We start from the raw sequence: 41,653 nt of genomic DNA on the forward strand, positions 1-41,653 counted from the left end.
GACGGTTATCACGCTGACTGTCAGTATAGATGTCCATACCCGCAGTCAGCTATGTTTCCGGACATCTCTCAAGGCGGCCTTCCGCGTATGCGTACGATAGGTCCGACGCTAGAGAAAACTAAACGCGCACCATAGGGACAGATGAAGGGGCACCTATTGGAGCCCTCTAACTGACATAATGTTCACAAAATGACCCGGCGACTGATTAGTTACTTGAGGTCCATAATGTGACCCAGAGGGCACACGCCTTCTATTCTCCGTTACAAGGCACCATAGAAGGACGTGTAGGGCTTCCATCGTCATTCCCCAATGCTTATCCCTGTAATGGGAGCAAATCAGTGGGGTTGTTGAATGAAGGGCCTTTTCAATAGTGACCGGACGCAAGGGGTTATGGCCTATGCCGTGGTTATCCTCTTGGCCTTTAGCGCTCTTTACTTCGGTTATGGCGTTCACAATCCGGTTGATGGTCTCTCAAGACCAGTCGGACCGGCTGCACCTGTAAACCTTGAAGCGACCAAAGCACCTAACGCCCGATGACGCGCACGACAAAAGACGCGAGCGAGGCAATGCGCGGGCTCTGGCAATCCAACCTCCAGGGCGTCAACTGGCTTGACGTTTTTTATCTCCTAACAGCCGGGGTGGCGGTCGCGTTCTCTGAGACAAGATACACGACTTCGTCCGTCACCTGATTAAGGTCCGCAAGGTTGGGGGGCGCAGCATCCGGTCGCACCTCCGCGCACTTAAAGACACGGGTCTACACGGCTCGTCACACATGCGCCTCGTGCCAGGTCATCAAGGGCATCGACCTCATGCGCGTCATGAAGTGGATGGGCCATCGATCCTACCAAACGACGCTTGGTTACGCCCACCTCGCCCCGGATCACCTCATGGATAATTTGAGGGCTCTGAAGGGTGGCGCAGCGCCAAAACTGATGCTAATCAACGGCTCTCCTACAAACGCCACTGAGTAGGAGGCGTGTAGGGAAGCGTGTCGGAGACCAAGTAGGAAACCGACTGTTTCACCACCGAATGTAGGAAAGCGGACGTGGTGGAACTGGTATACACAAGAGACTTAAAATCTCTCGTCTTCAATGACTTACGGGTTCGAGCCCCGTCGTCCGCACCAACTCCCCTCGGTAGACTTAAAATCCCTCGCCCTTGGGCTGTACGGGTTCGACCCGTCGCTCGCACCATCAGGGCAGACTACACCAGCATCCACGGCAGCCGGCACGACCCTTTATCATCGCTTGCGAATGTGCTTGTATGCGCGCGCCAGAAGGACCGCGGTTGGGGCTGCGCATAGTTGTAAGCTTGTCTTGTGGGAGTAAGGCGATGGTTTACGATTGGGATGGCACGAGAACGCGACGTCTCAAGTTGTTCAGGACGGGAACGGCATTAATGATCGCGATTGCGGTTCTCGGAATACCGCTCCTTTTCTACGCAGTGAAGCTGCACGACCTCTACGGCTGACGCACAGTCGGCGACTTTCTCTGCGCGATGTAAGCAGGCGCGACCCAATGGCCGCCCCTGCCGGTGAAGGGAGCCGATCAGCCCAGCTTGGCAGCGATCTTGGCGACGTGAGCGCCCTGGTACTTGGCTGCCTCCAACTCGAAGTTCATCGACAGTGGCAATCGGCGCAGCCTGGTCCATCTTGTAGTAGGACGCCTTGGCAACCTCTTCGGGAACCAGTTCCGGAACGCGCTTGACAACAACCTCGGCGCCAGTCGACTTTGCGCCTTCGGCGACGGCATATGCCATGGTTTCGATGTGGCCGTAGGCCGAATAGTAGAGCACGAGTACCTTCGCCATTTATTTATCTCCATCAAGGAATTTGCGTTTGAATTCGTAAGCGGTTGGAAACTTAGCAGCGCGCCGCAACGAACATAGCCCCGCGCGGCAGAACGCACTGTTCAATGGCCATAGACGAAAAAAATACTTGAACCATTTGCGTGGGCTAGCGGCAGCGATACGGTTTGCAAGACCGGCGAAGGGCGCTACCTATGTTGGGACCCAAATGTTCGGAAATTTCCAATGACCAATGAGACAATTGTCACCAGCGCCATGCTTGCCATTGGCGACGAACTCTTATCCGGCCGCACCAAAGACAAGAATATCGGCCACTTGGCCGATATTCTGACGCTTTGCGGCATCGATCTCAAAGAGGTCCGCATCGTCGGCGATGAGGAGGATGCGATCGTCGAGGCCCTGAATGCACTGCGCGCAAAATACGATTACATCTTCACGTCGGGAGGCATCGGGCCGACCCATGACGACATTACCGCCGATGCCGTGTCTGCGGCGTTCGGGCTGCCTTGCGAATACGATTCTGACGCAATGACCCTGCTCGGCGAGATGTATGCGCGCCGCGGTCTCGAATTCACCGACGCCAGAAAGAGGATGGCTCGGATGCCAAGCGGTGCACGCCATATTCCCAACCCCGTCTCGACCGCGCCGGGTTTCGTCATCGGCAATGTTCACGTCATGGCGGGTGTCCCGCAGGTCTTCCAGGCCATGGTCGACGCGGTTGTCCCGACATTGCGCACCGGCAGGCGCATGCTCTCGCTCGGTATCTCCTGCCCCTATGGCGAAGGCGACATCGGCACGCCGCTTGCCGCCATCCAGAAAGCCCATTCCGAGACGAGCATCGGCTCCTATCCCCGCTACATCGGGCAGGCGTTCTCCACCGAAATCGTCGTGCGGGGCCGTTCCCAGGACGTGGTCGACGCCGCAGGAGTTGACGTTCGCGCCATGATCGAGACCATCCGCCAGACAAGGGAGATTGCCGAAAACCGTTCGGCGGAGGCGTAGCACGAGGCGATGCCGTCTGCTCATTGATCTGCATCAAGGAACCGAGGTCCTTCCCGACGCATTCTCGTTCCAGGCAAGCTGATGTCATCCGCGCAAGGAGAAGTGATTATGTCTTATAAAACCATACTTGCCATTCTCGATACCGTCCACAACGCCACCGCCGTGGCCGATTTTGCTTTCGCCATTGCCGCACAGACCAATGCCCATGTTATCGGCCTTCATGCGGAAACCGTCGCTGTTGTGCCCCTTGTCGCGCCGATGGAGATACCGGATCCGGTCGCCGTCCAGGCGCTGCAGGACATGGCGCATTCCGAGACTGTCGAAATCGAGCGCATCTTCCGCAGGAAGGCCGAGGTGGAAGGCGTCTCCTTTGAATGGCGCAGTTTCGCTTCCTCCACCGGTTATGGCACGGCGCCGCTGATCGAAAGCGCGCGTAGCGCTGACTTGCTGATCGCCTCGCAGGCGGATCCATCAAAGCCATCGGACAGTCACGTGGACGTCGACAACTTCCTCTTCGAAAGTGGTCGTCCGGTCTTGATGATCCCCTTTGTGCTGCGCCAGCCGAAGCCGATCAAGCGCGTCCTCATTGCCTGGAACGGCTCGAAGGAGGCGGCGCGCGCCGCGTTTGATGCCTTGCCAATCCTGCAGGCCGCCGACGAAGTCGAGGTTTTCTCGGTCGATCCCGTCGACAATGCGCTCCAATCTGCGGCTGTGGCCGGCGCGGAGATTGCAGCCAATCTGGCGCGTCACGGTGTAAAGGTGACCCTGGCAACGGCGCAAAGCGCAGACAAGTCGGCGTCAGCCGTGATCGAAAACCGTCTCTCCGACAGCAGCATCGACCTGCTGGTCATGGGCGCTTACACCCATTCCCGCCTCTGGCAGATGATCTTCGGTGGCACCACAAAGAGCCTGCTGCAGTCGATGACGGCATTGACCCTGCTGTCGCGGTAAGAATCACGAGGGGCTTGCGTTTTGCCCCCGGAATCCGTTAATTGCGGCGACCGATGACGAGCTCCGGCTTCGGTCCTCCTATCGCGCAGTCTCGGCTGCGCGATTTGCGTTTGGCCGATCGCGGAATGCCTGTCCGGCCGCCGGCAAACGGCGTCTCATCATTCATGCCGCGGAGCAAACCATGTCCCTTCCCGATAAAGCCTTTCCCGTTTCCTGGGATCAGTTCCACCGCGACGCACGCGCACTCGCCTGGCGTCTCGCCGGCCTCAAGCGCGATTTCAAGGCGATCGTCTGCATTACGCGCGGCGGTCTCGTGCCGGCGGCAATCATCTCGCGCGAACTCAACATCCGGCTGATCGAAACGGTTTGCGTCGCCTCCTACCACGACTATGTGAACCAGGGGGAAATGGTACTCCTCAAGGGCATCGCGCCGGAACTGACCGCTGACGAAGGCGAATCCGTCCTAGTCATCGACGACCTGACCGATACCGGCAAGACAGCTTCGGAAGTTCGCACCATCCTGCCCAGGGCACACTTCGCGTGTGTCTATGCGAAGCCGCAGGGCGTGCCGACGATCGATACGTTTGTCACGGAAGTCAGTCAGGACACCTGGATCTATTTCCCCTGGGATATGGGGTTCACCTATCAGGAACCGATCTCCAAGGCTGGCCGCGGCTGAGAGCGCCTCGCCGCGCAACCCGATGGACCGGTGGCAATCTCAAATTGCACCAATCTTTGTTTAACTAACACCTCGGATTCCGCTATCGCGCTGCCCACGCAGACCTTATTCTTCTAAGCAACAGTCCAACGCGGCAACGGCGTTGCGTTGCGGACTGGCGTTAGAGGCATGGTCGCAGGGCGCGACGTTGGGACGAATATGATGCGTTGGGGCTACGTCGGGACGGTGGCTGCTTTCGGGCTGAGCCTCTGTCTCTCGTCTTTGGCCGCTTCGGCGGAACCGGCCTATGTGTCCGTCGTACGGGAGTACGTCGAGACAGTCGTCAAGCCGATGGTGAATGCCGCAATCGTGCGCAAGGCGATCGAGGAGCAGAACACCAAGTTCGGCAATGTCAGCGACATGGACATCCAGGTGCTGGACAATACGTACCGCTCCGAAATCCAGGCCGGCGGCTGGCAGATGGTCAGACATCTGCTCGCCAAGCCGGTGTCGCGATACCTCAAATCCAAGCAGGATGATTCGCAGGGCGCCATCATCGAATTTTTCGTAACCGATCGTCACGGGCTCAATGTCGGCCAGGGCACGATGACCACCGACTATTGGCAAGGCGATGAAGACAAGTTCCTGAAAACATTCGCGACACAATCCGACGAGATATTCATCGACCGTGCCGAGCGCGATGAGCAGACACAATTACTGGAAACACAGGCAAGTTTTGTCATCAAGGATGAAAACGGAAAGCCGATAGGTATCGCAACGGTGACCATCGCGATCGACGCATTGTGATCGAAATTGGCCTCAACGAATCGCGATACCCATTTGCGCTCCAAAAGCTGCAACCAAATCAACACGGTCGCAACTTTTCTTAGATTTTTTTCGCTCTCTGGGGATAAGCGGCTGCAACCTATTGAATTCCTTATACGACTTTCTTTTCCCCGTTCTCCACAGCCCGATCCACAACATCTTGTGGTGAACGGTTCGTTAAAAACAACCCCTTGACGGAATCGCGCGTTTCCAACTTAATGGGTTGCGATGTTGCTGCGGCAGTTGGACCGGAATTAACGAGGCCGGTTCTCTTCAAAAATCGAGCGTAGAATCAGGGTGTTGCGTCCATGAAGGTCGACCGCCATGAGGGGGCTTTGTGCGCGATTTTTATCTTCCAAAAAGTGACATCGGGGGCTGGCGATAATAAGCTGTTAATACTATATTTAGTGTTTGCAGCCACCATCACCACAAGATACAGGAAAGACATCTCCGATGACACTCCTGTGACGATACGGAAACGAGAACTGGCTGCGCTCCTCACGGCGCCGCCGGAGGTGGAAACTTGCGCCTTGGTCAAACGGGGACGGGGCGCGCAAGCTAGAGGTTAGGCAAATGCGCATAGAACGCCGTTTCACGAAGGCAGGACAGAGCGCTTACGCGGATATCGAATTCCGCAAGGCGACGAGCGAGATCAAGAACCCGGACGGTTCGATCGTTTTCCGCCTCGAGAATATCGATGTTCCGGCGCAGTTCTCCCAAGTGGCTGCCGACATCCTGGCGCAGAAGTATTTCCGCAAGGCTGGCGTTCCCGCCAAGCTCAAGAAGGTCGAGGAAAACGACGTTCCTTCCTTCCTGTGGCGTTCGGTTGCCGATGAAGCGGCTCTGAAGGATATTCCGAAGGATCAGCAATACGGTTCCGAAACAGACGCCCGCCAGGTCTTCGACCGCCTTGCCGGTACCTGGACCTACTGGGGCTGGAAGGGCGGTTATTTCTCGTCCGAGGAAGATGCCTCTGCTTTCCGGGATGAGCTTGCCTACATGCTCGCCACGCAGCGCGTCGCCCCGAACTCGCCGCAGTGGTTCAACACCGGCATGCATTGGGCCTACGGCATCGACGGCCCCGGCCAGGGCCACTTCTATGTCGATCCGTTCACCGGCAAGCTGACGAAGTCGAAGTCTGCTTACGAGCACCCGCAGCCACATGCCTGCTTCATTCAGTCCGTTGAAGACGATCTCGTCAATGAAGGCGGCATCATGGACCTTTGGGTTCGCGAAGCCCGTCTGTTCAAGTACGGCTCCGGTACCGGCTCCAACTTCTCCTATCTGCGCGGCGAAGGCGAAAAACTTTCCGGCGGCGGTCGTTCCTCCGGCCTGATGAGCTTCCTGAAGATCGGCGACCGTGCAGCGGGCGCCATCAAGTCGGGCGGCACGACGCGCCGTGCGGCCAAGATGGTCGTGGTCGATATCGACCATCCGGATATCGAGGAATACATCAACTGGAAGGTGAAGGAAGAGCAGAAGGTTGCTGCCCTCGTCACCGGTTCCAAGGTCGTCGCCAAGCATCTCAAGGCGATCATGAAGGCCTGCGTCAACTGCGACGGCGGCGATGACGGCGATTGCTTCGAGCCGAACAAGAACCCTGCCCTGAAGCGCGAAATACGCGCTGCCAAGAAGGACCAGGTTCCTGAGAATTACATCGGCCGTGTCATCCAGTTCGCTCGCCAGGGCTACAAGGACCTCGAGTTCAAGACCTACGACACCGACTGGGATTCGGAAGCCTACCTCACCGTATCCGGCCAGAACTCCAACAACTCGGTTTCGATCAAGGACGATTTCCTGCGCACAGTCGAAAACGATGGCGACTGGAACCTGACCGCCCGCAAGGACGGCAAGGTCATGAAGACGCTGAAGGCCCGCGATCTCTGGGAATCGATCTCTTACGCCGCCTGGGCATCGGCTGACCCGGGACTGCACTTCAACACGACGATGAACGACTGGCACACCAGCCCGGCTGCCGGCCCGATCCGCGCATCCAACCCGTGCTCGGAATACATGTTCCTGGACGATACGGCATGCAACCTTGCCTCGCTGAACCTCATGCAGTTCAAGGATGCGGCCACCAAGCGCATCAACATATCAGACTACGAGCATGCCGTGCGTCTCTGGAGCGTCGTGCTCGAAATCTCCGTGATGATGGCGCAGTTCCCGTCGCGCCGCATTGCCGAACTCTCCTACGAGTACCGCACGATCGGCCTCGGCTACGCCAACATCGGCGGCCTGCTGATGTCCTCGGGCATCCCCTATGACAGCGACGAAGCCCGCGCCATTGCAGGCTCGCTGACGGCGATCATGACCGGCATTTCCTATGCCACCTCGGCGGAAATAGCCTCCGAGCTGGGCCCGTTCCCGATGTTCAAGCCGAACCGCGAGAACATGCTGCGCGTCATCCGCAACCATCGCCGCGCCGCCTACGGCGAGGCATCAGGCTATGAGGGCTTGTCGATCAACCCAGTTGCGCTCATCCATTCGGAAAACCCGGACCAGGATCTCGCAGCGCATGCCAAGAGCGCCTGGGACAAGGCGCTTGAACTCGGCGAAAAGCACGGTTACCGCAACGCCCAGGCAACTGTCATCGCGCCGACCGGCACGATCGGCCTTGTCATGGATTGCGACACGACCGGCATCGAGCCCGACTTCGCGCTCGTGAAGTTCAAGAAGCTCGCCGGCGGCGGCTACTTCAAGATCATCAACCGCGCCGTTCCGGAAGCGCTGCGCACTCTCGGTTACTCGGAGAGCCAGATCGCCGAGATCGAAGCTTACGCTGTCGGCCACGGCAACCTGAATCAGGCGCCAGCCATCAACCCCTCGACGCTGAAGGCCAAGGGCTTCACCGACGAGAAGGTCGATGCCGTCAACGCCGCGCTGAAGTCGGCCTTCGACATCAAGTTCGTCTTCAACCAGTGGACGCTCGGCACAGATTTCCTGAAGGCCATCCTCAAGGTTTCGGACGAGCAGCTCGCCGACGTGAGCTTCAACCTCCTCGACCACCTCGGCTTCTCGAAGAAGGACATCGAGGCTGCAAACATTCACGTTTGCGGTGCGATGACGCTCGAAGGCGCACCGTTCCTCAAGAATGAGCACCTCGCGGTGTTCGATTGCGCCAATCCGTGCGGCAAGATCGGCAAGCGTTATCTCTCGGTCGACAGCCACATCCGCATGATGGCTGCCGCGCAGCCTTTCATCTCGGGTGCGATCTCCAAGACGATCAACATGCCGAACGACGCGACGGTCGACGATTGCAAGAGCGCCTACATGCTCTCCTGGAAGCTCGGCCTCAAGGCAAACGCGCTCTATCGCGACGGGTCCAAGCTGTCGCAGCCGCTGAACGCTTCGCTCATCGAAGATGAGAACGACGAAGATGCGATGGAGGATCTGCTGCAGCAGCCGGTCGCAGCCCAGGCCGTCACCATCACCGAGAAGATCATCGAGCGTGTGGTCGAGCGCGTTACCCGCGAGCGTGAAAAGCTGCCGAACCGCCGCCAGGGCTATACCCAGAAAGCTGCCGTCGGCGGACACAAGGTGTATCTGCGCACCGGCGAATTCGGCGACGGCCGCATCGGCGAGATATTCATCGACATGCACAAGGAAGGTGCCGCCTTCCGCGCAATGATGAACAACTTCGCCATCGCCATCTCGCTTGGCCTGCAGTACGGCGTGCCGCTCGAAGAATATGTGGAGGCATTCACCTTCACCAAATTCGAACCGGCAGGCGTGGTCATCGGCAACGATGCGATCAAGAACGCCACGTCGATCCTCGACTACGTGTTCCGCGAACTCGCCGTTTCCTACCTCGGCCGTCACGATCTGGCGCATGTCGACACATCCGACTTCTCGAACACGGCGCTCGGCAAGGGCATCCAGGAAGGTAAGACAAATCTCGTTTCGACGGGCTGGACCCGCGGCTACAAGCCGACGCTCGTCTCCGGCAACGAGCGTCAGACCTCTGGCGAGCCGAAGGGCTCCGCCACCGCAGCTCCTGCGCGTGCCTCCTCCGGTGCCACGGTCACGTCCTTTGCGGGTGCAGCCGCCCGCAAGATCGAGCCGACCGTTGCCATCTCCACCTCCGAAATCGTCGCCTTCAAGCGCGACTACGAGGAGCGCGCTCGGGAATTGGCCGAAGAGATCGCCGAGGAAGTGATCGAAGAGGTCGCCACCGAAACCCAGCAGCAGGCAACCGCCCTCTTCTCCGACAAGGCTGCCGCCGACGCCGCATCGGCCAAGACGGAAGCCAAGAAGGTCGAGGCCGAACGCCGCGCCCGCTCGATCATGCAGGGTTACACCGGCAACATGTGCTCCGAGTGCCAGAACTTCACGATGGTGCGGAATGGAACCTGCGAGAAGTGCGACACGTGCGGAAGCACAAGCGGCTGCTCTTGATTACTCTTCTTACTTGTGTGTGTAGGGCGCCACTGAGTTTGTCATTGCGCCATCCTGATGTCACTAAACTGACTTTTTTGGCGGACTAGCGAAACAACGTTCCGGGCACTTCGGCGCCCGGAAAATGGCCCAAGGAACAAAACAGCAGTCAACCATGACGGGTGAGATGGAATGGCTGACGGGGTAATTGCAAACTGGGATGGCCACGATTACCAAGCCCGGTCGATCACCAGCACCAGGAGCCTGCTCATGGAGTAACCTTTCCGTCCGGTCTGGGCATCGATTTCTTCCAGAATTCGCACGCGGCCGCTATCCAGCCCTGCGCCGACGTGCCCGCACCGGTACCGAAGCCATGGCCGACGCGCGGGTACTCGAGATATTCCACGGGTGTCCCCGCCCTGCGCAGGGCGTCGATCCGACGTCGCATGGTCGCGGGCGACGCGATGCCATCGTCTTCTCCGACGACTGCGAAGGTGGGCGGTTCCACGGGGGCACGGTCCGAGTGGGCTGTGTACGCCATGACGACCGCAGTCGGTCCGTCCACCCTGTCGCCGCCAAACGCGGCCACCCCGCGTGACCCGATAGATGCGGCCATTCTTGCACCCGCCGAACTGCCCCAGAGCGAGTAGCCTTCCGTGGATATGCCAAGCTTTCGGGCGTTGCGGAACACGAAGGAGAGTGCCGCGGCCATGTCTTCGGTGGCTACCCCGCCGCCAGCGCCGGCCCGGTATCGGACGACGAAGGCGTTGTATCCGCAGGCGTTGATCTCGTTCGCGTAGGGAAAGCCCTCGTGAACCGAACCGACATAGGCAAACCCGCCTCCGGGAGCGATCATCGCGAAAGGTGCGTCGGGTGGGCCTCGAAAGAAGAACAGCCCAGCGCTCGCCTTGCTAGGGTCGCTACGCTTCTCCTCCTCGGAGTAGATGTCGAAGAACACCTGATGTCCGGCCGCGACGTCCTCGATCATGCGATTCAATCCGGCCGCCACAACGTCAGGCTTGACCTCGCTGTGGTAGGGCAGCAGCGAAGCGATCTGGTCGAGACGCATCTCCGGATCGTAGCTCCGACCATCCCACGGGAGAATGAGCGGTGCGAATCCTTTGAAGGCGGGATGTGAGAGTAGATTGCTTATTCGCTCGCCGGTCGCGAGATGGCGCGCAGACGAACTATCCGCGAGCTTGTCAGCTTGACCCGGCTGGACTGACAATTTGCCCGCCTCCTCTGTGGCTGCCGACATTGGGGCAATCGTAAGCGACAGGGCGAGGCTTGCAGTCCGGAGGGGGCCGGGCTTCGCTCTTGAGGGTCGTCCGGCGGATTTGGATTCGAATGCAGACATTGTTGCGTCGTGCCGCCTGCTGATCGGGCGGCTCGTCCTAATGTTCAGTGGCCGGTCATTTTGAGGACGGCCTCCGGGAGGCGCTCGCCCTGCACGTCTATCTTCGATGCCTCCTGATCGATCTCCGACAGATCCTCAGGTTTCAGCATCAGATCTGCGCCGCCTATATTCTCTTCGAGGCGGTGCAGCTTGGTGGTGCCGGGGATCGGCACGATCCATGGCTTCTGCGCCAGAAGCCATGCAAGCGCCACCTGCGCCGCGGTGACCTGCTTGCGTGCCGCAACCGTCTTGATCACATCCACCAGCGCAAGGTTGGCCTTTCTAGCCTCGGGAGAGAAGCGCGGCACCGCATTCCGGAAGTCTCCTTCCTCGAACTTGGTGTTCTCGTCGATCTTCCCCGTGAGGAAGCCCGCGCCGAGAGGCGTGAAAGGAACAAAGCCGATGCCGAGTTCTTCGAGAACCGGAAGCAACTCCTTCTCAGGGCCGCGCCAGAATAGCGAATACTCGCTTTGCAGCGCCGTGATCGGCTCGACCGCGTGGGCGCGTCGGATCGTCTGGACGCCCGCCTCCGAAAGGCCGTAGTGCTTCACCTTGCCCTCGGCCATCAACTCCTTGATGGTGCCTGCAACATCCTCGATCGGCACGTTTTGGTCAACGCGATGCTGATAGAAGAGGTCGATGCGATCGGTCCTCAACCGCCTCAACGCAGCATCGGCGACGTCCCTGATGTGCTCCGGCCGACTGTTCGTTCCGCCCGAGCGGCGCTGTCCGGTTTCGAGGTCGATGTCGAAGCCGAACTTCGTGGCGATCACCACCTGGTCGCGGATGGGCTGAAGCGCCTCGCCGAGAAGCTCTTCGTTTGCAAACGGCCCGTAGGCTTCCGCCGTGTCGAACATGGTGACACCCCGGTCATGGGCGGCGCGGATAAGATTGATCATCTCGGCCTTGTCGCCGCCCTCGCCGTACACTCCCGTCATGCCCATGCATCCCAACCCGAGGGCCGAGACTTCAAGTCCGGCATTTCCAAGCTTGCGCTTTTGCATTGTCTTTTCCTTCTTGATATTGCGCGACCCGTAGTGGTCAGGTTCGCTGCGGCGCTTCCACGCCAGAGTAGACAAGCACCTGATCTGGGAGCCTCGCGCCGCTAATCTCGATGGCGGCGACCGCCTCGTTCAATTCCTTGATCTCGTCCGGTTCGAAATGAACGGACGCTGCGCCGATGTTCTCAAGCATGTGCGGCATCTGCGTTGATCCAGGAATGGGCACGATCCACGGCTTCTGCGCCATCAGCCACGCCACAGCGATCTGGCCCGGCGCTGCCTGCTTGCGCTGGGCCCATCCTCTCAACAACGTGACGAGCGCGAGGTTCCCTGGCAGGTTCTCGGGCGAGAAGCGGCTCTCCACTCCGCGGATGTCGCCTTCCGCGAACCGCGTACGTTCGTCGATCGCGCCCGTCAGGAAGCCGACGCCGAGCGGGCTCCAGGGAACGAAGCCGATCCCCAGTTCTTCGCACAGAGGGATGACCGCCTCCTCGGGACCGCGCCACAGCATCGAATACTCGTTCTGCACGGCGGCAACGGGAAGCGCGGCATGAGCCCGGCGGAGCGTGTTCAGCCCCATCTCCGAAAGCCCCCAGTGCAGCACCTTCCCCTGCTTCATCAGGTCATCTACCGCGCCTGCAACATCCTCGATCGGAACCTGAGGATCGACGCGGTGCTGGTACAGGACGTCGATTCGGTCCGTCTGAAGCCGCTTCAACATTCCTTCGACGGCGAGCTTTATGTGTTCCGGGCGGCTGTTGAGGCCGGGCAGCCGCTTTCCCGTCTCGAGATCGATGTTCCAGCCGAACTTGGAGGTGATGGCGACTTTGTCCCTAATGGGCTTCACGCCTTCCCCAAGGATTCGCTCGACCTCGTGCGGCCCATATGCTTCTGCCGCGTCGAAAAACGTCACGCCGTTTTCGAAAGCAGCGCGGATGATCCTGATCATTTCCTGTCGGTTCGGGATCGTCGTCTGATACGTGCGGCTCATGTTCTGGACGCCGATGCCGATGCTGGAAACCTCCAGCGAGCCGAGCCTGCGACGGCCGAGTCCCCCGGACGCGGCGGCAGAAGTGCCACCCTCCTGTGCCAGCGTGGATCCGGCTTCGAGGATCGGAACCGCGGCCAGAGCGCCCGCGGCACCGAGGAAGAGACGGCGGCTGAGCGCGGCGCCCTCGGCGACCGGATGCGGTGTATCCCTGTTCTCGTTGGACATGTCGTTCTCCATCAGCTTCGTGGTCGAATGTAGTGTGTGCGTTCGGTGGGATTAGACGCCGAGGACCGCATGTCCCTAGCTTATGAATGGTCAGGCATCGGCAGCGCAGGCAGTATTGGCTTCATCGAGCTTTGCCGAGTTAGCCTTACCGACCGACCGGACAATGGTTGTCAGTGTGATCAGAAACCCTAGGATCAGCATGACCGTTCCAGCGTCGAAGGCGTGCGAGACGCGGTAGGCGGTCAGATCCGCCCCGCTGAGGCCGGCCGACCTAATCCCCGCAATCGCTATAAGGGCACTGAGACCGACGGAGCTTCCAATCTGGTGGGCGACGTTGACCGCGCCAGAGGCAGCTCCGGCATCTGAATGATCCACACGGGCCACACCGGCGGATGTAAGGGGGCTGAGCGTCAGACCCTGACTGATCCCGATCAGGATCATCGGCAGAGCAACGGCGGTCCAGTAATCGGATCCCACGCCTACCCGGCTCAACCAGGCCATCGCGATGATGCCGATGACCATTCCTCCGACGAGAATCGTGTTGCGGCCGAAGCGGCGGATGAGACGCGGCACGATCATCGCGATCGGAACGTGCAGGATCGTCGCGGGGACGAAAGCCAGGCCCGTGAGAGCGGGGCGGAAGCCGGCGACTTCCTGCAGATAGAGCGTCGTGAAAAAGAAGAACCCTACCATCGCGGCGAGATAGAGGACGCGCGCACCGTAGGCGCCTGATCGTTCCACGTCAGAGAACAGGCGGAGCGGAAGTATGGGCTGCCGCGCCCGACGTTCGATCAGAACGAAAAGGCCAATGAGGACGATGGAGGAAAGGAGAATAGCGACGGTGATGGCATCCCAGCCCGCCTGTGCCGAGCGAATGAACCCGTAGGCGAGCGCGCTCATTCCGATTGTCGATGTGAGCGCACCCGGGACATCGAACGCACCTGGTCGCTTACCTGTTTCAGGGATGTAGGCGCGCGCCGCGAGGATCATCGCTATCCCGATCGGCAGGTTGATCAGGAAGCCGACACGCCACGACAGCCAGTCGGCGAGAAGGCCGCCGGCGATCAGCCCAACGGTGGCGGAAACACCCGCCGCGGCGCTGTAGAGCGACACCGCCCGGATACGCTCTTCGCCCTCGTCAAAATTTGTCTGCAACAGTGCCAACGTCGAGGGTGCGAGAATGGCCGAACCCAGCCCCTGGATGGCTCGCCAGGCAAGCATCCATGCGGATGATTGCGAGGCACCGATCGCGACTGACGCCAAGGTGAAGATCGCCATGCCGACCATGAACATCCGACGGCGGCCGAGGATGTCACCCGCTCTTGCTCCGAGCAGAAGAAAACCCCCGAAAGTCAGCGTGTAGGCGCTCTGCACCCAGGCAAGCCCAGCATCTGTGAAACCAAGTTCGTGATGGATCTTGGGCAACCCTGTGAGCACGACCGAGATGTCGAGGACGATCATCACATAGCTGATGAGGATGATGGCGAGGATGGCGGTCTTGTTTGAATGGGAGGTGGTCGATTGTTCGATAGGCATCACTCGTCCGTTCTGCGCTTTGCAAGGCCGTCCTCCACGACGAAGCTGCGGTTTCGATGCTGGCAAGATATTCCTTGCCGACCATTTCGATTAGAGGCACTAATCGGGATGAAGCTATAAGGATACCTAATGAATGCCGCAGGAGAATTTCAACGATCTGGTCGCGTTCGTCACGGTGGCGCGCGAGGAAAGCTTTACCAGGGCGGCCGTAAAACTCGGCGTCTCCCAATCGGCGCTCAGTCAGACTGTGCGCGGTCTCGAGGAGCGGCTTGGTCTTCGGCTGCTGACAAGGACGACCAGGCGCGTCTCGCCGACGCCTGCCGGAGAGCGCCTTCTTCAGACGGCGGGCCCGAGGTTCGATGAAATCCAGACCGAACTGTTGGCACTCAGCGAGATGCGGGACAAACCTGCCGGAACCGTGCGCATCACTGCGGGTGAACACGCCGCGATCTCCGTTCTTGCTCCCGCGTTAGAAAAAATTCTTCCAAATTACCCAGACGTCAATGTTGAGATTACCGTCGACTACGGGCTGACAGATATTGTCGCGGAGCGTTATGACGCGGGTGTTCGGCTTGGCGAGCAGGTCGCGAAGGACATGATCGCCGTCAAGATCGGACCGGAGATGCGAATGGCCGTCGTGGGGTCGAAATCCTATTTCCAGCGCAATCCGTGGCCCGAGACACCCCAGGACCTCACAGCCCACAACTGCATCCAGATTCGCATGCCCACCTATGGAAATATATTTCCTTGGGAGTTCGAAAAGGACGGGCATGAGGTCAAGGTCAGGGTCGAAGGCCAGCTCGTCTTCAACAACATGGGAATGCGTCGCGAAGCCGCCCTACGGGGACTTGGTCTGGCGTATATGCCCGAGGACCAAGTGGTGGCCGCGGTTCGCAGGGGTGACTTGATCCGGGTTTTGGAAGACTGGTGCGAGCCGTTTGCGGGCTATCATCTGTACTACCCCAATCGAAGGCATACCTCTCCGGCATTCGCGGCTGTCGTCGATGCGCTTCGCTTCCGAGGATAGCGTTCTTTCACGCGTAGCAACCGCCGCTCTTGCCGTTCATGCTCGACCTAGCTTGGGCCTACAGCAGTCAAATGCCTCTGTCTGCTTTGCGCCGCCAGGAGCAGACATTGCGGTAGTCCGTGCGGGTGCCAGAGACCCTATTCAAATAACATCGGAGTGACGAAACTGAAGGTCGAAATTTCAGAATGGTCGCCGTTATGGGGCGAAAAGTTTCCGCGATTGGGAGCCGAAATTCGCGCTTCACTCGGCAACAGAAGCGAGGGAGGTGGCCAGACAGGGACGACCATCGCCACGCTCTTAGAAGGTGACATCATGAAACTGATCAGTTTACCTAAACGCGCTAAAGTAGTATAAATTTCTTCGTAGCTCTTGAGCTCGGACCTAAGCCCGACCTCACGCGACTCACCGAAATCTGATTGCTTCTACCTGAAAAGGCCGAGATTGCTGTCCGAATCCCGGCTGTGACCCCGCAGGTTTCCGGCGCGATCCGTAGATAGCATTTCGGATATATCGAAGGAGAGAAATCATGCTGCAAAGACACGTCCTGTCGCTCGCGATCGGCGTTGGCCTCACGAGTGCCTGTCTTCTTTTCGTTGAACCTTTGGCGGCTGCCGATCAAGAGCAGTGGCCTAGCACAAAAGCTGGAGCCGCGGCGAGAGAGTCAGTACCGATGCGGCAATGACGATGTAGTAGAAATCAACCCTGCTTGTCAGAAAGACAAGATTTTGAGGGACTTCCTCCCCACTGCTGAGGGGCGCGAAGGTTATGACAGCGGAGATCAACAGCGCGCCCATTGCGAAGAACGCGAACCGTGCCGCGATTTCGTAGCGTGTGTCGACTGCGGCCAACGGCAGGAGGCCGATTGCGGCGAACATTAAGAACAGACCAGCGATCCAGAGATCGTTCGGATAGTAGTAGCCCCATAGCGCTGCCCCCGCCATCAGCGACGCTGCGACGGTCCGGCCAAACACCGCGAGCTTGAATCCCCTCCGCTCAGCGAATGCAAGTGCTCGACTCGTCGGCTCGGCCAGCGTCGGCGTATCGGTTTCCAAGGCATATCTCCAGACACTTGACGTGGTCGCCGGAGGTGCGTGAAAGTCCTATGGCAGTACAAGAGCGCAAACTTTGTAATTTGGACAATCCTGTGGCAGCGGAACTGCGCCGTACGCAAAGCAATCAGCTTCTTGAGCGCTGTTTCCAGGACTTCGAGGCCGATGCGCCCTCCGAACATCATCGAAAAAGTAATCAACAATTCGTGATTGATTAGGACAGCTAATAACCCCATCCTGTTCGCGGCGACTAATCCTGTCAGCCTACTCGGGATATCGTTTCTCATCGCAATCCTCGAGAAGAGTATGATGAGACCCGAATTCAAAACGCTGGCGACCGCACTGACACTTCTGTGTGGTCTGGGAGCATCGATGCCGGTTTCGGCTTCCGACGTCACCAAGCCTGAACCCCTGGTCATACAGGAGCAAGGCAGCTTCGCGGTCGGCGGCACAGTGACGACCACACCCGGGACTTACAACAACAACGCGCCGACAGCCGAAGGCCAAACCCTACACGGCGACCACGCCTACGTATTCTATCAGGCTCCGCAGAATCCGAAGCCGCTCCCGATTGTCATGCTCCACGGAGCCTATCAATCCGGACGTAGCTGGGAGACGACACCGGACGGCCGCGAAGGATTCCAGAACATCTTCCTCCGGCGCGGCTACTCGACCTATGTCGTGGACCAGCCGCGCCGAGGCCGCGCTGGCAACAGCACGGTCGGCACGACGATCGAGCCGACGCCCTACGACGAGCTCTTCTTCGACCAATTCCGCATCGGCAAGTGGCCGAACTACTTCAGCAACGTACAATTCTCCCCTGATCCGGCGGCGCTCGACCAGTTCTTCCGCTCCGTCACCCCGAACACCGGACCTTTCGATGCCAACGTGATCTCGGATGCCCTGTCGGCGCTGTTCGACAAGACGGGACCTGGAATCCTGTTCACGCATTCTCAGGCAGGCGGCCCGGGATGGCTGACGGCGATCAAGAACCCGAACGTCAAGGGCATCGTGGCGCTTGAGCCGGGTAGCGGCTTTATCTTCCCCGAAGGCGAGGTCCCGGCCGACATGCCGAGTGCCGCCGGTACGCTCAAGGGCGAGGCCGTTCCTGCGGCCGACTTCGAGAAGCTGACCCGCCTGCCGATCGTCATCTACTACGGCGACAACTTCCCGACCGAGCCCACCGCCGAGCGCGGACAGGACAACTGGCGTGTCCGGTTGGCGATGGCGAAGCTCTGGGTGACCGCCGTCGACAAGCATGGCGGCGACGCGACGCTCGTCCACCTGCCGGACATCGGCATCAAGGGCGGCACGCATTTCCTGATGTCGGACCTGAACAATGTCGAGATCGCCGATCAGGTCTCCAAGTTCCTCGCCGACAAGAAGCTGGACTGACCTGGCAGCGCGCCCGCGCACGTCCGACAAACTGAGGATACCTACGATGACCGACGAAATCATCAACACGAAGAGACGTGAGTTCCTCGGAGCATCCGCCCTCTTCATCTCCGGGGCAATGTTAGGAGTTTCAACCATGGCAACCACCAAGGCTGTCGCAGCCGACTACAAGCAGAATCCTTTCACCCTCGTCTACGATGGTGCGATCACCAGGAACGAGCCGGGCAAGGTCAATATCCATCCGGTGAAGTACAAGCTCAACGGCCTGGACATCGTCGCCAACGTCTACACCCCGGCCGGCTACGATCCCAGGAAGAAGTACCCTGCAATCGTGCTTGCGCATCCGAACGGCGGCGTGAAGGAACAGACAACAGGCCTGTATGCCCAGCGTCTGGCGGAACGGGGCTTCATCACGATCACCGCCGACGCCGCCTATCAAGGGGGAAGCGGCGGCGCACCACGGAGCGTCGACAAGCCTCAGTACCGCATCGAGGACATCCATGGGATGGCCGACTTCATTAGTGGCTTCCCCGGCGTCGACACCGCACGGCTTGGACTGTTCGGTATATGCGGCGGCGGTGGCTACTCGCTGGCTGCTGCCAAGACCGACAAGCGATTCAAGTCCGTAGCGACGCTCAGCATGTTCAATTCGGGACGCGTCCGCCGCAATGGCTTCCAGGACTCGCAGATGGATTCGATCCAGAAGCGGTTGCAGCAGGCACCCGCCGCCCGTGCCCAGGAGGCCGCCGGCGGTGAGGTTCTCTATGCGGGAGACGCCAATCTGACGGACGCGCAGATCGATGCCCTCCCATTCGATCTCTATCGTCAGGGCTATCACTACTACTGGCGCACCAACTCCCATCCCGGCTCGACCTTCAAGTATACGATGAGCAGCCTGATGGACCTGATGCGATGGGATGCGACGGACGAGATCGAACTGATTGACGTCCCGCTGCTGATGATCGCAGGCAGCGACGCTGACACTCTCTACATGACCGAAGACGCGTTCCCCAAGGCCACTGGCACCAAGGACAAGGAACTCTTCAAGATCGAGGGCGCGAAGCACATCGAGACCTACTGGGTTCCCGAGTATGTCCAGTCGGCGCTGGACAAGCTGACACCATTTTTCAACCGAACGCTGGTCTGAGGTGGAACGCGATGAAGCATCTGCTCCTGAACACTTTCCTCACCGTCGGCATAGTCGTGGCGGCGCTGCCGGGCGCTGTCTGTGCCCAGTCAAATAGCGAAGCAAAGGACAGCCCCGTGACCTCTCGAGCTCAGCAGTTGATGGGTGGCACCGCGCCGAAACTGGCGGAACTAACCGATGACGTCCTCTACAACGACATCTGGGAACGCGCCGAGCTATCCAAACGCGACAGGAGCCTCGTGACGATCTCGGCTTTGATCGCGCTCAATCGTCCCGATCAGCTTCGCTCTCATATCCGCCTGGGGCTGCAGAATGGCCTCACCAAGGAGGAAATCGTCGAAACTATCACCCACATGGCGTTCTATTCAGGATGGCCGAGTGGCGTCTCCGCCGTCGCAATCGCCAAAGATGTGTTTGCGGAGAAGTAGTCCATGAACACCAGATCGATGCTCACCGCCGCCATGGCCTTCAGCGCCTCGGCAGCTCTCGCCGAACCTGATCGTGCCGTCGTGGTCACCCACTCCGGTTCTCAGGTCGCCACCGCAGGGTCTCCGCAGAACTTCACCGGCTCCGTCAAGGTGCAGTCTCGCTTCCAGGCCTCGCCGCCCGCCCGAGTCGGCGGCGGCCTCGTATCCTTTGAACCCGCCGCCCGCACCGCCTGGCACACGCACCCTCTCGGCCAGACGCTGATCGTTACGGAAGGAACGGGACGCGTCCAGCACTGGGATGGCGACATCCAGGAGGTCGGGCCTGGCGACGTCGTGTGGATTCCTCCCGGTGTGAAGCACTGGCACGGCGCTTCGCCGGAGCAAGCGATGTCGCACATCGCCATCGCGGAAGCCCTGGATGGAAAGACGGTCGATTGGATGGAACATGTGACCGACGAGCAATATGGCCCGAGCAACGGAGATGCGGATGAATAGGATCATCCATACGATCGGGGCAGCCGCCTTCGTGGCAAGCGCCGTGATCCTCGTCGGCGTACAGGTCCACGCCGAACCAACCCGGACAACCATGCCGGACATTGACAAGCTCATCCACTACACCACCGTCGAGCGTGGCGAGGTGACGGAGCATATCATGACCACGCGCGAGGCGATCGAGGCCGTCAAGCGCGGCGAGCCGATCCCGAATGGCACCCATGTCGCACTGGTTGACTACCGCGAGGGCAAGAGCTTCCGCTACTTCATCATGGAGAAGGGCGAAGGCTGGGGACAGGACTACGACGAGAGCCGCCGCACCGAAGACTGGCAGTTTCAATGGTTCAAGCCGGACGGCACCATCAACATGGACGAGAACACGGCCCGTTGCCAGCGGTGCCATACGTCGCGGTCCGACAGGGACTTCCTGTACACATTCAACGACATGCGGCGGTTCGAATTCGAATGAACGGCATCTTCCGCGTCCGCCTGATCCTTGATTTCATCGAGGTCGGGCTGATTGTCGCGTGCCTTGCCTACTGGTGGCTCGACAATCTCTCGCACGAGCTTTTCGGGACCGCCTTGTTTGCATTGGTCATCGCGCACAACGTCTTCAATCGGCGCTGGTTTGGCAGCGTTGCGAAGCGGAAGATGGATGCCGTTCGCGTCATCAACCTGGTGACGATCGTCTGCCTTGCAATCGCAATGATTATCATGCTCGTGACCAGCCTTCTGATATCTCGCGATGTCTTCCCTTACGCGGCGCTCGGCGGTGCGTTTGCCGTCCGGGAAATCCACATGTTCACGGGATACTGGGTGCTGCTGATCGTCGCCCTCCATCTTGGGACACGCTGGCAGATTGTGATGAATGTCTGCCGGGGACTTGTCGGGATCTCCAGTCAGAATGCTTGCCGCACTGCAATCCTCCGGCTAGCGGTAGTCGTCATCGTGGCATGGGGCGCGAGGAGTTCCGCCGAGATGGCGTTCGGGTCCAAGCTGATGTTGAGCTACTCGCTCGACATGTGGGACTTCAATGAATCGACGCTGGGCTTCTTCGTCAACTACGGCGCTATCGTGGGGATGCTTGCGGCCGCAACTCACTATGGCCTTACGGTCTCTCAGAACCGTCGCTTCCGCGCTTGCTTTCGCTCCAGGCAGGCTTCAAAGCCGGGAAGTGCTGATCGTGGCGAAGACGCTCTGCGCAGCTCGATGCTCGCCAGACCGCGGATCGAAGCGCCCGCCAGGTAGTGATCGATGACGCTCTGCCAGGGGTTGCGACCGCGCCAAACGCTTTCGGTGACGGAGGATGTGACTTCTATTCGTCTTTCAGTCGCCTTCGATTAGTGCCTGGAATTAGATACCTGGCTTTGTGCTGAGCTCAGCTCCCAGGGTCGTGTCGACCATTGACCGGGCGTCGAGCACCGATATTCCCGACTCGATCAGCTCGCGAAATCGATCTCTCATGCGAATATGGTCCTCGGGATACTTCCGAAGCGCATCAGGGAGCCTGGTTCCGTTCCGGAAGGGTTCGCGCTCGGATCCATCGCTCGTTTCCACCCACTCGATTGCCGAGTCGGGAATGAAGACGAACTGCGGTGGCGCCTCGACCAGTTGCGGAGTTAGGCAGCGCCATTGTCCGTCCCGCTCAACAACGGAATGAAGGATGAGATCCATGGATTATCCACCCCCAAACGTGCCGGGTCAGACCTTCGGGGTCGCGTGCGAGGTATTCGGCGCAACTGATATGACAGCCGTACGGGATCATACCAATGCTCAGGAGGTATTGTCTGGACGGACGGGTAACGACAACACGAGGCAACGTGAGAACTTCCGCCAACATATTCGCTTCCCATTCAGTGGCCGGGAATGCCATTTCCTCTGAAAGTCGTACCACACGCTCCGTCACCGTCTCCGTCTTGATGGTCATGTGTCTTCGATCAGTGCTTTGGCGTTTGAGCACGGAAAGCGCTCCAAGGGAAGGCTGGTGATCGGCTCTGCGGGTCCTGTATCTTCATATCAGGAACCCTCGGAAGTTGCCGCGGCGATGACCATTGCAATCCCCTTCGGCCCGCTGCAAATATGCGCACGGAGGGCTTCTCATGAGATTACTGCTTGCCTATTCGGTCTCGTTGCATCCAGCGCCTTGGCCGCCGCCGACTATCCCACCACTGGCATGCTCTATAACCAGCAGGAAGACTCCTCGCCGACCTACACCTGCACACTCCAGCAAGTTACGCTAATCGCGTTGTGTCAGTGCAGCTCGCTGACCGATGACTTCCAAAGGCCTTCAACCACTGCTATGTTAGCGACCTCGCATTCGCGCTGAAGACGGTATTGGATTTGGGAAACCAGACTTCAGGAAGTCGAACAACCCTGCCGCTCTGGATCAAAAGTCGCATAGCGCTCCTCGTGGGGCTCTGCTGCGTTGCAATCATAGGTGTCGTTGCACTGTCGAGCGCGCCCTATTGGCACCATCTCGTGACAGGCAGCGCACATCCGGTTGTTCACAATGAGGCCCTGTCCTCTCAGTCGACTGCGGATGCGATTGCGGAGCCCGTCGGTTCACGATCATCCACGTTGAATGAAGCGCGCCTTTTCGAGGCTCCAATTTCTGAACTGACCAGCCAGTTCACCCGCACCTGGCGGATTTCCGGACCCCAAATCTGTGCAGCGTTTCGAGACGCCGGCATTGAGGCGACAGAGTGGCGCGCCGCTTCCATGCGCAGTGTGAGTTACGAATGCTACTTTCAGCGAATTTACGAACGAGACGAGGTTCGTCCTCTACGCTCGACCTTCCTGCGCGTTCGCGGGAACGCGTGGGGAGAGGTCCTTGAGATCAGTGGTAGAATTGTAGGGCCGACGACGGACGATCAAGGAAGCCTCGATCCGTCCCTTATGCGCATCTTCGAGGTTCTGGTCCGCCAGGCACAGTGGGGAGACTTTCAGGACACGCTCGTCCCGATCCAGAAACTCTTGGATGTCCGATCCGAGCGCTTCGGTGCATCTTTCGAGTTCACGCGAGAACGGAGCCACGACAACAGTTACGATTTCACCCTGGTCCTTTCCCAGACCTCCAACGAGCAGACTCGTACGAGAGCGTATTTCACCCAGGAGAGATGGATGGTCAATCCGGATTACAAGAGGATACGTCCCGTGCTTCCAATGCTGTCGAGCCGATAAACGGAGCTGCCAAAATAACCCCGTTTTGCCAGTCGGTCTGTTGCCGCATACGTAGGTCGCGATACGAAGTGCTCACGACAGCCTCCGTCAAACGGACCCTCCCGCGGTAATCCGTCTTCCTCGCGCAGAACGTTTTGGCACCATCGATTTCCGGCATCTCATCGCCCAGCGGCCATTTGCTCTTGTTCCTCCCGGTAGGCATGCTCCATGCGCGTCAGCTTCTGCTCTCGGAAGGGCTTCTCCTCGCGGATGAACGCGATCATGGCATCGATGTCGTTCCCACCTCCGGGCGCGTCTCCCAATGGGAGATGACGGCGTCTACGAAGCTTTTGCGCCCAATAGCGGATTTCTCGCTCGGCCGGGGGATAGGATAAACCAAGCCGATACAGGCGGCTCTCCGTCCTCGCCCAACGGGCGGGGCTCCCTCGATCCATATCTAAGACGGGAGCCGTGTGCCCGTGGTCACCATCGTCGATTTCCGGGTGGCCGAAAAACCAGCCGTAGAGCCACGGCCTGCTATCGGACGGGCTCTCAAGCACCCACCCCTCAAGGATGGGCGCGGCTTCTAGCTCGGCTTCTGTCGGGACCCCGTTCATTGGTAACAGATCCTTCCTAAGAGTGATCTCTGCCGCTTGGTTCAGTTCAGCCATCCTCCGCCGCCCAAATCGCCTCCTTCGAGAACAAGGCTGGATCGCGACCTCACGAAATCCTCAAAGCGGAGGAGGATCTCATTGAACTTCTCCGTCTTCTCTCGGTGGACACCGTCTCCGGCGCCCCGGATGCGAATTGGTTCGCCTTCCCATATATTCGCGAAATCGATGCTGTCGATGTAGTCCAGACTGATCGCCGGATCATTTTCTCCGTTGATGACCGCGAGGGGAATAGACGTAGTCTTGGCGATGAATCTCTGATGGCTATCCTCCCCGGCAACCGCGGACTCGATCATATACTGGCGGGCCCGGCCGTCTGTCCTTCGAACGGCAGAATGGAACGGCTCTTCGTCCAGGGCGTCCGCGCCTAGCGCGAGTTCGACCACCATATCGCTGATGGTCGGCCGGGTTCCTCGGCTCGATCCCACAGTTCGCCGGGTGGTTTCTTCGACAGTTCCGGCACACCAAGCTCAGTGCCATCGCAGCGCAGCTCAACGTCGAGAAAGACCTTGCTTTATCTGACCCCAGCAGAGAGGCTCTCAGAGTCTGTTGCAGAGCCAGTTGAGCTCACCTGCGAATTTGGACAGGACCATGAACCTACCGCTTTGGAGCGACCCTATCGCTCAACTCTTCGGGCTGGCCGTCGCCGGGTTGGTGTTCAGCCGGTTTGTGTTTCGCCGACACCCGATGTGGCGGCTCATCGCTCACATCGTCTTCCTGATTGCGCTGACCGCTCTCCTACTCCACTACGGCATCCGACCCTACGCGCCTGATACACAGGCCGACGATGTGTCCCGGCGGATCTTCATCGGCTTCGCCAAAGCCGTCTGGTGGATAGGCGGCGCCATGGTGTTGATCAGCTCGGTTCGCCTGTTTCTGATATTCGAGCGAAAACCACGGGAAGCACGTCTGCTCCAGGACCTGGTTGTCGGCCTCATCTACCTCGGAACCGGCCTCTCGCTTATTGCCTATGTCTTCAGCATTCCCGTGGGCACGTTGATCGCGACTTCGGGGGTGTTCGCGATTATCGTTGGTCTTGCATTGCAAAGCACCTTGAGTGACGTCTTTTCGGGCATCGCATTGAATCTCGGGCGTCCCTACTCGGTCGGCGACTGGATCGTGCTTGACGATGGCGTCGAGGGCCGTGTGATCGAAACAAATTGGCGTGCCACCCATCTTCTCAGTGGCACAAACGATCTGATTGCCGTCCCCAACAGTCGCTTGGCGAAAGCCAACGTCACGAATCTCAGCAGTCCTGACGAGAGCCATGGGATATCGATCAAGGTGAGGCTAACACCTGCACCGCCCGCCACAGTCGCGGAGGTCATGAGGACGGTTCTTTTTGCTTCGAATAACATTCTCGATTCCCCCACACCCTCGGCAACGATAAAGGCTCTCGATGGTGAGGCTGTTGAAGTAGAACTTACCTGCCGAGTACGAGATAGGGCACACATTCCCATCGCGACAAACGAGATCTATGACCTTGTGTTCCGGCATTGCAAGGCTGCCGGGTTACCGCTCGCTGTGTCGGCGTCGGCCGGCGTGGCTCCAGACCCGGATCCCGCATATCGGCAGCATCCAAGCACCGCGTGGCGGCTTTTGAACGCTATACCCCTCTTCTCGCCCTTGACTGAAGATGAGAAGGAGACGCTTGCGGCGAGCATGACGCGCCAGACTTATCGCAAGGACGAGATCATCGCAGAACAAGGAACGAGGCTGGCCTCTCTGATGCTGATACGAAACGGCGTCGTCTCGATCACAAGGAAGGAAGCCAATCATGAAACGGAGCTTCTGCGCCTTTCTCCAGGACATTGCTTCGGGGAAGAGGGAATGCTGACGGGTGCGCCGGCACCTGGGACCATACGCGCGCTGACATTCGTGATCGCCTACGAGATCAAGCAGGATCCACTTGCCGCCCTTATGCGTGACCGCCCGGCCCTCGCCGAGGAACTGGGCCTCGTCCTGTCACGCCGACTTGAGGCAGAACGCCTCCAATCGGCTGACACTTTTCCTCGCGGCTCAGAAGCAATGACGTTTGGCGATCGCATCCGCCAGATTTTCCAACTGTCGTAACCGACCAGCATCGATGGCTTCCGGTCGTGGTCAGTGATCCCCAAACCAGCCCTCTGCCCGGCCTTTGTGAGCGACATGGGTCGCATGCGAACCCTCATTCCGTCGAGTCGAAATCGACCTCCTCGGCATCAAGCATCCTGGCCAATGTGCGCAAGCCAACTTCGAGCTGGTCCATCGCCGGTGCCGCCAGTGCGAGCCTGACCGCGTTCGGAGCGTGGCCAGGCGTGACCGCGAATGTCGTCGAAGGCGTCAGTGCGATATCGCGCCTGGCTGCCGCGGCAACGAAACTTTGGGAGCGCCAATGGGTCGGCAGCGTCAGCCACAGGTGATAGCAGCCCGCGTGAGACTGTATGTCGAAGCCTGACAGACATTCGGCTGCCAGCTTCTGACGCGCGTGTGCGTCGGTCCGCTTCAATTTGGCGAGCTCGGCCGCGGTGCCGTCGCCCATCAATCGCTCCGCGGCCGCGAAGGCGTATCCAGACGCAGTCCATCCCCCCGAACGCACCGACGCCATGACGCTTTCCCGCATGCGATGCGGTGGCACGATAAAGCCGAGGGTCAGACCAGGTGCGACCATCTTCGACAGGCTGTCGATGACGATACAGGTGTCGGGAGCAAGGGCTGCCAGCGGCGGCTCGTCGTCGAGAAAGGCATAGACATTGTCCTCGATAACAGGAAGGCCGAGTTCGTCGACCACGCGCAGGAGATCGATACGGCGTGCCGACGTCATCGTCATACCCAACGGATTCTGGATCGACGGCTGGACATAGATAGCCGACAGATGGGCTTCATGGTGGGCCTTTTGCACGGCGTCAGGCCGCATCCCTTCTTCGTCCATCGCCAGCGGTACGAGCGATATTCCGAGCCGCGACGCGATGCCCTTGATGAAGGGATACGTCAAAGCTTCCACTCCGCAGCGACCGCCCGTAGGGACGAGGGCTGCGAGAACAGCGGCAATGCTCTGCCGCCCGTTGCCGGTGAATACCAGTTGGTCGGCGTCGACGGACCATGTGCCTTTGGAGAGGTGCGCGGCTGCAACGCTCCTCATGACGGGCGTGCCGATGCTGGTCCCTTGTCTAAGCGCGACATCCAGCGCGGCTGGCTGTTCCAGCCCTCGGAGGCTCTTCGCGATCAGCGCCGTCTGCTCGGGAAGCATCGGGTAGTTGAACTCCAGGTCAATCCGGATGCCACGCGGTTCACCTGGAGCTGCGATGCCGCGCCTTGCTTCCCCGGAGACGAAGGTCCCTCGTCCGACTTCCCCGACAACGAGGCCACGGCGCAGCAGCTCTGCGTAGACGCGGCTCGCCGTCGAGACGGCAATGCCGCGCTTGTAGGCGAAGCTCCGCTGCGGCGGAAGACGATCGCCGGGCCTTAGCTTGCCGCTCGCTATCTCGGCGGCGACGACATCTGCCAGCTTCAGATATTCGGACTTCGACATTATTGCTCCGAGTTCAATGTTTTGATTGCACTGAGCAGAATATCGGAACATTCTGTCGACATCAAATGCATTGTACCTGATGCGGCCACGCCCTGCGATCTGAGGCGCGCCGAACTCAAAACAAGCCTCCGGACGCCGCAGCGCCGGTGCGGAGGAGCATTGGAGACGAGAGATGTCTGAAAGTATCTGGATCATAAGCCGACCGGAGGTGACAAGGAGCCTTTGGTCGCCCCCGCGCATCGTCAAAGCCGCATGGGCCGCGATCGTACGCTGCGCAGTTCGTCGGTCTGCTGTCGCCCGGCTTCGCGATCTTGATGGCGACGCACTCAAAGACATCGGCCTTGCGCGATCTGAGATCGAGAAGGCGGCCTATGGCCTCATGGCCCGGAGAGAAACGCAGGCGCGTCCGGATCATAGCTGAAAGTAGATCCCCACCTGAACGATGGTACAGGTGATGCGACACGGCCCTGATGCGATCATAGTGACATACCTCGATCAGCGAGGCCGGCCCGTAGGGCAATTCTTCAACATCGTTGTTTTGCGCGCGGCAGTTCGAGCCGACGCTGTTTGCTGCGCGATCGGAGAAGTATCATGAACAGCAAGACACATCACACCATGAGCAGACGCGGGTTTCTGGCCGCGACAATGGTCGGGCCAACCGCATTGAGCGTGCCGCTGGGATCCACTGCGAAAGCGGGAGGTGCAGCCACTGCCCCTGCTACTTCCGCGATCCGGCCATTCGTATTCCACGCCTCGAAAGCGGAATTTACCGACCTGCGCCCCCGCATTCTTGCGACGAAGTGGCCGGAACGTGAGACTGTGGAGGACGCGTCACAGGGCGTGAACCTCGCGACCATGAAGAAGCTAGCGGACTACTGGGCACATCATCACGACTGGAGCAAGACTGAGACCGGACTCAATCTCTGGCCGAACTTCATCACCGAGATCGACGGGCTCGACATCCACTTCATCCACGTGCGCTCTAAGCACGCCAACGCGCTGCCCGTCATCATCACCCACGGTTGGCCAGGGTCGATCATCGAGCAGCTCAAGATCATCGGCCCGCTCACCAACCCGACTGCCCACGGCGGCACCGAAACGGATGCGTTCGACGTCGTCATTCCTTCGCTTCCCGGATATGGTTTTTCGGGCAAGCCGACGGCCACCGGATGGGATCCCCAGCGTATCGCGCGGGGATGGGTCGAACTGATGCGGCGGCTCGGCTACGCCCGATATGTCGCTCAGGGTGGCGACTGGGGGAACGCGGTCACCGAGCAGATGGCGCTCATGAAGCCCGCCGGGTTGATCGGCATCCACACCAACATGCCAGCCACCATTCCTGACGAGATCGCCACGACCCTGCCCGACGGGCAGGTACCCGCTGGTCTTCCGACCGATGAACTCTATGCCTGGAAGCAGCCCTCCTTCTTCTATATGCACGGGCTCGGCTACGCGCAGGAAATGGCGAACCGGCCGCAGACGCTCTACGCGCTGACGGATTCCCCGATCGGACTGGCGGCCTGGATGCTGGACCATGACGACCGAAGCCGCGATCTGATCACGCGTTTTCGACGGCGCGCACGAAGGACTGACGCGCGACGACATCCTCGACAACATCACGCTCTACTGGTTGACGAACATCGCGGTCTCTTCCGCGCGACTATATTGGGAGAGCAAGCTCGCCTTCTTCCAGCCCAAGGGCATCGAACTGCCGGTGGACGTCAGCGCCTTTCCCGACGAGATCTACACCGCGCCGGAAAGCTGGACCCGCAAGGCCTATCCGAACCTCATCCACTACAACCGACTTCCGAAGGGAGGGCATTTCGCAGCCTGGGAACAGCCGCGGCTCCTGACCGAGGAACTTCGCGCGACGTTCCATACGCGTCGGTAAGCGTGTCAGCGCCGCCTCCAGGATTTCTCACGCGTCCTCTTCGGAGGAAGGTCGCATGGAACTGACAGCTACCACGATCCTCGTCGCCTTCGCCGGCGTGTTCCTGATCTGCTTCCTCAAGGGAGCGTTCGGCGGCGGCTTCGCCATTATCGGGATCCCTCTTCTATCGCTTGTGATGGATCCCGTCACGGCCGGAGGACTCCTCGCTCCCCTGTTCATCGCAATGGATCTATATGCTCTGCGCTACTTCAGGCGCTCGACATGGTCGAAGCCGGATCTGGTGCTTCTGCTGCCGGGGCTCTTGCTCGGCATCGGGTTCGGCTACCTGCTGTTTCGGGTCCTCGACCACCGCGTAATCGCGATCCTGATGGCGGCGATCACGCTGATCTTTGTCGGCCTGTGGCTGATGAACGGCGGCGAGGCAACGACCCGTCGGCGTTCGACGCCCAAGGCGATCGCTGCCGGCCTGACGTCTGGCATCACGACCATGGTCGCGCATTCCGGCGGGCCGCCTCTCGCGATGTATCTCCTGCCCCTCGGCCTTACCAAGGACATCTACGCGGGCACGACTAGCCTCTTCTTCACTGTCGGTAACGCGACCAAGGCGGTTCCCTGGCTGTTGCTGGTAAATCCTACAGCCGGTCTGTGGGAACTGATGGCGGTCTGTCTGTTCGCCGTTCCAACAGGCGTGTCACTCGGTTGGCGGCTTCACGGTGTCCTGGACCAGCGTCAGATCTACCGCATCTGCTACGGGTTGCTGGTCGTGACCGCGGTGAAACTGCTGTGGGATGGCATTTCGGGGTACCTCGTATGACCACCAACTTGCCAAATAGGCTTTCTCGGATTGTGCCATTGGCGACAAGAATGCTTGCCGGTTCCACTGGATTATCCCGCATTACAATGGCCCATCAGTCGAGCTGCCGTCACGTTGGCACGACGCCCTCCCCCCGCTTCCGTTCGGAACGACCTGGTCCGCGGTCGGGTTTGCCATTCGCACAACGGCGGCTTCATTGACTCCGCTACACATCGCGTTGGTTCTCGATTTCGGAGAAGCGAAAGCCTCCAACCACCCGCAATTTGCTCCTCGAGTTCAGCCTTGGCCATGCCTTCGAACACGATATTGGTTACCTTGTACTAAGTGCTGGCTACTTGCAGATGCGCTCCCTCAATCTCGGCACCGAGAAATCCAGGAAAGCACGTAGCTTCAACGGGCACCCAGGCTCGTCGTGGATGCGCCGCTTCCAGAAGGCTTGGCGCAGGGCGTCTTCCGGGCTCAATACCGAGTGGAGACCCTGCACATCGTGCCCGTCTTCGGGGACGGAGCCGTCCACGCGTCTCCACGTATCGGGCACTTGCACGTGATTGTCGACGACCTGCCGTGGTGGTGGGCTGTCGACATCGCTGGTCTGCCGCCAGGCGAGCACAATGTGAAGATTGCGTTGGTGGACGCCAACCACAACGATCCTTTCGGCGTCGAAAGCGGCAGTGCGCTCGTTTGCCCGCACGCTGTCGGCGCAATTGCTCGGCGCGTGTCGACTCGGCCATTAAGCAAAGGGGTTCTTATACCGTTCTACGTGCATCTCGATGGCCATCGCCTCATATAGCGACTCAGGTGTTTTCTCGCCAGCTATCACGCGATTTACTGCCGCCGTCATGGCAGCACGTCCGTACTCGCTCACATGTGAGACGCTATGCGTTTCACACCAGCTTCTGACAACGGTTGTAACTGTGTCGATGTCCTAGTCTTCGAGATCAGTCAGGAGATTAAAGAGTGACATGTTCGTGCACTCCTTTCCAAGCGGCCGGCCGTTCATATCGGGGCCGGTTAATCATGCTACGCTTATATGGCGGCGGGGCAACAATCGGATGTGGCGCCGGAACTGTCCTTGCGAAAGGGAGCCCGTCGCTAAGACAGGGCAAGATCGAGGTCTTCTCTTGCAGGGATCGCCGTAGGGTTGACGAGGAAGGAGAAGCTTCCGCCACCGCGGTCTAAAACAAAAACGAAATGCATCGGTCCGATTTTCCAGAAAGACCATCGAAAACGACGGCGTTGATGGACGCCGCGGCAACTTCAAGAAACGCCACACCGTTTCCGTTGCTAACGAAATTGCGCGCGATAGGAACTGTGGCGGCGCGGCCGCCGCGCTTGGCCATCTCAGTTCAGGCGGGTCCAAGTCTGTGTCTTGCACAATACTCTCGTTGCGCAGCCCCGAAGTTTGAGGCTGTTTCCCGACACGATGAGCCTGCCGCTATAGGTTGTTTTTGTCCTCGGATCTGTGAGCCGGCCGGTATATGTATCGCCCGCACGTGAGAAAAACCCGATCTGCTGGCCCGCATATCGCCCGCTCTTCGCCACAATGCAATAATTCGATCCACAGGGCTGGATCGCCGACGTCTCGCCATTTTCCGTTTTCCAGGTTCCCACCACCGTATCGGCACCACTCGCGGCGCTGGCTATTGATATGAAGACTGTTGCAAAAACAGACCTGATCGTCATGTGGAAACTCCACTATGGCTCCGTCGTTGCGGCCATTTCGGAGACCGGCAGGGACGCGAGCTGCACAACTACGGCAAACAAAACGAGGGCGACACGAGATTGTTCACAGAGTAATCCCGTTACCACGCTGCCAACCAACCGCCGGTTAGCGAATTGGCTGAGATAGTGATGCTCTGCAGGCACTTTGCCGAACCCCGTCCCTCGACGAACTGGCTTCGAGGCCGTGTCGCGTGCTCAAAGAACTCATCGTGCGATTGGCCAGCCGCAAGGCTGCGATTTAGTGCGACATCAGGACCGGCATTGAAATGTTATTCAGCAGATCGCGGGTGGCACCGCCGAACATATCTTCGAAAAGCGGCGAGTGGCCATAGGCGCCGCAGATGATAAGATCTGCGTTCTCACGGTCGAGGCCGGCAAATAACGCGCTGGTGAAATCGTTGTCCCCCGTGTCCCGCCATCCTTTCAGGGCTACCCTAACTCCATGCTGTTCGAGATGACCCTTTATCTCCTGGACGTCAGCATTGTTGTCGCTGTAGTTGCTCGCAAACACGAACAGGAAGACTTTGCGTGCGGCCTTGAGGATCGGCATTGCGTCGTGAACGGCCCTGGTTGACTCGCGGCTGAAGTTCCAGGCGATGACCACCTGCTCGCCGATTGCGCCTTCTCCAGTCCAACCCGTTGGAAGAACCAACATTGGAACCCCGGCTGTCACCAAAATTTCTTTGGGGATTGCTGAATTGGATAGATGGCGGTGATCCGGGTGCGGCTGTGTCGATACCAGAAGATCCGCGCAATGGGAAAAAAGCTGCTCTGCGCTGTGAGCCTCCGGCCGTGCCGCGTGATATTGGAAGTCAAGGCCAGCCTTCTGAGCGGCGGCTTTGAATTCATCTTCAATCGCGAGCGCAAGATCACGGCTCTCCCCCTTCAATGCTTCTTTCGTGCTGACGTCGACGCCGATCAGCCTGGCGTGGTGCTTGGCAGCGATGTTGATGGCAGTGCGCACACGGGCCGGAGAATCGGCTCCAGCGTCCAAATAGACAACGATGTCTCTGTAGGCCATAACTTCCTCCATTCGCACAAGACCGAGCGTTTCACCTGCTCGCTTCCCTGTCGGAGGAGTCACCAGGAGAATCGCAGGGAACCTATGACCCTGAACAGTTAATGTCCCTTGACGCTCCAGGTTCCGGACGACTGCAAAGAATTAACGATGTGATTGGGCTGTAGCGATCCTTTTCTGTAAGGACCCCGGCTCTCCGCTGCAACACGCCTGTGGCGGGCTGGAGGAAATACTTCGTGCCGGGAGTTGACGTGGCCTTATGCGGAGAAAACCGGAAGGCCTTGAATGGAAGCGCGGATTCGCGAGCCCGATGACCTGCGAAACCTCTTTCCAACAGCTTCGCGCCCTGGCGGATTTTGAAATCCTGTCTTACGACAACTCATTCTGGAACTTGATCTCAGATGGCTACTGAGCTTCCGGAGGACAGCTAGCCTTCGGCGCGCTACGAGGGGGCGTCGACGGGGTCGCCATTTGGGTTTGGCGCCGGCGAATCTCTTGTGTCCCGAGGTGGTTTTTGGCGTTCATCGGACTTCGGCGCCGGATCTTGAGGAACGGGACGACGGACGGGCTGTGCTTTCGGATCGCTCTTTTTAGGCGGAGCTGCAACTTTCTCAGTCATAAGCTCGGTACTCGCGCTTTCCACAAGAATCGGCAGACGCAAGGTTCCGACCTACTGCGAGCGTCTCACTCTTCAGAGTGGCAGCCTGCGTTAAATTCCGCAAAATAAGCCTGTCTCGTCGGAGAATTTCCGCTGTTCAACAGACCTTGCGGCAGGGACCCATCAACCGTTGTTGACACGGCATGGGGGATTCTACTGGCTAACCTGGACAATAGTGCAATGCCTCGCCCCGATAGTCGCGCGGCGGCATTCGGAACATTCGCTATTCCGAGGAGTTTTCACGAAAAGTGAAAGAGGGAGGGTACATGCTCTCCATTCAAGCAAGGTCGTCGATTGCTCGAAACGCATCGGCGCAACAGCTTACATCGTTGGGCTTCTGTGCGCACCGGCTTTTGCCCAAGCGTCCCCAATCAGCCGGATCGGTGTCAAGTACCGGATCAGCAGGAGAATCAGGACCGCGTCCCAAAGGACGGCAATTCCCGATCAGCGAATACGTCGGACGCCGAAAAACTGACTGATTGCAACGGAGTATTATAGCCCCTCGACCGGCGACCGCGATCGCATCAAACCTGCGCCGAAGCAGCAATAAGTAGAATTGTGCGGTGATGTGTGATGAACCTTGATGACGAGAACGCTGCCGTCTTCGTATGGATCGTGCCTGAAGGCGCGGAAGATATCCGTCATCTTTCCGTCGACGGAGACTATGTCGGCTCGATTGCAAAAAACACCGAAAATCCTTCAGCAAAGCATCAGTGGAGTTGGCGCGTCACCATTCCCGACAGCGTTGACCGCAATACGCCGTTGGCCGGGCATGCGGACGATGAACTGGCCGCCAAGAAGGCTGCGGAAGAGGCTTATTCGCGTGCGAGACGGGAGACCGGTTGAAGGCTTAAGCCTTCGGCGCAAGCTTCAAAACGAGGAAGCTCATGCGCACCCGACATATCGTCATCGGACTTGTTGCCGCTCTGGTGATCGCTTTTATTTTGCACATCATCAATCCATTCGGCCGCGATGTAGCTGAGCCGCAAGGCCAGCCACCTACCCCTCCCGCACAGAACCAGTCACAGTGATGGTTCACATCTCTGCCCGGTTGCAGAAAATGCAGATCAATGCCGAATATGCAGCGATTCGCGGAAGTGCCGGTCCCGATCACCGGAACCTTCGACGGTCAGCACTGTTGAATTGATCGAAGCTCCGAAAAGGCAGGCTACGGATGAGCAAGCGGCAGAACCCAGATGAAACAAATAAACCGCCCCCGACTTCTCTGCTGAAGACGTCCGTCAGAGTGAAATCATTCTGCGGAAGCGTTGGCAGCGGTGGGTATTCGTCGCCGGCCTAGTCGGCATCGCGCTGCTCGCGCTTCTTCTGGGATTGACATCATAAACACCGGGTCTTGCTAACGCGATTAGCGCCCTTCGCAAGTTTGACGCACGATGCACGATTAATGGCGTAGTTCTGGACCTCGCTGGTTTCATCCATGACAGTGCGGACAGATACTGTTGCGGGCTTGCGAAAAGCCGGATTTGCCATCCGGTTCGTGAGCAATACGGCATCTCCGCGTCGCCGTTGGTTTGATCAGCCTGCCAAAGATTGTCCTCCAGGTCGCGACAGCGCAGCGTCCGCGTAGGGCATGCGACAGCAGCGACATTCCGACTGGTCAAGTGACGCCGCAGATCCGCGAACTCGTGAAGTGACGACATACGAGTTGATCGGAGACCCCGTAAAATCGGGTCCGTAGCCGCGGCACGGCCTGGTCGATCTCTGCATGTTCCACCGCGATGTTGGAAAAGTCAGCGGGTCGCCATGATCCCCAAGCGGCAGTCGCGTTTGAGAAGCTGGCCTTCCTCGGATGGCCCGCGCGATCCTCAATTCGCCGAGCGTCGTATCCGACCGTTAAGAGTTCGTTGACCATAGCGTGGCATTACTAAGCGCGATGGATGCGGACGCTCCCGCACGTCGTCGAGTATTTTTGTGGGACGGGATTAGTCGTGTCGAAGTGTCCAGTTAAAGGAACCTTGGGCGGCGGGGTTGTCGCACTGCTGTCGCGTGTAGAGCGGCTTGTCGCGCAGACCCTACTGCCGGCCCTGTTCGCGCTCCCTCCGTTAATCGGCTCTGCATCATTTGTCTCCGCGGAAGATCGTGCGCTGAAGCTGTTTTTTACCCATACAGGCGAGAAGGCGACGATTGTCTACAAGCGCGACGGAAAGTTCGACCCAACGGGCCTCTCCCAGATAAATCGGTTCCTGCGCGACTGGCGAAGGAATGAACCGACCAGGATGGATCCACGGTTGCTCGACCTTGTCTGGGAAGTGTACAAGCGCAGCGGCGCGAAGGACTACATCCACATCGTCTCCGCCTACCGTTCTCCGGCCACCAATAACATGCTCCGTAACCGCTCGCGGAGCACGGGCGTCGCCGAGAGGAGCCAGCACATGCTTGGCAAGGCGATGGACTTCTACGTTCCCGGCGTGAAGCTTTCGACGCTGCGGGCACTTGCAATGCAGACGCAGGTCGGCGGTGTCGGCTACTATCCGACCTCGGGATCTCCCTTCGTGCATCTCGACGTCGGCAACGTCCGCGCTTGGCCGCGCATGTCTCGGCAAGAACTCGCTCGAATATTCCCGAACGGGCAGACGATGCATCTTCCAGCGGATGGCCGCCCACTGCCGGGATATTACCAGGCAGTTGCGAACTACAGGAAGCGCGTCAGCCCCACCTCCATCCAAATCGCTAGCACCGCTGGAGAAGACGAAGACGCAGGAACGTCAGCCACGTCGAGCCGCGACACCACGGACAGGAGCCTCGTGACGGCGCTCCTGCCCACGCCTCGAAGCCGCGCATTGAATGCGCTGGCGCTGCAGACCGACGCGCTCGGAGATGACGAACGGTCCTCGGTGGATCTTTCATCACTACCGATTCCAATACCGGCAATGCGACCAGCCTCTTTGGGCGGCGACGCGGGTATCGATGCCAAGCTAGACACCGCATCGATCGGCGCGATCGACGCGCTTCCGGATCGACGGACATCTGCATTGCCGACCTATTCCGGCTTCGAACCTTTCGCTGCTGCACCCGAGGCCCTGCAAAAGGGGGCGGACATGATCGCCTCCCTGCCAATGACTGCTTCCTGGGAAGACGCAGGTTTGTTCGGACCGACCTCAGGTGCGGCACTGATGAAATGGGCGCTGCACTCTCCTGGCGAGGTGATTGGAATGAGAGCACCTCGCGTTTCCCGCCGCACGGTTCAGCACTACCCGGATGCCGCAGTGTCCGGTGGGGAAATCATTCCTGTCGCCGCAACAGACCAGTTCGATGCCAACCGGTTTACGTCGCCCTCGGAGAGCTGACCGCAACCTCTCGAACTGCGGCGTCGCCTTGATCTTCTGCAATCGCACAGCGCGACGCTGCCGTACAGCCACAGGCTCTTCACGAGATCCTTCTTGTCACCAGGGCTAACTCTCACGGCTTCGATAACGGCCGAGAACCGACGATCTTCGGCAGCAACGAGGCTTGCGACCTCGGCAGAGAGAGTGTGCTTAGTATTCAATCGGTAAAGCCGACCGTATCCCGACCCTTCGGACGACATGATGCCACTTGCCTCGAGGGAGAGAAGGCCAAGGCGGGTGCTGCTCTTCGACAACCCAGCACGACGCCCGATGTCCGAGCTAGCAAGCAGCCCGCCATGGCATGGCGAGCAAGGACGCGCAAGACCCGCACGTTCGAATCCACCCCAAAAACCAGGTCGACGACGATCAACTTGGCGAGATCAAGCTGCCTGTGGCGCTGCTTGCAGCCTGGAAGGAAGCCGGCATCGAACCAGTTGCGAAGACGTCAGTCTGAGAGCGACACGACATCTCCTACCCGGAGCAACCCCTCTTGGCTCGGGCGGCAGTAGACACCCATGTTTCGATTGCCGAACTTCATCACATTTCGAAGGATTTCCGGATCGCTCTCCAGTCCTTCCTGAGCAATGATGGTGAACCCGCATCGCTTCGTCGGCGCGATCACTTTTCCGGTTATTTCGCCAAGCTGGATCGGCGCGCCGATCCAGCTTAGTTCAGCAAAGCCGCTGATACCGGCCTTCGCCTCCATAAAGATGTTCGGGCGAAATCTGCGCCGGTCGGGACTACCGGCCGGATGAAGCGACTGCAGATGGTCGACCGACGCACTCGTCAGCAGGTGAAGAGGAGACACCTCGTATCTATCGACCGCGAAGGTCGTCTCACCGCTCTCGTGCGCAGAGCGCTCGTAAGGCCTGACGGCCACGTCGAACTCGAAGAACGCCGTTAGGCCGCCCGCGAGCTGTGGTTCATCGACGGGGAGCCATTGATGACCGGGCACTTGTATCTCGACGGTGCCGTCCGTCGCCGTCCGTGACCTCACATAGACGGATTTTTGCCAACGCTTGTCGCGCTCGGGATGGGCAACGACGCCCGTCGAAACGTCGACGAGTGCATATCGCCGGTCGCCGTCCATTCCGTCACCGGACACCTTGACTGCGTCGACCATTTCGCCGGTTAGCGAGCTGACTGGATAGCGCCAGAGCTCTCTGATCACTCCTACCGATCGCATGTCTAATGAGCTCGCCCCGAGGTCGCGCGCACTTGCGAGGGTGTCGCGCCGAAGATCCGCTTGAAGGCGCGCGCGAAGTGGGAGGCGTTCTCGAAGCCGACATCGAGGGCGATCTCGATCATCGGCAGCTTCGAGTGGGCAAGCAAGACTTTCGCTCTCTCCATTCGCACACGTTTATAGGCTTGAGCCGGTGACATCCCGGCCTTCTCCAAGAAAACCCGTTCGAGCTGCCGCCGTGAGAGCCCAACGGACGATGCAAGAGCCGGTATGGATATGCCGTCTTCCATGTTTTGTTCCATGGTGATCATGACGGCTCTTACGCGGTCGTCGTCGTAATTCTCGTGGAGCGGCCTGCGGGGCTGCACGTCTCCGGGCGACCGAGCCTTTTCAATCTGCAGGACTTCCAATGCATTACGCTCGGCCTCCCGGCTGATGTAGCGCCGCACGAGCAGCGCTGCCATGTCCGCCGCGCTGCTTCCGCCCGCGCAGGATCCACGCCGCCGATCGAGATTGAACAACCGGTCCGATCGCACCGGAAGGTCGGGAAATCGTTCCTTGTAGGCCTTTGCGTGAAGCCAGCTCACGCAGGTCTGGTGGCTTGCCATCAATCCGACGTCGGCAAGAATAAAGGTTCCGGTGCAAAGTCCGATCAACGGCACGCCCTGTGACGAAGCACGTTTCAGGAACATGATCGTCTCCAGGTCCACCGGCCGTTCAACCGTCAGCAAACCACCGACAACCACGATGTAGTCGAACCGGGATGGATCAACGAAGTCAGAAGTTGGCGCCACCTGGACGCCGCAACTCGATGCGATGAGGTGGCGCGTGCTGCCGAGTACCTGCCAGTCGGCGAGCACACGCCCGGATCGATCGAACTCGTCGCTTGCGAGACGCAGGGTGTCAACGAAGAGCGCGAAGGCCGAAAGAGTGAACGACCGTGCCAGGACGAACCCGACTCTGAGCTGCTTAGGGGTTGCAGCAGCCTCTCCGGATCGAAAATCCTCAGGTCTCATCTTGATGGTCTCCTGTCTGGTGGAGCGTGATATTCACTTGATCTGGAAGCCGTGGGCAAGCGGATCCCGATCATCGACGAAGATCGTGTTGTGGCCGATGACTCGCGCCCAGCCGCCAATGCTCGGAAGGATTCCATTATAGGAACCTACTTCGGCATCCGCTTCGACCCTACCTTCGAAGACCGTGCCAATCAGGCTTTCATGCCGGTAGCTTGCGCCGACCGCAAGCCGCCCCTTTCCATGAAGTTGGGCCATACGTGCCGAGGTGCCGGTTCCACCAGGCGACCGGTCGATCGCCTTGTCTCCATAGAACACCGCGCAACGTCCATCGGAGCGCCCATTGACGGGTTGATCACACCAGATGGCGTGATGGACGCCGCGAATCCTTTCGTCGTCGGGATGAACCGGGTCGCAGATGTCCGCGAGTGCGTCCCTGAGCCTCCGGCTGAAACCGACAATCTGGGCCGCGGTCATACCGTCGAGGCCGCTCCAGTTCTCCTGAGGCTCCACGACGACGTAGTAGTTGCCTCCGTAAGAGATATCGACCCGCAGGCGCCCTATTCCAGGCACATCCACGCCGACATCCGGTTCGTGCAGGTAACTGGGCACATTATAGAGGCGCACCGAGTCCACATACCCGCTCTTTTCTTCATAAGCCACATCGACTCGTCCTGCGGGGGTTTCGATGGAAACTCGCCCCGATGTGCGGGGCTTCACCAGGCCCTCCTCGATCGCGGCCGTCACGACGCCTATCGTTCCAGCACCGCACATCGGAAGGCAGCCGCTTACCTCGATGAAGAGGACTGCGAAGTCGCAATCGTCCCGATAGGCAGGGTAGATGATTGCTCCCGACATGATGTCATGTCCTCTGGGCTCGAACATCAAGGCCCTTCGGACCCAGTCGTGGTCGCGGACGAAAAATTCGCGCCTCTCGCCCATGGGAGCATGCGGTAGCAACGGCGCCCCGCCGGCAACGAGACGCACCGGGTTTCCACAGGTGTGCGCGTCGATGCAGAAAAAGCTGTTTCTCATATACGTCTCCTCAAATCAGGCCGTCCGAAGCGCCCCGTCGCGATTGAGAAGACCGCGGCTCAGCCGGTCAAGCAGGAGCGCGACGGCGACGATTGCGAGCCCCGCGCGCACGCCCAAGCCCATTTCCATACGGGTCAGACCACGTGTCACCTCGGCACCAAGTCCACCCGCCCCTACCAGGCCTGCCAGAACGACCATGGCCAGCGAAAGCAGAATGCATTGATTGAGGCCGACCATCAGCGTCTGCTTGGCCAGCGGGATTTCTATCTTCCAAAGCACAGAACGAGGATGGGCGCCGATCGCGTTGCCAAGCTCGATGAACTCGCGCGGTACCTGGTCGAACGCCAATGTTGTCAGTCGCAGCATCGGGGGAATGCCGTAGACGATCGTGGCGATGATCGCCGGGACGCGCCCGAGGCTGAAGATCATCACTGCGGGGATCAGGTAGACCCACGGCGGCACAGTCTGCATAACGTCTAGGACTGGTCGCACAACGGCTTCAAGCGTCTTGTGGCGCGAGCAGAGGACACCGATGGGAAACGCGATCAGGACGGAGATCAAAACGCCAACGGTCACGAGCGCAATCGTCTGCATCGACGCCGTCCACAGCCCGACGATCAGGCAAAATCCCAGGCATAGGCCCGCGAGGATTGCCGCTCGCAGATTCACCGCAAAGAAGGCTGCAAGGACGACGATCGCAATAAGGGCATAGGGCGGCACTGAAAGTAGCGCGGCCTCGATCGCCGACAGGACGGCCTCCACTACATAGCTGATCGCAGAGAACAGTGGATGCAGGTTCGTGTTCAACCAGTCAACCGCCGGAGCAAGAAGAGCACCTGGCGAAAACTGCAAGATCGAAGGATTCATGACTGCCTCCAATGAAGGAACACAAGGGGAGAACACTACCATCTGGCGGCCTATTCCTTGGGTTCTGTTGGTATGTGATCGGCATTTTCGCCGATCGGCTAAAAGTCTCTTATCCGCAGGACAAAAGTGTCCTGCGGTTCTCGAACCATTCTCCAATTCGTGACCCTGATGCCGCTTCTGGCTTCGGTCACAGAGTGGCGTTCAGCTCCCGGTTTCCCATTCTCCCTGAGGAGCGCAGCCCAGTCCTGTCGGGCTCGCTAGACAGTCATCAGGACAACCGGGATATCGTCGACGCGCCTTCCGTGGTGCTTTCACCGCGCTGCTCGTAAGCGCGTTGGTCACGCAGGATCTGGAAGGCGATCGTCAAAAGTTTGCGCGCAATCGCCACCCGCGCCTTGTTGGTTCCTCTGATCTTCAGATGCTCGTACTGGGCACGAAGTTGCGGATCGCTGGCGGTG

At 59.4% G+C, this 41,653-nt stretch carries 38 protein-coding genes, 1 tRNA gene and 3 pseudogenes; 25 read left to right on the forward strand and 17 right to left on the reverse strand.

The window, feature by feature from the left end:
• The first annotated feature begins 704 nt into the window (after nucleotides 1–704).
• On the forward strand, nucleotides 705–971 hold the full coding sequence (locus tag BSG20_RS29130; RefSeq protein ID WP_072381061.1) for a tyrosine-type recombinase/integrase: 267 nt from the start codon (nucleotides 705–707) through the stop codon (nucleotides 969–971).
• 68 nt (nucleotides 972–1,039) lie between these two features.
• A tRNA-Leu gene (locus tag BSG20_RS29135) sits at nucleotides 1,040–1,126 on the forward strand.
• A gap of 499 nt (nucleotides 1,127–1,625) precedes the next feature.
• Here the strand turns inward: BSG20_RS29135 and BSG20_RS29140 are convergent.
• A pseudogene (locus BSG20_RS29140) lies at nucleotides 1,626–1,809 on the reverse strand (flavodoxin domain-containing protein); the annotation flags it as partial.
• 222 nt (nucleotides 1,810–2,031) lie between these two features.
• Here BSG20_RS29140 and BSG20_RS29145 point away from each other — a divergent pair.
• From BSG20_RS29145 to BSG20_RS29170, 5 genes are all read left to right on the forward strand, one after another.
• Entirely contained in the window at nucleotides 2,032–2,808 is a 777-nt protein-coding gene (locus tag BSG20_RS29145; protein WP_072381059.1) for a competence/damage-inducible protein A, read from the forward strand.
• Between the two features lie 108 nt (nucleotides 2,809–2,916).
• Nucleotides 2,917–3,759 carry a universal stress protein gene (locus BSG20_RS29150; RefSeq protein ID WP_072381057.1) on the forward strand — a complete coding sequence of 281 codons (843 nt, stop codon included), beginning with the start codon at nucleotides 2,917–2,919 and terminating at the stop codon, nucleotides 3,757–3,759.
• Nucleotides 3,760–3,940: 181 nt separating this feature from the next.
• A complete protein-coding gene (gpt, locus tag BSG20_RS29155) occupies nucleotides 3,941–4,438 on the forward strand; it encodes a xanthine phosphoribosyltransferase (protein WP_072381055.1) in 498 nt (165 codons plus the stop codon).
• Nucleotides 4,439–4,636: 198 nt separating this feature from the next.
• The gene (locus tag BSG20_RS29160) at nucleotides 4,637–5,224 is read left to right on the forward strand and encodes a hypothetical protein (protein ID WP_072381066.1); all 588 of its coding nucleotides are present in this window, start codon (nucleotides 4,637–4,639) and stop codon (nucleotides 5,222–5,224) included.
• Nucleotides 5,225–5,815: 591 nt separating this feature from the next.
• The gene (locus tag BSG20_RS29170; protein ID WP_083540024.1) at nucleotides 5,816–9,640 is read left to right on the forward strand and encodes a vitamin B12-dependent ribonucleotide reductase; all 3,825 of its coding nucleotides are present in this window, start codon (nucleotides 5,816–5,818) and stop codon (nucleotides 9,638–9,640) included.
• A 247-nt stretch (nucleotides 9,641–9,887) separates the two neighbouring features.
• On the opposite strand, the gene BSG20_RS29175 is transcribed toward BSG20_RS29170, so the two are convergent.
• The 4 genes from BSG20_RS29175 to BSG20_RS29190 form a co-directional block, all read right to left on the reverse strand.
• Nucleotides 9,888–10,877, reverse strand: a complete 990-nt coding sequence (locus BSG20_RS29175) for an alpha/beta hydrolase (RefSeq protein WP_072381049.1) — start codon at nucleotides 10,875–10,877, stop codon at nucleotides 9,888–9,890.
• Between the two features lie 143 nt (nucleotides 10,878–11,020).
• Entirely contained in the window at nucleotides 11,021–12,019 is a 999-nt protein-coding gene (locus BSG20_RS29180; protein WP_072381047.1) for an aldo/keto reductase, read from the reverse strand.
• Between the two features lie 37 nt (nucleotides 12,020–12,056).
• Nucleotides 12,057–13,232: an aldo/keto reductase gene (locus BSG20_RS29185; protein WP_072381045.1), complete on the reverse strand. Its 1,176-nt coding sequence runs from the start codon at nucleotides 13,230–13,232 to the stop codon at nucleotides 12,057–12,059.
• Between the two features lie 90 nt (nucleotides 13,233–13,322).
• Entirely contained in the window at nucleotides 13,323–14,768 is a 1,446-nt protein-coding gene (locus tag BSG20_RS29190) for an MFS transporter (RefSeq protein WP_072381043.1), read from the reverse strand.
• Nucleotides 14,769–14,901: 133 nt separating this feature from the next.
• Here BSG20_RS29190 and BSG20_RS29195 point away from each other — a divergent pair, with 133 nt between their 5' ends.
• Nucleotides 14,902–15,795 (forward strand): LysR family transcriptional regulator, encoded by an 894-nt coding sequence (locus BSG20_RS29195; RefSeq protein WP_072381041.1) that lies wholly within the window; start codon nucleotides 14,902–14,904, stop codon nucleotides 15,793–15,795.
• 629 nt (nucleotides 15,796–16,424) lie between these two features.
• Here BSG20_RS29195 and BSG20_RS29200 read toward each other — a convergent pair.
• Nucleotides 16,425–16,847 (reverse strand): hypothetical protein, encoded by a 423-nt coding sequence (locus tag BSG20_RS29200; RefSeq protein WP_072381039.1) that lies wholly within the window; start codon nucleotides 16,845–16,847, stop codon nucleotides 16,425–16,427.
• Between the two features lie 50 nt (nucleotides 16,848–16,897).
• Between BSG20_RS29200 and BSG20_RS36695 the strand changes: the two genes are divergently transcribed.
• The 7 genes from BSG20_RS36695 to BSG20_RS29230 all read left to right on the forward strand — a co-directional run bounded on the left by BSG20_RS36695 (nucleotide 16,898) and on the right by BSG20_RS29230 (nucleotide 21,554).
• Nucleotides 16,898–17,062, forward strand: a complete 165-nt coding sequence (locus BSG20_RS36695; protein WP_167371620.1) for a hypothetical protein — start codon at nucleotides 16,898–16,900, stop codon at nucleotides 17,060–17,062.
• 154 nt (nucleotides 17,063–17,216) lie between these two features.
• The gene (locus BSG20_RS29205) at nucleotides 17,217–18,239 is read left to right on the forward strand and encodes an alpha/beta hydrolase (protein WP_208611013.1); all 1,023 of its coding nucleotides are present in this window, start codon (nucleotides 17,217–17,219) and stop codon (nucleotides 18,237–18,239) included.
• 46 nt (nucleotides 18,240–18,285) lie between these two features.
• Entirely contained in the window at nucleotides 18,286–19,386 is a 1,101-nt protein-coding gene (locus BSG20_RS29210; RefSeq protein ID WP_072381038.1) for an alpha/beta hydrolase, read from the forward strand.
• Between the two features lie 11 nt (nucleotides 19,387–19,397).
• Nucleotides 19,398–19,814 carry a carboxymuconolactone decarboxylase family protein gene (locus BSG20_RS29215; protein WP_072381036.1) on the forward strand — a complete coding sequence of 139 codons (417 nt, stop codon included), beginning with the start codon at nucleotides 19,398–19,400 and terminating at the stop codon, nucleotides 19,812–19,814.
• 3 nt (nucleotides 19,815–19,817) lie between these two features.
• Nucleotides 19,818–20,309 (forward strand): (R)-mandelonitrile lyase, encoded by a 492-nt coding sequence (locus BSG20_RS29220; protein WP_072381034.1) that lies wholly within the window; start codon nucleotides 19,818–19,820, stop codon nucleotides 20,307–20,309.
• Nucleotides 20,302–20,775, forward strand: coding sequence for a cytochrome P460 family protein (locus BSG20_RS29225; protein ID WP_072381032.1), 474 nt, complete (start codon nucleotides 20,302–20,304; stop codon nucleotides 20,773–20,775). Before BSG20_RS29220 ends, BSG20_RS29225 begins: the two co-directional genes overlap by 8 nt.
• A complete protein-coding gene (locus BSG20_RS29230) occupies nucleotides 20,772–21,554 on the forward strand; it encodes a DUF4405 domain-containing protein (protein ID WP_083540023.1) in 783 nt (260 codons plus the stop codon). Before BSG20_RS29225 ends, BSG20_RS29230 begins: the two co-directional genes overlap by 4 nt.
• A 105-nt stretch (nucleotides 21,555–21,659) precedes the next feature.
• On the opposite strand, the gene BSG20_RS37845 is transcribed toward BSG20_RS29230, so the two are convergent.
• Nucleotides 21,660–21,980 (reverse strand): hypothetical protein, encoded by a 321-nt coding sequence (locus tag BSG20_RS37845; protein WP_244541468.1) that lies wholly within the window; start codon nucleotides 21,978–21,980, stop codon nucleotides 21,660–21,662.
• Between the two features lie 735 nt (nucleotides 21,981–22,715).
• Between BSG20_RS37845 and BSG20_RS29250 the strand changes: the two genes are divergently transcribed.
• Complete coding sequence (locus BSG20_RS29250) at nucleotides 22,716–23,486, forward strand: DUF6030 family protein (RefSeq protein WP_244541469.1); 771 nt, start codon at nucleotides 22,716–22,718, stop codon at nucleotides 23,484–23,486.
• 158 nt (nucleotides 23,487–23,644) lie between these two features.
• Here BSG20_RS29250 and BSG20_RS29255 read toward each other — a convergent pair whose 3' ends face one another.
• Nucleotides 23,645–24,136, reverse strand: a complete 492-nt coding sequence (locus tag BSG20_RS29255) for a DUF6634 family protein (protein ID WP_072381026.1) — start codon at nucleotides 24,134–24,136, stop codon at nucleotides 23,645–23,647.
• Nucleotides 24,124–24,522 carry an alpha/beta fold hydrolase gene (locus tag BSG20_RS29260; RefSeq protein ID WP_143147545.1) on the reverse strand — a complete coding sequence of 133 codons (399 nt, stop codon included), beginning with the start codon at nucleotides 24,520–24,522 and terminating at the stop codon, nucleotides 24,124–24,126. Before BSG20_RS29260 ends, BSG20_RS29255 begins: the two co-directional genes overlap by 13 nt.
• Nucleotides 24,523–24,727: 205 nt before the next feature.
• Between BSG20_RS29260 and BSG20_RS29265 the strand changes: the two genes are divergently transcribed.
• Nucleotides 24,728–26,209 carry a mechanosensitive ion channel domain-containing protein gene (locus BSG20_RS29265; RefSeq protein WP_072381022.1) on the forward strand — a complete coding sequence of 494 codons (1,482 nt, stop codon included), beginning with the start codon at nucleotides 24,728–24,730 and terminating at the stop codon, nucleotides 26,207–26,209.
• 94 nt (nucleotides 26,210–26,303) lie between these two features.
• Here the strand turns inward: BSG20_RS29265 and BSG20_RS29270 are convergent, their stop codons facing one another.
• Entirely contained in the window at nucleotides 26,304–27,647 is a 1,344-nt protein-coding gene (locus BSG20_RS29270; protein ID WP_072381020.1) for an aminotransferase-like domain-containing protein, read from the reverse strand.
• A 172-nt stretch (nucleotides 27,648–27,819) separates the two neighbouring features.
• Between BSG20_RS29270 and BSG20_RS29275 the strand changes: the two genes are divergently transcribed.
• The 4 genes and pseudogenes from BSG20_RS29275 to BSG20_RS37850 all read left to right on the forward strand — a co-directional run bounded on the left by BSG20_RS29275 (nucleotide 27,820) and on the right by BSG20_RS37850 (nucleotide 31,142).
• Nucleotides 27,820–28,068: a YjiS-like domain-containing protein gene (locus tag BSG20_RS29275; RefSeq protein WP_083540022.1), complete on the forward strand. Its 249-nt coding sequence runs from the start codon at nucleotides 27,820–27,822 to the stop codon at nucleotides 28,066–28,068.
• Nucleotides 28,069–28,292: 224 nt separating this feature from the next.
• Nucleotides 28,293–29,538, forward strand: a pseudogene (locus BSG20_RS29280) (epoxide hydrolase family protein).
• 55 nt (nucleotides 29,539–29,593) lie between these two features.
• Complete coding sequence (locus BSG20_RS29285) at nucleotides 29,594–30,352, forward strand: sulfite exporter TauE/SafE family protein (RefSeq protein ID WP_072381018.1); 759 nt, start codon at nucleotides 29,594–29,596, stop codon at nucleotides 30,350–30,352.
• 412 nt (nucleotides 30,353–30,764) lie between these two features.
• Nucleotides 30,765–31,142, forward strand: coding sequence for a DUF6130 family protein (locus BSG20_RS37850; RefSeq protein WP_072381015.1), 378 nt, complete (start codon nucleotides 30,765–30,767; stop codon nucleotides 31,140–31,142).
• 551 nt (nucleotides 31,143–31,693) lie between these two features.
• On the opposite strand, the gene BSG20_RS29295 is transcribed toward BSG20_RS37850, so the two are convergent.
• Both BSG20_RS29295 and BSG20_RS29300 read right to left on the reverse strand, forming a co-directional pair.
• Nucleotides 31,694–32,035: a DUF2147 domain-containing protein gene (locus BSG20_RS29295; protein ID WP_072381013.1), complete on the reverse strand. Its 342-nt coding sequence runs from the start codon at nucleotides 32,033–32,035 to the stop codon at nucleotides 31,694–31,696.
• A gap of 277 nt (nucleotides 32,036–32,312) precedes the next feature.
• A complete protein-coding gene (locus BSG20_RS29300; protein ID WP_072381011.1) occupies nucleotides 32,313–33,095 on the reverse strand; it encodes a universal stress protein in 783 nt (260 codons plus the stop codon).
• A 1,228-nt stretch (nucleotides 33,096–34,323) separates the two neighbouring features.
• Between BSG20_RS29300 and BSG20_RS29305 the strand changes: the two genes are divergently transcribed.
• From BSG20_RS29305 to BSG20_RS36710, 4 genes are all read left to right on the forward strand, one after another.
• A complete protein-coding gene (locus tag BSG20_RS29305; protein ID WP_072381009.1) occupies nucleotides 34,324–34,596 on the forward strand; it encodes a hypothetical protein in 273 nt (90 codons plus the stop codon).
• A 41-nt stretch (nucleotides 34,597–34,637) separates the two neighbouring features.
• The gene (locus BSG20_RS36705) at nucleotides 34,638–34,781 is read left to right on the forward strand and encodes a hypothetical protein (protein ID WP_167371618.1); all 144 of its coding nucleotides are present in this window, start codon (nucleotides 34,638–34,640) and stop codon (nucleotides 34,779–34,781) included.
• An 867-nt stretch (nucleotides 34,782–35,648) separates the two neighbouring features.
• The gene (locus tag BSG20_RS29310) at nucleotides 35,649–37,058 is read left to right on the forward strand and encodes a peptidoglycan L,D-endopeptidase MepK (RefSeq protein ID WP_072381007.1); all 1,410 of its coding nucleotides are present in this window, start codon (nucleotides 35,649–35,651) and stop codon (nucleotides 37,056–37,058) included.
• 340 nt (nucleotides 37,059–37,398) lie between these two features.
• Nucleotides 37,399–37,551: a hypothetical protein gene (locus BSG20_RS36710; protein ID WP_167371617.1), complete on the forward strand. Its 153-nt coding sequence runs from the start codon at nucleotides 37,399–37,401 to the stop codon at nucleotides 37,549–37,551.
• Here BSG20_RS36710 and BSG20_RS29315 read toward each other — a convergent pair.
• The 5 genes and pseudogenes from BSG20_RS29315 to BSG20_RS29335 form a co-directional block, all read right to left on the reverse strand.
• Nucleotides 37,543–38,268, reverse strand: a complete 726-nt coding sequence (locus BSG20_RS29315) for an MOSC domain-containing protein (RefSeq protein WP_167371616.1) — start codon at nucleotides 38,266–38,268, stop codon at nucleotides 37,543–37,545. The two genes, BSG20_RS36710 and BSG20_RS29315, sit on opposite strands and share 9 nt — an antisense overlap.
• Nucleotides 38,269–38,285: 17 nt before the next feature.
• Nucleotides 38,286–39,296, reverse strand: coding sequence for a GlxA family transcriptional regulator (locus BSG20_RS29320; RefSeq protein WP_072381003.1), 1,011 nt, complete (start codon nucleotides 39,294–39,296; stop codon nucleotides 38,286–38,288).
• Nucleotides 39,297–39,329: 33 nt separating this feature from the next.
• Nucleotides 39,330–40,328, reverse strand: coding sequence for a 4-hydroxyproline epimerase (locus BSG20_RS29325; RefSeq protein WP_072381001.1), 999 nt, complete (start codon nucleotides 40,326–40,328; stop codon nucleotides 39,330–39,332).
• Between the two features lie 15 nt (nucleotides 40,329–40,343).
• Nucleotides 40,344–41,195 carry an ABC transporter permease gene (locus tag BSG20_RS29330; protein WP_072380999.1) on the reverse strand — a complete coding sequence of 284 codons (852 nt, stop codon included), beginning with the start codon at nucleotides 41,193–41,195 and terminating at the stop codon, nucleotides 40,344–40,346.
• Between the two features lie 268 nt (nucleotides 41,196–41,463).
• A pseudogene (locus tag BSG20_RS29335) lies at nucleotides 41,464–41,653 on the reverse strand (IS110 family RNA-guided transposase); the annotation flags it as partial.

Origin of the sequence: Rhizobium tibeticum, assembly GCF_900110205.1 — a bacterium.
Taxonomy (GTDB): domain Bacteria; phylum Pseudomonadota; class Alphaproteobacteria; order Rhizobiales; family Rhizobiaceae; genus Rhizobium; species Rhizobium tibeticum.

Excerpts from the sequence above, each read along its gene's own strand:
- BSG20_RS29145 (WP_072381059.1), top strand. The coding sequence starts at position 2,032 with ATGACCAATGAGACAATTGTCACCAGCGCCATGCTTGCCATTGGCGAC.
- BSG20_RS29150 (WP_072381057.1), top strand. The coding sequence starts at position 2,917 with ATGTCTTATAAAACCATACTTGCCATTCTCGATACCGTCCACAACGCC.
- gpt (WP_072381055.1), top strand. The coding sequence starts at position 3,941 with ATGTCCCTTCCCGATAAAGCCTTTCCCGTTTCCTGGGATCAGTTCCAC.
- BSG20_RS29160 (WP_072381066.1), top strand. The coding sequence starts at position 4,637 with ATGATGCGTTGGGGCTACGTCGGGACGGTGGCTGCTTTCGGGCTGAGC.
- BSG20_RS29170 (WP_083540024.1), top strand. The coding sequence starts at position 5,816 with ATGCGCATAGAACGCCGTTTCACGAAGGCAGGACAGAGCGCTTACGCG.
- BSG20_RS29175 (WP_072381049.1), bottom strand. The coding sequence starts at position 10,877 with ATGTCGGCAGCCACAGAGGAGGCGGGCAAATTGTCAGTCCAGCCGGGT.
- BSG20_RS29180 (WP_072381047.1), bottom strand. The coding sequence starts at position 12,019 with ATGCAAAAGCGCAAGCTTGGAAATGCCGGACTTGAAGTCTCGGCCCTC.
- BSG20_RS29185 (WP_072381045.1), bottom strand. The coding sequence starts at position 13,232 with ATGTCCAACGAGAACAGGGATACACCGCATCCGGTCGCCGAGGGCGCC.
- BSG20_RS29190 (WP_072381043.1), bottom strand. The coding sequence starts at position 14,768 with ATGCCTATCGAACAATCGACCACCTCCCATTCAAACAAGACCGCCATC.
- BSG20_RS29195 (WP_072381041.1), top strand. The coding sequence starts at position 14,902 with ATGCCGCAGGAGAATTTCAACGATCTGGTCGCGTTCGTCACGGTGGCG.
- BSG20_RS36695 (WP_167371620.1), top strand. The coding sequence starts at position 16,898 with ATGGCAGTACAAGAGCGCAAACTTTGTAATTTGGACAATCCTGTGGCA.
- BSG20_RS29205 (WP_208611013.1), top strand. The coding sequence starts at position 17,217 with ATGCCGGTTTCGGCTTCCGACGTCACCAAGCCTGAACCCCTGGTCATA.
- BSG20_RS29210 (WP_072381038.1), top strand. The coding sequence starts at position 18,286 with ATGACCGACGAAATCATCAACACGAAGAGACGTGAGTTCCTCGGAGCA.
- BSG20_RS29215 (WP_072381036.1), top strand. The coding sequence starts at position 19,398 with ATGAAGCATCTGCTCCTGAACACTTTCCTCACCGTCGGCATAGTCGTG.
- BSG20_RS29220 (WP_072381034.1), top strand. The coding sequence starts at position 19,818 with ATGAACACCAGATCGATGCTCACCGCCGCCATGGCCTTCAGCGCCTCG.
- BSG20_RS29225 (WP_072381032.1), top strand. The coding sequence starts at position 20,302 with ATGAATAGGATCATCCATACGATCGGGGCAGCCGCCTTCGTGGCAAGC.
- BSG20_RS29230 (WP_083540023.1), top strand. The coding sequence starts at position 20,772 with ATGAACGGCATCTTCCGCGTCCGCCTGATCCTTGATTTCATCGAGGTC.
- BSG20_RS37845 (WP_244541468.1), bottom strand. The coding sequence starts at position 21,980 with ATGGATCTCATCCTTCATTCCGTTGTTGAGCGGGACGGACAATGGCGC.
- BSG20_RS29255 (WP_072381026.1), bottom strand. The coding sequence starts at position 24,136 with ATGGCTGAACTGAACCAAGCGGCAGAGATCACTCTTAGGAAGGATCTG.
- BSG20_RS29265 (WP_072381022.1), top strand. The coding sequence starts at position 24,728 with ATGAACCTACCGCTTTGGAGCGACCCTATCGCTCAACTCTTCGGGCTG.
- BSG20_RS29270 (WP_072381020.1), bottom strand. The coding sequence starts at position 27,647 with ATGTCGAAGTCCGAATATCTGAAGCTGGCAGATGTCGTCGCCGCCGAG.
- BSG20_RS29275 (WP_083540022.1), top strand. The coding sequence starts at position 27,820 with ATGTCTGAAAGTATCTGGATCATAAGCCGACCGGAGGTGACAAGGAGC.
- BSG20_RS29285 (WP_072381018.1), top strand. The coding sequence starts at position 29,594 with ATGGAACTGACAGCTACCACGATCCTCGTCGCCTTCGCCGGCGTGTTC.
- BSG20_RS29295 (WP_072381013.1), bottom strand. The coding sequence starts at position 32,035 with ATGACGATCAGGTCTGTTTTTGCAACAGTCTTCATATCAATAGCCAGC.
- BSG20_RS29300 (WP_072381011.1), bottom strand. The coding sequence starts at position 33,095 with ATGGCCTACAGAGACATCGTTGTCTATTTGGACGCTGGAGCCGATTCT.
- BSG20_RS29305 (WP_072381009.1), top strand. The coding sequence starts at position 34,324 with ATGAACCTTGATGACGAGAACGCTGCCGTCTTCGTATGGATCGTGCCT.
- BSG20_RS36705 (WP_167371618.1), top strand. The coding sequence starts at position 34,638 with ATGCGCACCCGACATATCGTCATCGGACTTGTTGCCGCTCTGGTGATC.
- BSG20_RS29310 (WP_072381007.1), top strand. The coding sequence starts at position 35,649 with ATGCGGACGCTCCCGCACGTCGTCGAGTATTTTTGTGGGACGGGATTA.
- BSG20_RS36710 (WP_167371617.1), top strand. The coding sequence starts at position 37,399 with ATGGCGAGCAAGGACGCGCAAGACCCGCACGTTCGAATCCACCCCAAA.
- BSG20_RS29320 (WP_072381003.1), bottom strand. The coding sequence starts at position 39,296 with ATGAGACCTGAGGATTTTCGATCCGGAGAGGCTGCTGCAACCCCTAAG.
- BSG20_RS29325 (WP_072381001.1), bottom strand. The coding sequence starts at position 40,328 with ATGAGAAACAGCTTTTTCTGCATCGACGCGCACACCTGTGGAAACCCG.
- BSG20_RS29330 (WP_072380999.1), bottom strand. The coding sequence starts at position 41,195 with ATGAATCCTTCGATCTTGCAGTTTTCGCCAGGTGCTCTTCTTGCTCCG.